General features: G+C 63.9%; 47 protein-coding genes (2 of these 47 cut by a window edge). 13 read left to right on the top strand and 34 right to left on the bottom strand.

The window, feature by feature from the left end; genetic code table 11:
- From GM676_RS00455 to GM676_RS00410, 10 genes are all read right to left on the bottom strand, one after another.
- Nucleotides 1-241, bottom strand: the beginning of a protein-coding gene (locus GM676_RS00455; RefSeq protein ID WP_155461416.1) for an alpha/beta fold hydrolase. It extends 1691 nt beyond the left edge of the window; 241 of the gene's 1932 nt are visible here — the first part of the coding sequence; the start codon lies at nucleotides 239-241; its stop codon lies beyond the left edge, outside the window.
- An 82-nt stretch (nucleotides 242-323) separates the two neighbouring features.
- The gene (locus tag GM676_RS00450; RefSeq protein ID WP_170304180.1) at nucleotides 324-3338 is read right to left on the bottom strand and encodes a TonB-dependent receptor; all 3015 of its coding nucleotides are present in this window, start codon (nucleotides 3336-3338) and stop codon (nucleotides 324-326) included.
- Between the two features lie 124 nt (nucleotides 3339-3462).
- On the bottom strand, nucleotides 3463-4443 hold the full coding sequence (locus GM676_RS00445; RefSeq protein WP_155461414.1) for a FecR family protein: 981 nt from the start codon (nucleotides 4441-4443) through the stop codon (nucleotides 3463-3465).
- Entirely contained in the window at nucleotides 4430-5008 is a 579-nt protein-coding gene (locus GM676_RS00440; RefSeq protein ID WP_155461413.1) for an RNA polymerase sigma factor, read from the bottom strand. Before GM676_RS00440 ends, GM676_RS00445 begins: the two co-directional genes overlap by 14 nt.
- Nucleotides 5009-5078: 70 nt before the next feature.
- A complete protein-coding gene (locus GM676_RS00435) occupies nucleotides 5079-5888 on the bottom strand; it encodes a hypothetical protein (protein ID WP_155461412.1) in 810 nt (269 codons plus the stop codon).
- Nucleotides 5889-5958: 70 nt separating this feature from the next.
- On the bottom strand, nucleotides 5959-8877 hold the full coding sequence (locus tag GM676_RS00430; RefSeq protein ID WP_155461411.1) for a TonB-dependent receptor: 2919 nt from the start codon (nucleotides 8875-8877) through the stop codon (nucleotides 5959-5961).
- A 180-nt stretch (nucleotides 8878-9057) separates the two neighbouring features.
- Nucleotides 9058-12096, bottom strand: coding sequence for a glycoside hydrolase family 2 TIM barrel-domain containing protein (locus GM676_RS00425; RefSeq protein WP_155461410.1), 3039 nt, complete (start codon nucleotides 12094-12096; stop codon nucleotides 9058-9060).
- A 19-nt stretch (nucleotides 12097-12115) separates the two neighbouring features.
- Entirely contained in the window at nucleotides 12116-13558 is a 1443-nt protein-coding gene (locus tag GM676_RS00420; protein WP_155461409.1) for a glycoside hydrolase family protein, read from the bottom strand.
- Nucleotides 13559-13662: 104 nt separating this feature from the next.
- Entirely contained in the window at nucleotides 13663-14235 is a 573-nt protein-coding gene (locus GM676_RS00415; RefSeq protein WP_155461408.1) for an NF038129 family PEP-CTERM protein, read from the bottom strand.
- Between the two features lie 11 nt (nucleotides 14236-14246).
- Nucleotides 14247-17285 (bottom strand): putative Ig domain-containing protein, encoded by a 3039-nt coding sequence (locus GM676_RS00410; protein WP_155461407.1) that lies wholly within the window; start codon nucleotides 17283-17285, stop codon nucleotides 14247-14249.
- 236 nt (nucleotides 17286-17521) lie between these two features.
- Between GM676_RS00410 and GM676_RS00405 the strand changes: the two genes are divergently transcribed.
- The gene (locus GM676_RS00405) at nucleotides 17522-17908 is read left to right on the top strand and encodes an RpnC/YadD family protein (RefSeq protein WP_155461406.1); all 387 of its coding nucleotides are present in this window, start codon (nucleotides 17522-17524) and stop codon (nucleotides 17906-17908) included.
- Nucleotides 17909-18085: a DUF4351 domain-containing protein gene (locus GM676_RS32895; protein WP_155461908.1), complete on the top strand. Its 177-nt coding sequence runs from the start codon at nucleotides 17909-17911 to the stop codon at nucleotides 18083-18085.
- Nucleotides 18086-18117: 32 nt separating this feature from the next.
- Here the strand turns inward: GM676_RS32895 and GM676_RS00395 are convergent, their stop codons facing one another.
- Nucleotides 18118-18387, bottom strand: coding sequence for a DUF6447 family protein (locus tag GM676_RS00395; RefSeq protein WP_155461405.1), 270 nt, complete (start codon nucleotides 18385-18387; stop codon nucleotides 18118-18120).
- 100 nt (nucleotides 18388-18487) lie between these two features.
- Here GM676_RS00395 and GM676_RS00390 point away from each other — a divergent pair, with 100 nt between their 5' ends.
- Complete coding sequence (locus tag GM676_RS00390) at nucleotides 18488-19051, top strand: hypothetical protein (RefSeq protein ID WP_229262467.1); 564 nt, start codon at nucleotides 18488-18490, stop codon at nucleotides 19049-19051.
- On the opposite strand, the gene GM676_RS00385 is transcribed toward GM676_RS00390, so the two are convergent.
- A complete protein-coding gene (locus GM676_RS00385) occupies nucleotides 18989-19567 on the bottom strand; it encodes a hypothetical protein (protein ID WP_155461404.1) in 579 nt (192 codons plus the stop codon). The genes GM676_RS00390 and GM676_RS00385 overlap by 63 nt on opposite strands.
- Nucleotides 19568-19577: 10 nt before the next feature.
- A complete protein-coding gene (locus GM676_RS00380; RefSeq protein WP_155461403.1) occupies nucleotides 19578-22271 on the bottom strand; it encodes a hypothetical protein in 2694 nt (897 codons plus the stop codon).
- Nucleotides 22272-22505: 234 nt separating this feature from the next.
- Here GM676_RS00380 and GM676_RS00375 point away from each other — a divergent pair, with 234 nt between their 5' ends.
- Nucleotides 22506-24242, top strand: a complete 1737-nt coding sequence (locus GM676_RS00375) for an amidohydrolase (protein ID WP_155461402.1) — start codon at nucleotides 22506-22508, stop codon at nucleotides 24240-24242.
- Between the two features lies 1 nt (nucleotide 24243).
- Nucleotides 24244-25155, top strand: a complete 912-nt coding sequence (locus GM676_RS00370) for a SphA family protein (RefSeq protein ID WP_155461401.1) — start codon at nucleotides 24244-24246, stop codon at nucleotides 25153-25155.
- Here the strand turns inward: GM676_RS00370 and GM676_RS00365 are convergent.
- Nucleotides 25152-26261, bottom strand: coding sequence for a helix-turn-helix transcriptional regulator (locus GM676_RS00365; RefSeq protein ID WP_155461400.1), 1110 nt, complete (start codon nucleotides 26259-26261; stop codon nucleotides 25152-25154). The genes GM676_RS00370 and GM676_RS00365 overlap by 4 nt on opposite strands.
- A gap of 150 nt (nucleotides 26262-26411) precedes the next feature.
- On the opposite strand from GM676_RS00365, the gene GM676_RS00360 reads away from it, so the two are divergent.
- Nucleotides 26412-27710 carry an NAD(P)/FAD-dependent oxidoreductase gene (locus tag GM676_RS00360; RefSeq protein ID WP_155461399.1) on the top strand — a complete coding sequence of 433 codons (1299 nt, stop codon included), beginning with the start codon at nucleotides 26412-26414 and terminating at the stop codon, nucleotides 27708-27710.
- Nucleotides 27711-27725: 15 nt separating this feature from the next.
- Entirely contained in the window at nucleotides 27726-28097 is a 372-nt protein-coding gene (locus GM676_RS00355; protein ID WP_155461398.1) for a cupin domain-containing protein, read from the top strand.
- Nucleotides 28098-28109: 12 nt separating this feature from the next.
- On the opposite strand, the gene GM676_RS00350 is transcribed toward GM676_RS00355, so the two are convergent.
- From GM676_RS00350 to GM676_RS00340, 3 genes are all read right to left on the bottom strand, one after another.
- Entirely contained in the window at nucleotides 28110-31490 is a 3381-nt protein-coding gene (locus GM676_RS00350) for an MHYT domain-containing protein (protein WP_155461397.1), read from the bottom strand.
- A 132-nt stretch (nucleotides 31491-31622) separates the two neighbouring features.
- Nucleotides 31623-33017 (bottom strand): APC family permease, encoded by a 1395-nt coding sequence (locus tag GM676_RS00345; RefSeq protein ID WP_155461396.1) that lies wholly within the window; start codon nucleotides 33015-33017, stop codon nucleotides 31623-31625.
- A gap of 32 nt (nucleotides 33018-33049) precedes the next feature.
- Nucleotides 33050-34438 carry a DUF1329 domain-containing protein gene (locus GM676_RS00340; protein WP_155461395.1) on the bottom strand — a complete coding sequence of 463 codons (1389 nt, stop codon included), beginning with the start codon at nucleotides 34436-34438 and terminating at the stop codon, nucleotides 33050-33052.
- A gap of 158 nt (nucleotides 34439-34596) precedes the next feature.
- On the opposite strand from GM676_RS00340, the gene GM676_RS00335 reads away from it, so the two are divergent.
- Genes GM676_RS00335 through GM676_RS00325 form a run of 3 tightly spaced genes read left to right on the top strand, consistent with a single transcriptional unit; the run spans nucleotide 34597 to nucleotide 36932 of the window.
- Nucleotides 34597-35367 (top strand): MoaF C-terminal domain-containing protein, encoded by a 771-nt coding sequence (locus GM676_RS00335; protein WP_155461394.1) that lies wholly within the window; start codon nucleotides 34597-34599, stop codon nucleotides 35365-35367.
- Nucleotides 35368-35372: 5 nt separating this feature from the next.
- Nucleotides 35373-36167 (top strand): SDR family NAD(P)-dependent oxidoreductase, encoded by a 795-nt coding sequence (locus tag GM676_RS00330; RefSeq protein WP_155461393.1) that lies wholly within the window; start codon nucleotides 35373-35375, stop codon nucleotides 36165-36167.
- 3 nt (nucleotides 36168-36170) lie between these two features.
- Complete coding sequence (locus GM676_RS00325; protein ID WP_155461392.1) at nucleotides 36171-36932, top strand: SDR family oxidoreductase; 762 nt, start codon at nucleotides 36171-36173, stop codon at nucleotides 36930-36932.
- Here the strand turns inward: GM676_RS00325 and GM676_RS32890 are convergent.
- From GM676_RS32890 to GM676_RS00255, 14 genes are all read right to left on the bottom strand, one after another.
- Nucleotides 36929-37615, bottom strand: coding sequence for a helix-turn-helix transcriptional regulator (locus tag GM676_RS32890; RefSeq protein ID WP_155461391.1), 687 nt, complete (start codon nucleotides 37613-37615; stop codon nucleotides 36929-36931). The two genes, GM676_RS00325 and GM676_RS32890, sit on opposite strands and share 4 nt — an antisense overlap.
- A complete protein-coding gene (locus GM676_RS00315) occupies nucleotides 37608-38939 on the bottom strand; it encodes an aspartate aminotransferase family protein (RefSeq protein WP_155461390.1) in 1332 nt (443 codons plus the stop codon). Before GM676_RS00315 ends, GM676_RS32890 begins: the two co-directional genes overlap by 8 nt.
- Nucleotides 38940-39022: 83 nt before the next feature.
- Nucleotides 39023-40030 (bottom strand): helix-turn-helix domain-containing protein, encoded by a 1008-nt coding sequence (locus tag GM676_RS00310; protein WP_155461389.1) that lies wholly within the window; start codon nucleotides 40028-40030, stop codon nucleotides 39023-39025.
- A gap of 131 nt (nucleotides 40031-40161) precedes the next feature.
- Nucleotides 40162-41586 (bottom strand): aldehyde dehydrogenase family protein, encoded by a 1425-nt coding sequence (locus tag GM676_RS00305; protein ID WP_155461388.1) that lies wholly within the window; start codon nucleotides 41584-41586, stop codon nucleotides 40162-40164.
- Nucleotides 41587-41607: 21 nt separating this feature from the next.
- Nucleotides 41608-42576 (bottom strand): WD40/YVTN/BNR-like repeat-containing protein, encoded by a 969-nt coding sequence (locus tag GM676_RS00300; protein WP_155461387.1) that lies wholly within the window; start codon nucleotides 42574-42576, stop codon nucleotides 41608-41610.
- A gap of 9 nt (nucleotides 42577-42585) precedes the next feature.
- Nucleotides 42586-44931, bottom strand: a complete 2346-nt coding sequence (locus GM676_RS00295) for an efflux RND transporter permease subunit (RefSeq protein WP_155461906.1) — start codon at nucleotides 44929-44931, stop codon at nucleotides 42586-42588.
- A 94-nt stretch (nucleotides 44932-45025) separates the two neighbouring features.
- Entirely contained in the window at nucleotides 45026-46654 is a 1629-nt protein-coding gene (locus tag GM676_RS00290; RefSeq protein ID WP_155461386.1) for a DUF1302 domain-containing protein, read from the bottom strand.
- Between the two features lie 104 nt (nucleotides 46655-46758).
- Nucleotides 46759-47553: an HpcH/HpaI aldolase family protein gene (locus GM676_RS00285; RefSeq protein WP_155461385.1), complete on the bottom strand. Its 795-nt coding sequence runs from the start codon at nucleotides 47551-47553 to the stop codon at nucleotides 46759-46761.
- A 9-nt stretch (nucleotides 47554-47562) separates the two neighbouring features.
- Nucleotides 47563-48366 (bottom strand): 2-oxo-hept-4-ene-1,7-dioate hydratase, encoded by an 804-nt coding sequence (gene hpaH, locus GM676_RS00280; RefSeq protein ID WP_155461384.1) that lies wholly within the window; start codon nucleotides 48364-48366, stop codon nucleotides 47563-47565.
- Nucleotides 48359-48763, bottom strand: a complete 405-nt coding sequence (locus GM676_RS00275; protein WP_155461383.1) for a 5-carboxymethyl-2-hydroxymuconate Delta-isomerase — start codon at nucleotides 48761-48763, stop codon at nucleotides 48359-48361. Before GM676_RS00275 ends, hpaH begins: the two co-directional genes overlap by 8 nt.
- 10 nt (nucleotides 48764-48773) lie before the next feature.
- Nucleotides 48774-49622, bottom strand: a complete 849-nt coding sequence (hpaD, locus tag GM676_RS00270) for a 3,4-dihydroxyphenylacetate 2,3-dioxygenase (protein ID WP_155461382.1) — start codon at nucleotides 49620-49622, stop codon at nucleotides 48774-48776.
- Between the two features lie 11 nt (nucleotides 49623-49633).
- Nucleotides 49634-51091, bottom strand: coding sequence for a 5-carboxymethyl-2-hydroxymuconate semialdehyde dehydrogenase (gene hpaE / locus GM676_RS00265; RefSeq protein ID WP_155461381.1), 1458 nt, complete (start codon nucleotides 51089-51091; stop codon nucleotides 49634-49636).
- On the bottom strand, nucleotides 51073-51840 hold the full coding sequence (locus GM676_RS00260; protein ID WP_155461380.1) for a fumarylacetoacetate hydrolase family protein: 768 nt from the start codon (nucleotides 51838-51840) through the stop codon (nucleotides 51073-51075). Before GM676_RS00260 ends, hpaE begins: the two co-directional genes overlap by 19 nt.
- Nucleotides 51837-52478, bottom strand: a complete 642-nt coding sequence (locus GM676_RS00255) for a fumarylacetoacetate hydrolase family protein (RefSeq protein WP_229262466.1) — start codon at nucleotides 52476-52478, stop codon at nucleotides 51837-51839. Before GM676_RS00255 ends, GM676_RS00260 begins: the two co-directional genes overlap by 4 nt.
- Before the next feature lie 122 nt (nucleotides 52479-52600).
- On the opposite strand from GM676_RS00255, the gene hpaR reads away from it, so the two are divergent.
- Nucleotides 52601-53098: a homoprotocatechuate degradation operon regulator HpaR gene (gene hpaR, locus GM676_RS00250; RefSeq protein WP_155461378.1), complete on the top strand. Its 498-nt coding sequence runs from the start codon at nucleotides 52601-52603 to the stop codon at nucleotides 53096-53098.
- Between the two features lie 4 nt (nucleotides 53099-53102).
- On the opposite strand, the gene GM676_RS00245 is transcribed toward hpaR, so the two are convergent.
- From GM676_RS00245 to GM676_RS00235, 3 genes are read right to left on the bottom strand one after another with little or no spacing between them, the layout of a single operon-like run.
- Nucleotides 53103-53318, bottom strand: a complete 216-nt coding sequence (locus GM676_RS00245) for a DUF2783 domain-containing protein (RefSeq protein ID WP_155461377.1) — start codon at nucleotides 53316-53318, stop codon at nucleotides 53103-53105.
- On the bottom strand, nucleotides 53315-54979 hold the full coding sequence (locus GM676_RS00240) for an FAD-dependent oxidoreductase (RefSeq protein WP_155461376.1): 1665 nt from the start codon (nucleotides 54977-54979) through the stop codon (nucleotides 53315-53317). Before GM676_RS00240 ends, GM676_RS00245 begins: the two co-directional genes overlap by 4 nt.
- A gap of 9 nt (nucleotides 54980-54988) precedes the next feature.
- Entirely contained in the window at nucleotides 54989-55954 is a 966-nt protein-coding gene (locus tag GM676_RS00235; protein WP_371866045.1) for an MBL fold metallo-hydrolase, read from the bottom strand.
- A gap of 84 nt (nucleotides 55955-56038) precedes the next feature.
- Here GM676_RS00235 and GM676_RS00230 point away from each other — a divergent pair, with 84 nt between their 5' ends.
- Both GM676_RS00230 and GM676_RS00225 read left to right on the top strand, forming a co-directional pair.
- Nucleotides 56039-56962, top strand: coding sequence for a LysR family transcriptional regulator (locus GM676_RS00230; RefSeq protein WP_155461374.1), 924 nt, complete (start codon nucleotides 56039-56041; stop codon nucleotides 56960-56962).
- Between the two features lie 94 nt (nucleotides 56963-57056).
- Nucleotides 57057-57671, top strand: the 5' portion of a protein-coding gene (locus GM676_RS00225; RefSeq protein ID WP_211923119.1) for a carbonic anhydrase. It continues 135 nt past the right edge of the window; 615 of the gene's 750 nt are visible here — the first part of the coding sequence; it begins with the start codon at nucleotides 57057-57059; its stop codon lies beyond the right edge, outside the window.

Here is a 57671-nt window from a genome sequence, read left to right as displayed (position 1 = left end):
ACGCGACGTGCAGGCTGACATCCGGGCCGCCATTGCCGAAATATGCAGTATGCAAGGCTTGTTCGCCGCGGCCGACGATCAAGCCCATGCCATCGAAATACCCAAGCGCCACCCGTTCGCGCAGACGATCGTCCAGCCATGAAAAATCGGGGGCGGCCGCCAATGTCCTGGCGGTTGAGCGGCCCGGGCCGGCAACAGACAGGCCAACCACAGCCAGTGAGAGGAACTGACGTCGATACATCTCCCATCCCTTATTTGTAAGAAAAAATACACTCCGCGCCCGAAGGCGTGGAGTGTCAAAGCTCTGAGAATAGGAGATGATCTCAGAATGTGTAACGGGCCTGCACACCGATGCGCTTATTCAGCGGCAGATAATTCATCTGGTTGTGCGAGGTGCCGTAATACTGCTCGCTGTGCGCTCCGAGGATATTTACCCCGTCTAGTACCACAGACAGCTGTTTGGTAAAGTCATAACCCAGCGAAAAGTCCAGGGTGCCCATGGCTTTTGCGAAGATCGGCACGCCTTGCGCGCCGGACGAACTGGTCGACACGACGAAGCCACTCCGGTAGTTATAGGCCAGACGCGCCTTCACCCGGCCCCGCTCGTACATGCCCACCAGGTTGTAGCTGTTCTTGGACAGGCCTTGCAGCGGCACCGTCTGGCCCTCAACGGCGGACGGCGCCTTCGAATCCACATAGGTGTAGTTGGTCTGTATTCCCAATCCGTTGAAGGGTTGTGGAAGGCGGTCGAAGAACTGCTGATATCCAATCTCCAGCCCCTTGATCTTGGACGTCCCGGCGGATCTGTATGTGGAGACGTTATAGGTCTCTCCATTGATCACGCGTTGTTCGGCGACTGTTTGAACGAAGCCGTCGACAGTCTTGCCGAACACCCCCAGGTACGCCAGGCCATTGGCGCCGAAGTAGTGCTCCAGCGAGAGGTCGTAGTTGGTCGACTTGTACGGCTGCAGCGCGGGGTTGCCGGCGCGGGCATCGTGCTGTACCTGGTTCGTGATACTGACAGCCGTCCCCAGGTAGGCGAAGTTCACCTGCCCCAAGGTGCGGGATGCGGCAAGACGTAGCGCCAGGTCGTCGCGCAGCGCGACGTTCGCATTAAACGATGGCAGCAGGTCATGACGTTTCGAATCGCTGGTCTGCAACACCTGCGTGCCGGAGACATCCGCGCCATACGACTCGCCATGCAGCCTGGTTTCGATATAGCGCACACCGACGTTGCCGGTGACCGGCAAGCTTGCAACGGCCGTCTCATAGTTGAGCTTCACGTATGCGGCCATCGTCTTTTCATTGTTGAGCTGATCCTGGTCGGGCGTGTTGGTTTCGCCGGCCGGCAATCCGTACAGTGCCCGGAGCGCGGCTTGCTGGCGTACCGCGGCGCTTGTGTAAGTCCAGTAGGCGCCAACGTCACGGGATTCCGCTCCAGGCACCTGCCGCAGCAGGCCCGGATCAACCCCGGCCAGTGTCCGGCTGCTGTTGCAGCCGTCTATGCAATAGAAATTCACGAAGCCGAAAGAATGGCGGGTGTAGTCGTTTACGCGCAGGCCGAAGTCCACCGAACGCAGGAAGCTGTCGTCGAATTTGTAGTTGGCATCCACCGTTGACGCGGTATTGCGCTGGGTGCCGTCGAGATGGATTGCCAGCAGGTAGTTCGGATGATAGACGGCCGGATCACTCAGGTCGACGCCGGACACCGCGACGTGCGAGGCCGAGCCGTCATTCATGGTCAGCGTCATGTTCGGTACGCTGGCGTTGATACCCCACTCATACAGGGTGTTGACCACCGAGGTTTCATTGTGCGCCACACGGGCTTTGACCGTGAGCGGGCCGCCGTTGCTCCATCTGCCGCCGATGTCGAAGAGTTTGGACTTGCGGTGCTCGTCTCCGATCACGGACGTATCCGTCAGCGAGTTGCCGGTGAACGTACCCGTTTTCAGGTTGTCGCTGCCGTCACTGTTCTTGTCGCCCCAAAGCGTGTATGCGGCGCCAGGCGTGCCTGTGTAGAAGCGCGCCGTCTGGAAATTGTCGCGCTCCAGATAGTCAATGCCGACATAGTTGGCGTTCAGGGCGAGATCCTGGCTGGGGCGCCACTGGTAGGAACCAATGATGACGTCGCGCTTGCGGTCGCCATGATGGCCATTGCCGGTAAAGATGCCGATCGGGTAGGTCACGGTCTTGCCTGAACCGGCATAGTTCGCGCCGGCCTGCGTGCGTTGCACTTCGTCTTCCGCGATGCCGAAAGCGCTTTCAGTATGGGCGACGTTCAACAGCACGCCCATCTCGCCGACGCCGGACTGCCACCGTGTGCCGCCCAGCGCGGAAAACTGCCCCTTGACCTGGCTGCCGAAACCTGGCGCCATCAGGAAGTCGGTCGCCTTGGCGGATACCGTGGCGGTGGTTCCCTTGAAGTCGAAAGGCTGACGTGTACGCACGTTGACATAACCGCCCAGGCCGCCTTCGATTTCATTGGCCGACGAACTCTTGGCCACCTCGATCCCAGCCAGCACCTCGGCCGGCAAATCCTCCAAACCAAAGTTGCGGCCATTGTATTCGCCGCCGGCGCCGAACACTTCCAGGCCGTTCAGCACGATCTTGGTCTGCGCCAAACCGCGGATGGCGATGCTGGCGCCCTCCTCCTTATAGCGTTGCAGCTGCACGCCCGAGATGCGCTGGGCGGCTTCGGCAATATTCTGGTCCGGCAGTTTGCCGATGTCTTCCGCCACGATGGAGTCCGAGATCGCATCATTGTCGCGTTTCTTGTTGCGGGCGCTCTGGAGGCTGGCGCGCAGGCCCGTCACCACAACCACCGCGGACTCGTCCGGCCTGGCGGCAGCGCCGTCAGGCGCCGCCGCAGTATCGCCGCTTGTCTGCGCGTATGACGCGCCGGCGCCGCCGAGGGCCAGCATCACAGCGCAGCAGGTGGCACGCCGTTGCAATGGAACTGTTGCTATCATTTTGTTTTCCCGTATTGAATCATTCGCTTTGTCTCCGATTTGCGGACGGGCCGTCGACAAAATAAAAACGGCGCCGCTCGTGTTCACCCGATGGGTGAGGCTAGTTCCGGACAACAGCTTTTCCAGCGCTTCGGAGACAGTCAGAGTTCCACGGACTTCCTGGGTCTGAATTCCTTCAAGATTCTCCCCGGACGCCAGGACATTGATGGCCGCCTGTTTTGCGAACTCGGTAATTGAGCGCACGGCAGGTCCGGCAGCAATGCTGAATTGTTTGCGTGTCTCCTGGGCGTGGGTTGTCTGGGAAACGGCGACTATGCTCAAGCCCAGAACAACGGCGGCCACTCTACCGCAATGATGTGTCTCCATCATGCGCATCTCCTCTTGGACTAGCTTCTATTTTTCAGAGCTATCCTGCTCTGTTATCGATAACGACGGACAGCCAGCTTATTTCCTACGGGTTCAACAGCGTTTTTGCGTTTTTTTGTTTCGCCGGTCAAGCACGGCTCGCGTCACCGATCATGATGTTTTCCGCAGTGACCTTGAACGGCACGTCCAGAAAGGCGCTCACATCTTGTGCGAACAATTCAGGGGCATCAATCTGGTATTGGCCTACCAGCTTCTTATTCATGAGATTGGGATCAACGATGATGATTTTCTTCAGGCTGTAGCGGTTGAAGTCCGCCACCGCTTCGCTCAGCGTTTGATTATTGAAGACCAATTTACCTTCCCTCCAGGCGAGCTTGCGCTCCACTTCCTTGGGTTGCCGGTCAACCGAAATATTGGAAGCGAAATCGGCGACGTAGGCACGCTCTCCCGCTTTCAGCAGACGCTTCCGGGCCGTTCCTTCGTTACTCCAGATTTCCACGGTCCCTTCGGTGACCAGCACCTCCGCACCATTGCGGTAACGCCGGACACCGAAAGCCGTGCCGACGGCGCGTACTCTCACTTCGCCGGCTTCGACGATGAAGGGCTTGGCCTTGTCTTTCGCGACCTCCACCCACACCTCCCCGGTTTTCAGGACGACCTGGCGCTTTTGCCGCGTCATTCGGACTTCGACATGGCTGCCGCTATTAATGTCCGCCACCGATCTATCCTCAAGAGGCACTTTGCGGAATTCCCCTTTTGCGGTCGTCAGCACAGTCTTATCGGAGAACGTGGGGATCAGCCGCGCCAGGGCGAGCGCAGCGACGCCGGCGGTGACACCGCCAAACGCCAGAAATGCACGTCTGTCCGGAGCCGGAATCCAGGGCGTAACGGACAGTTCCTCCTTGAGGCGCTGACGCGCCGGACGGAGGCTCTCCTGCATCGTTGCCCGGTCAAGCGCCAGGTTGATCGCGCGCGCGCGCAGGTATGCCCCTTGATGGCGGATATCGCCGGCCAGCCATGCATCCAGGGCCTGGAGTTCAGATTTATCCAGAGCACGGCTGGATTGATGTATCACCCACGCCAGGGCTTCTTGATCAATCGTTGACATGGCGCTTCTTCGCGGCGATTTTGCTTTTCCCGGCTCTCTGCGGGACATCGTGGACACCGATGCGGGCGATCATCTCCGAGATGAGCGACATGCCTCTCATGGTTTCCTTCTCAACGATGCCTTCCGTGACGTTCAATGTCGCCGCGGTTTCCTGCTGCGAGAGACCATAGATGCGCCGGGCCGTGAACACTTCCTTGCAGCGGTCAGGCAGGTTGGCAATCAGGCCTATGACCCAGCGCAATTCGGCGCGCGCGAGAGCGACCCTTTCGGGGGATGCCGTGGCATCGGCGACCTCCAGCTCCTCCAGGTTGGCCATGGACTCGATGCTCACAACCGCATCGCGCCGCATGCGGTCGATCACGATGTTTCGCGCCGTCCGGACCAGAAAGCCTTTCGGTTCACGGACGTGGTTCACATCGGATAGCTGGAGGATTTTGTAGTAAGTCTCCTGGATCACATCGTCAATTTCCGCAGGTCCGCTGCAGACCCGGCGAAGTATCTTTCGAAGTTCGGCTTCGAAAGGCAGGAAATTCGAGGTTACCCATTCGACGATGTCGTCTTCCATAAGCATGCTCTCACGTGGCGTCTAAATAGTATGACGAACGACGAGATATTTTCCTACCCGGGCCGCCGGTTTATATCAACAGCAGGCCTTGCAGCGACGAGATGCGCTGCGGGGCCGACCAGCTGTCCACCAGTCGGCCAGTCGTGTCGAATTGCAGCAACTGCGCGCCTTTGTGGCCGTTGTCCGGGCCGTGGCCTTGCCAGTTCGCCACCAGCAGTTGCCCGTCCGGCAGGAAGCCGTAGGTGGCGTAGAAGAATGGCGCCACAGTTGCAGGCACCTCGCCGGCCGCGCCGAAGCGCCGCACCAGCGCGCCCTCCCCGTCAAATACCGCCATGAAGGCGCCGTAGCCAGCCGACACGATGGTCGAGCCGTCCGCCAGGCGTTCGGCCTTCCAGGCGTGCTCGAAACCCGGCGCGCTGAAACGGCGCAGCTCCACCAACTCCGGCGTGGTTTCCTTGATGTGATCGTTGGTGCACAGCAGATAGGTGCCTTGCGACGTCACGCGCATCAGGCGCACGTAGTCGCCTTCGCGGAAGGCCGTGTGCAGCAGCTTGCCCTGGGGGTCCAGCGTCAGCACGTTGACGCCGTTGCGGCCATCGAGGTTCATGCCGGTGACCAGCGTGCAGCCATCGGCGCGGCGATGCGCGGCCGTCACCTCTTTCCACTGACGGCAATCGGTCAGCACGCGGCCGCTGCGCCAGTCCAGTTCAAAGAAGCCATGATCGTAGCCGACCAGCACACGCTCATCGTCCAGGCGCTGCATGTCGCGCGCCAGCGGGTAATCCTTCAGGTCCAGCGTCCAGGCAAAGTCCTGGCTGCCGGTGTCGATCAGGTGCAATTGCTGCGTGCCTTCGTCGATGCCAAGGAAGCGTAATTTCATATTTCTCTTTCACTCATAAAAAAACCGCAATCCAGGCGGCGTGCCCGGATTGCGGCCGTGGCGGCAAGTCTTACTTGCCAAATTTGTAGCGCAGGCCCAAGGCGAAGGTACGGCCGTTCAAGTAGTGCTGGCGCTCGACATTGGTGGCGTAGGCGCCCGGTTCGCCCACGTAGCGGTCCAGGCCCTTGTTGGTGAGGTTGCCCAGGTTCACGCTCAGCGTCAGGTTGCTCATGATGTCGTAGTTGAGCGAGGCGTCCACAATGCCGTAGGAACGGATGTAGCGGCCATCGATCGGGCTGGGCGACACGCCGAACAGCACCTGGTCCGAGCGCCAGGTGTAGGCCAGGCGCGCGGAGAAGCCTTTGGCCTCGTACATGCCGGTCACGGTGTAGCTGTTCTTCGACACCATCGGCTGCTGGGTATCGATGACGCGTGGCGCGGTAACGCTGCCGATGTTGATCGGGTTGGAGGTGTCAACGTAGGTGTACGAGGCCGAGCCGCCGAAGTTCTGCAACCAGCCCGCGTCCTTGTCGAAGAAGTACTGGCCCGCCACTTCGATACCGCGCGCGTAGCCATCCTGCGCGTTCACCGACTTGGTGATCTGGTACTGGCCAACCGGGCAGCTGTTGGCGATGCTGCCGCTGTAGGCCGGCGCCAGCGCCACCGTCTGGCATTCCGTGATACCGCTCAGGAAGCCCTTGATCTGCTTGTCGAACAGGCCGGCCGAGACATAGTTGGTGGCGTTGAAATAACGCTCCAGCGACAGGTCGAAGCTGTTGGCCAGTTGCGGACGCAGGTCGGGATTGCCCGCCGAGCCGGTGCCGTTGACGGTGTTGACCGAGATCGACGGATTCAGCGAGCTGATGTCCGGGCGGGTCAGGCCACGACCATAGCCGAAGCGCGCCAGGAAGTCTTTCTGGATGTTGTAGGTCAGGTTAAAGGTCGGCAACGCGTTGGTGTACGAGGTCGACTTGATGTTTTCGGCGATCACCACGGCGCCGCTGGTGATGTTGGCCACGCGTGCGGTCACGTCGGTATTGGTGCGCACCAGGCGCACGCCGACATTGCCGCGCAGGCGCTCGTCCTCGGTGGCAAACTCCCCCACCAGGTAGCCGGCCAGCGTGTGTTCGTTGAACACGCGGCGCGCCAGCGGATTTTCCGGATAGCTGCCCTCGGCTGGAATGCTGGCGTTCGGAAAGGCGGTCATGATGCGGTTGCCGTCCAGCGCGGTCGGGGCCGCCACCAGGTAGCCGCCCGCGTAGCCGGCGTCGCCGTTCATGAAGTTGGTCGGTGCGGTTTCCAGCAGGCCGGTCATGGTGCTGGCGCTGATGCCGTTGGAACGATTGATCGCCAGCGCCTTGCCGTCGCTGGTCAATGGCTTGCCGGCGAAGCTGAAGTTGGTGAACAGGCTCTTCTGGTGCGCCGCGCGCGCGCCAAACTTGATCTTGGTAAGGAAACCGCCATCCGGCGAGTACGCCGCATCCAGCCTGGCCGCGTAGCCATTGTCATCCCATTTCTGGTAGGTGCCGTTGCTGTAGTCGCGGAACACGAAGTTGTTCGGGTCGGACAGGCTCGGGCCGTTGAAGGTCAGCTGGTGCGGCGCGCCGTCGGCCACGCGGTTGGTGCTCCAGTACAGGCCATTGGCCGAATCCAGGTTGACCGAGCGGTTATCCTGCGTCTGGTCCGCCTTGATGTAGGAGAAGTCGCCTTTCAGCGCCCACGCCGCGCTCGGGCTCCATTCCACGCCGGCCGCCGCGATCCAGGTGGTGTACGGACGATGCTCCTCGCCGCCGACCGTATTGATGGTCGAATTCAGGAAGGTGCCGCTGCGCAGGCGCTGGTTGACCAGCACATCGTTGCTGCCGCCGTTCAGATTGCGGTTGGCCATGCCCTCGGTGAAGGCGAACGGCGTGGTTTGCAGGTTCTGCACATTGCCGCCATCGATGGAGTTCAGGCCGCGATAGTTCTGGTAGTACTGGTAGTAGGTGTACTCGCCTTCGGTGTAGAAACGCAGCGTGTTGCTGTGGCGGTAGTCGGCCGCCAGGCTCAGGCCCTTGCGGGTGCGGTAGATGGTTTCCTGGAATGCATTGCTGGTCAGGCCGGGCGCCACCATCACGTTGGCGGCCTGCTCGGCGGTGAGGCCGCTCAGGTTGGGCAGGTTCTGCAGGAAGGACACGTCATTACGGCCGACATAAGCCGCCATCGGCTGGTTGGGGCTGTTGGCGGTATTGGCCGCCGCCAGCGTGGCGTACTCGGCGCTGTCGCCGCGAATCGCGCGCTTGAAGTTGGCGCCGCCGTTGGCCGGGTTGTTGTCGGAACGGCCGGTGCTCTTCTGGTACACGCCGGCCGCCATCACGCCGATGCGCGAGCCGCCGCCCAGGTCGAACTTGTTGGCCACCAGGCCGAACAGTTCCGGATCGGTCTTCTTGGCCATGTCGTTCTGGCGCGCGTTCACGCTCAGCGTGGCGGTCAGCTCCTTGAAATCGCTTGGCTTGCGGGTGCGGATGTTGACCAGGCCGCCGATGGCGCCTTCGATGTGTTCGGCCGATGGATTCTTGAACACGTCGATGCCGGCCACCATGCCGGGAATCGCGCCTTCGATATTGTATTCACGGGCGCCGGCGGTAAAGTACGAACGGCCGTTCACTTGCGAGGCGGTCTGGCCGGACAGGCCGCGGATGGTCAGGCCCGAGCCCTGGCCAACCGGCGACGCGCCTTCGCCGCCGTAGCGGTAGCCCTGCACACCCGGCACGCGGGTCAGGGTTTCGGCGACGTTCATGTCGGGCAGCTTGCCGATGTCTTCGGCGGAAATCGAATCCACCACTTCCATCGTGTCGCGTTTGATCGCCACCGCCGAACTGGCGCTGGCGCGGATGCCGCTCACCACCACGGTGGTGCCGGCATCCTGGCTTGGGGTTTGTGCAAAAGCCTGGCTGACAGCCAGAGCCATGGCGCTGAGTTGGATAGTGTTGAACAGGGCCTTACGCATAGCTTCATCTCCTATTTTTTCTAATAATAATAACTACTTGCTGCATTAGTTATCGATAACAAAACCAGTTAAAAACGATCAAGTTATCGATAACTTTTTTAGACATCATAATCAAGCGGATCAGCAGGGTCAACCACTTCTTTGCTGATATCCGCTTGTGTGGGAATCCAGCAACTCGCCTTACGGCGCGATGCTGAAACGGTAGCTTGCCGCTTGCAATGGGATGCGGTACTGCACGTGCGGACGACCATCCAGGCTCCAGCCGGTATCACCGCCGACGCCGGCTTGCGCCATGTCGATCAGCAGGCTGCCGTCGCCGTGCGGGGCGATCTCGGAGCTCTTCCACGTACCGCGCGGACGCAGATACAAGTCCTCGTACGGGAACGGCAGCGCGTTGAAGGCGAATGGCACGTCGGAACTGACCTTCAAGGCGCCCGACAAGGCCAGCCAGCGCACGTCGGTCTTGTTGCCGCTTTCCTGCGGGCGGATGTAGCTGTGATACTGGTCGGCCAGCGCCCCCGCATACAGGCCCAGCGCGGCGCCGGTCTTGCGGTCGACGTAGGATTCATGCGGACCGCGGCCGTACCATTGCAGTTGATTCAGGCTGGCCGGCATGTCGAAGCGCAGGCCGAGGCGCAGCGGATCGGGCAAATCGTCGCGCAGCGGCGTGAAGCTGGCTTGCACATCCAGCGTGCCATCGGCGCGCATGCGGAACACGTTCTCCCAGTGCGCCGCGCCGGCGCCAAAGCTGAACAGCACTTTGATGCTGTCGCCCTCCACCGCCACCGAGCGCACCTTGCGCTGCGCGGTAAAGGTCTGCCAGACCTTATGCGTCTTGTCCACGCCGGCGCCTTCGTCGTTGTCGGTCAGGCCGCGCCAGAAATTCGGGCTGCCGCCTTTCAGCAACACTTTGCCATCGATGCTGTAGTTCACCAGCCCGCTGGCCGGATCGAGCGCCAGCAAGGCCTTGCCGGCGCGCAGTTGATATCCTTGCGGCGCCACCCAAGCAGCCTTTTGCGCGGCGGCGGCCGGCGACGCCAGCACAAACTGCGACCAGCCGGCCTGCCCTTCCGTACCGGCGGCGCTGACGGTCAGCACCAGCTCGCCCGAACCCGCCTTGGCCACGGCGTCCGCCACGGCAGGCGGCAAGGCCAGTTGCTGGCGGCCGCCGGCCGGCGCATTGGCCGCTGGCAGCGTACCAGCGGCGATCTGCACGCCATCGCGCTCCAGCTTCCACGCCAGCGACAAGTGCGACAAATCGCGGAAATCGTAGCGGTTGACGACCTCGATCTTGCCGCTGCGGGCGTCGCCTTCGAATACCACCGGCGAGTACACCTTCTGCAATTCGTAGTATTCCGGGTCCGGCGTGCGGTCGGAACGCAGCACGCCGTCGCCCACCACGCTGTTGTCGCCGCGCTTGGGATTCAGGTCGAAGCCGGAGGCCCAGTAGGTGCGGCCCTTCTCATCCTTGGCGAACACGCTCTGGTCCACCCAGTCCCACACAAAGCCGCCTTGCAGCTTGCGGTGGGCGCGGATCACCCGCCAGTAGTCCTCAAGATTGCCCAGCGAATTACCCATGGCGTGCGCGTACTCGCACTGGATCATGGGCTGCTTGTAGGCCGGGTCTTGCGCGTAGTCGGCCATCTTTTCGATATCGTCGTACATGGGGGCGTAGATATCGACATAGGCGTTGGGCAGGTGCTCCTCGCCGATGGTGCCGTGGCCCAGGTAGCTGATCAGGCGGGTCGGATCGGCCTTGCGTATCCAGGCGGCGGCCTGCTCGAAGTTGGGGCCTGTGCCGGCCTCGTTCCCCAGCGACCAGAAGATGACGGATGGCGAGTTCTTGTCGCGCTCCACCATGCGCGAGACGCGGTCGAGGTGGGCGGCCAGCCAGTGCGGCTTGTAGCCCAGCTGGATCGCGGCGCGCTTCTCCGGCGTCGGCGCCTGGTCGCCCAGCTGCATATAGCCGTGCGATTCGATATTCGCCTCATCCATGATGTACAGACCGTACTCGTCGGCCAGATCGTACCAGCGCGGATCGTTGGGGTAATGCGAGGTGCGCACGGCGTTGACGTGGGCGCGCTTCATCAATTCGATATCCTTGCGCATGCTCTCCATCGACATTACGCGGTAGGTATGCGGATCGTGCTCGTGGCGGTTCACGCCCTTGATCATGATGCGCTTGCCGTTGACGCGCACTTCGCCATTGGCGATTTCCACCGTGCGGAAGCCGATCTTGCGCGCCGTGGCGGAAATCAGCTGGCCACGGGCGTCCTTCACTTCCACCATCAGCGTGTAGAGATTGGGCGTCTCGGCCGACCAGGCCCTGACGTTGGCGACCGCGCCGCGCAGCACGGCCTTGCGGTCCGCCCCCGGGGCGGCGCTGGCTTGCAGCACTTCCTTGTCGCCGTCCAGCACGCGTGCCGACACCGTGACATCGGCCGGCTTGCCGGCGATTTCCGCCGCCAGCTCAAAGCGGCCGTCGTGCGACGCCGTCACCTTGTAATCGCGCAGGCGGGTCTTGTTCTCGGCATACACGAACACGCTGCGCTCGATGCCGTTGACGCGCCAGAAGTCCTGGTCTTCCAGATACGAACCATCGGCCCAGCGATAGACTTCGATCGCAATCGTATTGCGGCCGGCATGCACATAAGGCGTGAGGTTGAATTCGGACGGCAGCTTGGAATCTTCCGAGTAGCCCACCTTGCGGCCATTCACCCACACGTAATAAGCCGCGCCGGCGGCACCGATTTGCAGGAACACGTCGCGCTCCTTCCAGCTGGCCGGCAGGTTGAAATCGCGGCGGTAGGAACCGACCTCGTTCAGCTCATGCGGAATCAGCGGCTCGTTGGCCGGGAAAGGATAGACGATGTTGGTGAAGATCGGCTTGCCGTAGCCCTGCGTTTGCAGCATGCCGGGCACCTGGATGCTGCCCCATTTGCTGACGTCGTAGCCGGTCTGGTAGAAGTTCTTCGGTCGCGCTTCCGGCGTCGGCGAATAGGCGAACGACCAGGTGCCATCCAGCGATACAAAGTTGGCAGAGGCGGAGCGCTCGCCGGCCAGCGCCTTGTCGCGCGATTCAAAATTGAAGAAGGTGGCCCGCATCGGCTCGCGGTTGACCGCCACCACTTCGGGTTGCTCCCATTCGGCGCGCACCGGCTGCGCCGCCATCGCAGGGGCGGCAAACGCCACCAGCACGGCCATCATCATTTTATGCATGCTTACATTGATCCTTTGGTTAGCGGAACTGGACGCCTTCGACAAATTCATTCAACTCCAGCACGCCGGGCTCCGGCTTGCTGAGTTTTTTGCCGCCTATCGTAACGTTCTCAAGTATGACATTTTTTACCTTGCGGCTGGCGTCCTGACCGGTGATCATGGCGGCGCTCGGCGAACCGCGGCCGGAATACTTAATGTTGCGCAACGTGACGTTCTCGATGCCAAGACCGGGGCTGGTGTTGTACTTGGCGGTGTAGGCGATTTTCAGGTTGAACAGCTTGCCCTCCTCGATGCGCTCGACGCGGATATCGTCGAACAGCACATCGCGCACCAGATTGTCGTCGCCAGCCATGATGCCCAGCGCGCCTTCATAATCCGGCTCGTCCTCGTCATGGTCCAGGATATCGATGTCGCTGAAGCTGAGGCGTTCCAGCACCTCGGACTGCGGATGCTCGGGCGTCGGCGTGTTGCCGTGGATGCCGATCATGATGGCGTGCGCCACATCCGCCCACAACGTGGTCTTGCTGACCTTGACGTCACGGGTATTGCCCCAGATGTCCCAGCGGTGGTTGTAGAAGGTCAGGCAGTCGTCGGAAGTGCGGATGAAGCTGTCGCTGATGGTCACGCGCTCGCAGGCAAAGTGACCCAGGCCATCCGACCACTGCCCCGCCCCGATGCTGCGGATATTGCGCTCCACCAAATCCTGCGAGGTGACGCAACGCATGGTGCCATGCGGCTGGTTGATGAAAATCGGGCCATCGATCTCGATGTTGCGGGAATTGCGGATGGTGGTCATCTCCACGCCGTCGAACAGGCCGTCGCTGATCACCTTGACGTCTTCCACGCCATCCAGCACCAGCGGGTTTTTCAGAATGGCCGAACCGTGGATGTAGACCGTGCTGTGCGAACGCAGGCGGAACTCGCCCGTGTGGACGCCGGGACCGAAGAACACCACCTTTTGCGAGAAGTCCGGCAGCTTGCCTTTCTCGATATCGTTGGACGACAGATTGGCCGGTGTGGCCGGCATATCCTTGCGGATGGCGTGGGTGAACACGTGCAGGTTGTGCAGGTGGTCGTCGTCAAACTCGATGCTGAGGTTTTCCGGACGATGCAGCGTGATGTAGGCGATGCCGTCCTTGATGACCGGCTTCAAGCCCCTGGCATCCGGCCGCACCGCCACCTTGGAAAACATGCCGTTGTTCTTCTGCACCGCCAGTTCCACCGTGCCATCGAAATTGAAATACACCATCGACGCTTCCAGCGGCTTGTCGAGGTCCACTTTCACCTTGTATTCGTACAGGTCCTGCCAGGCGCCGCCCGTGGCCCGGACGCGCACGGTGAAGTCGTCGTTATGGTGGGTGTAGCGAACCGGATTGGGGAATGGATGGACCTGGACTTGGGCCGCGGCCAGCGACAGGTGCAGACAAGCCAGCATGCCCATGAGTATGCGGATAAGGTACAAAATGTCTCCTGAATTATTTCTTGGTATCGATAACAGATTATACGGCTCTGCCTGCCATGTCAAACGATTACTGGGGCCGGACGCCAGATCCGGCCCCGAGGCGATTAGCCGGCGCGGCGCGCGCGCAACATCGCCAGGCACAGCAGGCCGGCCAGCAACAGCGCATACGCCGCCGGCTCAGGCACGGCCGTCACGCTGTTCACGGCGCTGAAACTGTTGACCGCGTACGGCGTGGCGCCGGGTTGCAGCGCGATGACGCCCAGATCGCCATCCGCGCCCAGGTAGCTGCTGTCGTTGAACAGCGACCAGCCGAAGGTGGTGCCGCCGTCGCCGCTGCCCAGCGCAAAGCTGACGTTAAACCTCAACACGCCGCCCAGCGTGACCGCCTGCACCAGTTCGCCGCCATTGCCGAACACCAGCGGTCCCGGCAGCGCTCCGCTGACCGCGCCGGCCAGCTGCGCCGCACCGCTGAAGTCGCCCGACAGCTGGCTTACCGTGGCCGTCGCCGGGGCCGCGTCGGCCAGGCCGAGGAAGTACAGGCCGAGATAGGCCGATCCGCCGCCCAGCGTGGCGGTATCGATGGTGATGCTGTAGTTCTGCGCCGACGCCTGCCCTGCCCCGCCCAGCAGCAGCACGGCAAACATCAGCTTCATCAACATGTCTTTTGCAAAAATCATCTTTGGTCTCCTTAGTATTTTGCGCTGATCAGCTTGCGGTTGTAGCCGATCGCCAGTCTGGATGGATTGCTGAAGGTGGTGGTCAGCGTCACGCTCTGTCCCGGCGCCAGTTCGGCGGCCGGCAGCGTGATGTAAGGCACACCATCCTTGATGCCGGTGGCGTTATCCAGCGTAACGCCGGCGCTCAGGCCCTCCAGCGTGAATTGCAGCGGCCCGGTGATGGTCTGCTGCGTGGTGTTGGTGATGGTCACCGTGCCGCTGTACTTCTGGGTGAAGCGATTCACCGTCAGGCCCGATTGCAGCATCTTCACGCTGGCACTGACGTCGACCGGCGCCAGCAGGTCATAACGGTTGCCGTAGAAGTGCAGCTCGCTGTACGACGAAATGCCCGGGTAAGCCGGATCGGTCGGCGGTCCCGGATGATCGACGCGCAGCATGAAGTAACGGTATTTCTGCTGTTCCTGGCCCTGCACCACCGGTATCACTTCCATGATGAAGTTCTGGCCGCTGGTGTCGGTGGTTTCCCGGCTGCTCAGCAAGGTCCAGCTGGACTTGTCGTTGGAGCCGTAGACATTGATGCCCTGGGTCCGGTTGCCGAACATGAAGCGCGGACGGATGCCGAAGGCGTTCGCCGCCACGCGGTAGTTCTCGCCGTAGTCCAGCGTGACCACGTCGCGCAAGTCGCCCGAGGTGGTGTTGTAGTCGTCGTCCACCAGGCCCGGTATGGCGGCCGGATTGAGCACGGTGGTGGTGACCATGTTCTTGCTCCAGTCCAGGCTGCCATCGGAAGCCAGGCGTGGGTTCAGCAATTCCAGCTTCTGCGCCACGGCCTGCACTTTTTTCAGCAATGCCGGGAAATCGGCGTCGGAGGTCGAGGTCACCTGCTGTTGCAGCGGCGCCAGCTCGGCTTTGAAGGTGGCCAGCGACGGCGTGGTGTAGACCGCCGCGCTGTCGTAGCCGGTCTGCGCCGCCAGGAAGGCGCTCTGCCGGTCCGGCTGCACACTCAGGCGCGCCGTCATGGTGCTGATGGCCACGCCATCGGTGGCGCTGATGACAATCTCATGCTCGCCGACCTGATTCGGCGCCGGCGTCCAGACCAGGGCGCCGGTGGCGCTGTCCAGGCTGGCGCCGGCTGGAATGCTGATGGCCTTGTAGGTGACGGTGTCGGCCGGATTGGCGTCGGTGGCGGGATACGCCGCCCGGTAGGTCATGCCCTGCACCACGAACTCGGTCTGCGGGAATACCGGCATGGCAAAGCGCGGCGGCGTCAGCTGGGTGGGCGCGTTCAGGTTGACAAAGTCCACATCCACCGTGGCGCCCTCCGCGCCGCTGAATTTGAAGTAGATGATGTTGTCGCCCAGCCGGCGCGATCCGGTGGCGGCGGTGGAGGCGTCCGGCACGATGTAGCGCCACTGCCCTTCCGTATTCGGCACCGTCATTTCGCACCATGGCTTGGCGTCCTCGGTCGCGCCGGCGGACAGTTTGGTCACCGCGTTGGTGCGTATCATCATGCCCACCGGAGCGTACTTGCTGCGGTCGGCGTAGACGATGTCGTGGAATACCACGGTGGCGCCGGACGGCGTGACCTGGCCATGGCCGAAGGTACGCGCGCCCTCGGTGAGCGTGTTCCACTCGCCGTTCAGGTAAATCGTCTTGCGCTCGGTCTCCAGCATGCCGGTGTTCGGCGGCAGCGTCTTGCCAGTCAGCGCCTTGGGCAGCGTGATGAAGGCTTCGGCGCCGAAGTCCTTGTTGTCTGGCGTGCCGCGTCCCCACGGGGTGACGAAGCCATTCTGATGCGACGCCGCCGTCGCCAGGTAAGGCGCCACCGCGTCCACATCGACGTCCTGTTCATATTTGTAGACGTTGTAGATTTCCGCGATGCCCTCGGCGGCGTAGAGACGGCCGCGATAGGCTTCCGAAATGCCGGAGGTGCCGCCGCTGGTATCGGCCCACGGCGTTTTATAACCCAGCATGAATTGCGCATAGGAGTTGGCGCCCATCAGCAGGCGGTTGCCGCCAAACTTGTAGACCGTGACCGCGTCCACCGCGGTGGATGGCTTGCCGCTGTAGGGATCGACTTTGGTGCCTTGCGAATTCACCAGCCGCAGCAGGCCGATCAGGTTGTCGACGTTGTCGCCGCCGTGGGCCTGGTCGCGCATCATTTCCTGGATCTGATAGAACGGATAGCCCGCCGTGTTGAGTGGGTTGTCGCTGTCGATCAGCGGGATCAGGGGCAGGATGCCGCCGTTGATGTCCTGTCGGGTGGAGGTGGCGTTCACCGTCAGCCATTCCACCGTTTCATCGTAGCGCGCGCGGTTGTCGGTGAAGATGGCGCCGGCCAGCCGGCCGGCGATCGAGTACACGTGCTGGTTCATGAAGCGCTCATTGCTGGCAAAGAAGGTGCGCTCCATCGGGTCGATGAGATTGTCCTTGAGCTTCTGGGTATCGGTGGCGGTCCAGGCCAGCGGATAGGCGGTGTACGTGGCGTCGGCCGGCGTGTAGCGCATGATTTCCGCCGCCATCAGCATGCGGAACAACGGCACGCCGTTGTGAATGTGCGCGTCCGGGAAGTAGGCGTAGCCGGCCGGATTCATATTGCTCCAGGTGCGCAGGATGCGCATGGCGTTGCGGCGGTATTCGTTCTTGCCGGTCATGTAGTACAGGATGGCCTGGGTCAGCGCGCCCTGCGAGTCATTGATCATGCGGGTCTGGCCGGTGCCGTTGTTGTAGTTCGGCGTGTTGGGCGTGTCGACCTTGCTGGGGTCGCGGTTGGTGGGCTGCAAATCGATGTTGGCGTAGTTGCAGCAGACCGTGCTCAGGATGTTGTAGTAGGTCTTGTACGGCTCGACGTCGGCCCTGACCTGCTGGCGGGCGTATTCGAGCTGTTCCAGCGTGAAGCCCAGCGCCGGATGCTTGAAGCCGGCGGAACTGACGGTAGGCTCGGCCTGTGGCGTGGCGACGAAAGTGATGGCGCCGGCCGGCCCCATCCCCAGCGATAGCAGTACCGATGCGACGGCAGCGGTGACGCCCCGAAGTGTAAGCGTATTCATAGGTCTCCTTGTTAATTGATGAAATTTCCGCCTTTGTTATCGATCACAAATTTAAATAAGTTATCGATAACAATTTATTGTATTTAAAAGGCGGCTCAGAAATGTACCACGCCTTACGCGCCGATTTGTCGCGAGACTGATACATTTCCAACAATTTTTCCAGGAATCCCGGTCCCGGCCGCTTGCTTTGTCGTGCCTCAAGACGGCTGGGGGCGGTGTAATCGTAGACTGGGCGGATGGCTCAGACTACTCCACCCGCCCGTTACGACTTGCCGTGGAAAGCCGCGCTGACGCATGCTTTCCACGCCTTCGTGGACTTCTTTTTCCCGGAACTCAGCCCCCAGATCGATTGGTCGAAACGCCCGCGCTTTCGCGACAAAGAGCTGGCAGGAATCGGCTTTGGCGCCGCTCCGGACATGATGGTGGCAGACAAGCTGGTCGAAGTCCGCTTACGGGACGTTGCGGGATGGGCACTGATCCACGTTGAAGTTCAGGCGCAGCGCGACAACAGGCTGAAGCGACGCGTGCTCGACTACAACTACCGGATCGTTGCAGTTAACCCGGCAACTGTTCACGCATCGCTGGAGCCGGAAGCGCATAATCGTGTTGTTCAAGGTGATTAACTGGAAAAAGGGCGCAAGGAAGGCGCTGTCGCGTTACTGGAACGGCAGCTCACACAGCGCTTCGGGACACTGCCGCAGGCTGCCCGTAACAAGCTGGCCAAGGCCGGCGCCGCACAACTGGAAAGCTGGAGCGACGCGCTGCTGGAAGCGCGATCGCTGAAACAGATATTGGGCTAAACACCGCCGCCCCAGCCTATCCTGCGCTAAATTTACGCGGCGGCCGACGCCTTAGGCTTGCGCGGCGCACGTGGTTTCTTTGGTTTTTCGGCCACGGCCGCATCGCCCTTGCCTTTGACCGCTTCGATCAGCGCGGCGCCGTAGGCGTTGCGCGCCGTCTGGGCAATCGCGATTTGTTGCTGGAGACGCGCGAGTTCGGCGTCCACCACTTGCAAATTCAGGGCCTGCATTTTTGCGGCTTCGCTCAGTTTTTCCGAAGCATAGGAGGTTCCATTAATCGTAATATATTGCGGCAAGCTCATTATTTTCCTTATCTAAAAACCCTAACGGCCGACATTGTATGTCCTGAGTGCCGGACTAGCAATATTGACTTACCAAGAAGCAACTATGGCTGCATACCGCATGAACTGGAGGTTTCACCTGGGCGCGGCCTGCTGCGCCGTCGTGCTCGCCAACCAGTCCACCGGCGCTGCGCCGTTGGCCGCAGCCGTGCCGCCGGCACAAGCGCAGCGGGCCATACTCGACGCAGTGCGGCAGATCGCGCCACAGCGCGAGGAGCGCCGCCGCTACCGCATGGCCCTGCCCTTCGGCGCGCCGCTGTTCCCGCCGGATGCTGACCTTGCCGCGCCGCCGCAGCCACCATCGCCGGCACTGGCGGCCTGGCTGGCCCTGCCGGCCGCACAGCGCCGGCATGACCTGCTGCTCACGCCGGATATCGACTACTACTGGCCCGCCGAAGGCCGGCAGTACAGCTGCCAGTTCATCATCCACATCGCAGCCCAGGGCACGGGCGCGCAGTTGACGCTGCTGCAAGTGCGGCCCACCGAATACGCCGGCAAGCATTTCCAGCTGCTGGGGCGTACCGGCCCGGGCCGCTACGTCAAGCTGCTGCCCACCGCCCCCTCAACCAGCAGCGAGACCGAACTGCGAACCTTCCTGGCGACGGCGCTGGCGCGCCAGCAATAGCGCCACGCCCGGCGCCAGCAGCAGCAAGCTCCCGGGCTCCGGCAAGGCGGCGATGCCGACCTCCAGCGTCGCCGCCACCTGCACGCCAGCGGCGGTTTGCAGAAAGATGCCGCCGGCCAGCGGATCGCCACTCCACCACTCGCCCGACAGCGTGAAGAAGCCGCTATCCATCTGCCCCGGCAAGGCGAACGGGAAGATCTGCACGCCATACAAGCCGGTGTGCAGGATCTGATCGAACACGGCATTGGCCGTGGCGCCCGGCGCCAGAATCGGGAAATCGAAATAGCTGGCGTCCGGTGAGCCGAGGCTGAACGAGGTGGCGTTCAGCTGGGTCGGCACAAACCAGTTGCTGGTGTCGGTGTTGACCAGCTGGTAGCCCCAGCCGACCGTCTGTCCCGGCAATCCATTCACCACACCAGCGGCCGGCACCGCGGACAGCGTGAAGGTGAACGGCAGCGCGTGCGCCGTCAGCGGCATCAGCATGGCCATCAAGACCTGTAAAAGTAGTTTTTTCATGGCTGGCTCCTCATTTCGGAATCACGGATTGCGCTTGCGAATAGGCGTAAGTCACGCCGCTCAGGTCGGTCACGTTGCCGTTCTCGGTCACACTGAAACGCTGCACCGTGGAAGGCACGTTGAAGGTCAGCCGCACGGTGAAGAAACTGCCCACGTCCACATTCGGCGTCACGAACGGCAGCGCCGGCGACAACGCGGTGTTGAGCGTGACATTGCCCGTGCCGGCCAGCGTGCGCAGCGCCAGCGAACCAAGGATCATGTCGCGCGCGGTGCCGATGCCCGTGTTGGTAAAGCGCACATCCAGCCCGACCACGCCCGGCGCCACGGTTTCCTGCCCTGTAATTTCGGCGATCAGGTCCGGCCGGCCCGGCGTCTGCGCCACGCCGGTCACGAACACGGTCAGCGCCGCGCTGTTGTGCAGCGTGGCGACGCTGGTGCTTTGCGCGGTGACGGTCAGGCTGTCGGAGCTGCCGATGCGGGCGCCGGCGGGCGGCGTCAGCGTCACACTGACAGTGGCGCTGGCGCCATGGGCCAGCGTCAGCGTGGTCGGCGACACCGAGGTGATGTAGTGATGGTCATCGGTGGCACTGATGCTGAAGGTATCGGCCGGACCGTCATTACGCACCTGATACACCAGCACGGTGCTCACGCCGGGCCGCAGATCCTGGCGCGACGGCGGCGTCACCGACACCGTTTGCGGCGTCACCATCACGCTCACCAGGCGCTGGTAGGGATAGCCGGAACTGTCGGTGCCGGTGGCGTAGACCACGAACGGCTCATTGGGCACGGTCAGCGGGCCGAAGAACTTTTCGTTGTCGGTCTGGTCCTGCTCCAGCGGCAGCGGCGCCAGCGCGTCGAAGTTCTTGCGGCGCAGCTGGAACAGCGGTTCGCTGGCGATGCCGCTCAGCGCGGCCAGCGCATACAGCGCCTGTCCCGGCGCCGGCTCGCCATCGATGGTCATCAAACCCTGATGCGGCGGCATGGCGCCAAAGCGCGCCAGCTTGAAGGAATTGAAGGCCAGGTCGGCGACGCCATTCACATTGACGTAGGTCTGGTCGGACGAACCGCCGAGGGCCAGCTTCCAGGCGCCGCGCGGCGGATTGTCGATCGAGATGATGACGCCGCTCGACAGGCTCAGGTACTTGGTCGCCGTCGCGGCGGTAATCACCACGCCATCCGGCCGCGTCAGCGTGACCGCCGGCTGCACGCCCGCCAGCGTGCCGCTGACCGACACCGTCAACCGGGTCATGCTGCTATCGACCGGCAGCGTGTAGCTCTTGGTGGTGTTGTAGATATCGACCGTGGACAGGATCTGCACCACGTTGTTGCGGCCGACCAGATCGGCCAGCTGGGTCACGGCGCCGGCCTCGCCGCCGGACAGGAAGAACACCTGGCCGCCGGTTTCCGCCGCCGCTTGCAGGAAGCCCGGCGTCAGCGGCGAGCAACTGCCGAACAACACCGGATAAATCTTGATGTCCTTGCTCTTGGCCAGGCTGATCACCGCGCCCGCCAGCGCGGCATCCTTGGCGCCGGCGTCGGTGTACATGAACAGATCGCCGCCGGGATCGGCCAGCGACAGGCCGTTGTACAGGCCGGTCATGGCCAGCTCCGGACAATCGCCGCCGCCCGAGGCGAACAGGCCGCTGATCATGGTCTTGAACAGGCCGGCGTCGTTGGTGGCGATGTTCGGGCCGGTGGACGGATCGTTGAACGGCGCCAGCACGTATTGCAGCGGTTCCTCATCCGTGCCCAGCCGCGCGTCGACGATGCTGATGGCCGAGGCGCGCACGCCGGCAATGATGCCGCCCATGCTGCCGGTGGTGTCGATGGCGAACGCCAGCGTCGGCCCGGCGCCCAGCAGCGCCTTGAGCTGGGCCGGCGTGATCTCGGCCTTGATGTCCTCGACGAACTGCTGGGTGCCGGCGATGGCGGCGCCGGCGGCGCTGCCGTGGTAGGTGCTGTGCGGCGAGATGTCGCAATACAGCGTGTCCTTGTTGATGCCCTCGCGGAAGTAGCCGACCGGATCGCTGGACGGCGAGCTCTTGTCCAGCGGCCCGCCGTGGCTGCACTTGAAGGCGCCCGGCTTGACGCGGTCCTCGCCGCCGTAATAGCCGCTGGTCAGCAGCGAGCCGATCAGGTTGGACGAGTTGGCGCAGAACAGCCCGGTGTCGGTGAAGCCCGAGCAGGTCGGCGTGGCGGGGCCGGCGAACGGCAAGGCGCCGGGACGCCCCACGCCGGGATGGGCGCCGGTGTTGCCCAGCTCGACCCAGTTGCTGTGCGAGTAGAAATCCTGGATCGTATGCAGGGCGCTGCCGAGATTGTCGCGCGCGCCGGTGGCGTTGATCGGATCGCTGCGCAAGGCATCGAGGATGTTTTGCTTGAGCGTGGCCAGCCGCAGCTGCGCGCCAACGGCGTTCTCGCCGTCGAAGTGCTTGGCCGAGCTGGTCTGGTCCTCATCGACCTTGGCGTCGGCTTCGATGATCTGGTCCAGCGCCTTCTGCATGGAGGCGGTCAGCTTGGGCACGGCGAAATAGCGCTTGTCGAGTTCCTCGATCCCGCGCTGGGTGATGTCCTGGTGCGTCAGGCTGCCGGCCGACTTGGACGTGATGAAACAGACAAAACCATTCTTGGGGCAGAAGGCGTTGCTCGGGATGCTGGCGGCCAGCAACACCGACGCCAGCAGCAACGATAAGGCAGTGCGCATACGATATCCTTTCCGGGTAGACAGGAATCCGCACAAGGCAGATACGCGCCGGTCCGCCGCAGGAGTCGTGCCATGCGCCGCGCTTGCTTTGAAATCAGCGGCTTAGCAAACGCCGGCCCCATGCACTGTCAAATTTGCCGACAGATTCCTCCCATTTGGTACATGACCCCGCCCCGCCCCCTCCCTAGACTGACTCAGGTAGTCAATTTAAAAATCTGAAACAAGGGAGACACTATGCAGAGAACCAAACATGCGCGGCGGTTGCTTGCCGTCGTCGCCGGGCTGTGGTTGCCGTGGCTAATGGCGGCACCAGCGCAGGCGGCGCCGGCCGACCTGATCGTCCGCAACGGCAGCATCTACACCGTGCAGGGAAAAAGCACGTGGGCCGAAGCCTTCGCGGTGCGCGACGGGCGCTATGTGGCGGTGGGCAGCAACGCCGAGGTCGGCAAGCTGGCCGGCCCGCGCACCCGCGTCATCGATCTGCACGGCGCCATGGCCATGCCGGGCATTAACGACGTGCACAGCCACCCGCTGGACGGCGCCTACGAGGATTTGTACGCCTGTAACTTCCCGCCGTTCAGCACGCTCGAACAGGTGCTGGCGCGCGTGGCCGACTGCGCCGCGCGCGCCGAGCCAGGCGACTGGGTGGTCGGCGCGGCATGGAGCAACACGCTGATGGCCGAGATCTCGACCCCGGCCGCCCTGGCGGCGCTGGACCGGGCCAGCGCCGGCCACCCGGTGTTGCTGCGCGACGAGTCGTTTCACAATCGCTGGGCCAACAGCGAGGCCATGAAACGCGCCGGCATCACGGCTGCCAGCGTCGATCCGGCTGGCGGCATCATCGTCAAAGATCCCGCCAGCGGCCAGCCGACCGGCCTGTTCAAGGAGTTTCCGGCCTTCCTGGCGCTGGAGCGCCAGGTCCCGCCACGCACGCAAGCGCGCCAGCTTGCCGCGGCCCAGGCTGCCGGCGCCACCCTGAACGGGGTCGGCATCACCGGCGTGCAGGACGCGTTCAGCTCTGAAAGCACGCTGCGCATCTGGAGCCAGCTCGATCGCGGCCCGGGCCTGCCGCTGCACATGGTGGCCTCGCTGTCGACCATGCCCGGCGCCGATCCGGCCGAACGCAGCGGCCTGGCGCTGGCCGACCAGCGCGAGCAGTATCGCGGCCCCAACCTGCGGCCGGACTTCGCCAAGGTGTTCCTCGACGGCGTACCGCCGGCACGCACCGCCGAATTCCTGCAACCCTATCTGCCGGACGCCGAGCACGGCGCGCATTTCCACGGCAAGAGCAATTACACCCAAGCGCAACTGGTGGAACTGCTGGCCGCATTCGACAAGCGCGGCATCCCCGTCAAGCTGCACGCCACCGGTGACGGCTCGGTGCGGTTGGCGCTGGACGCCATCGCCGAAGTCCGCAAGCGCAACGGCATGCCCGGCGCGCGCCATCAGATCGCCCACGCCAGCTTTATCGCCGACAGCGATCTGCCCCGCTTCCGCCAGTTGGGCGTCAGCGCCGACATCTCGCCCATGATCTGGTATCCCACCGGCCTCGGCATCGCCACCGCAATGGCGATCGGCCAGGAACGCGCGGCCCACATCTTCCCGATACTGGACCTGACCCGCGCCGGCGTACTGGTGGCGGGCGGCTCCGACTGGCCGGCCGGCCAGCCGACGCCGAATCCGTGGCTGGGCATTGAAGGCCTGGTGACGCGGCGCGACCCGAGCGGCGCCATCCCCGGCGCCCTGTGGCCGGAACAGGCGGTCGATCTGGCCACCGCGCTGCGCATCTACACGCTCAACAGCGCACAGGCGATGGGACTGGGCAAGGAAACCGGCTCGATCGAAGTCGGCAAGTCGGCCGACTTCATTGTGCTCGACAAGAACCTGTTCAAGATCCCCGCTGCGCAGGTGCACACCGCCACCGTCCAGCAAACCTTCTTCCGCGGCCGCAAGGTCTTCCCTAAGGACTGATATGAACATCCAACAAAAATACGCAGCATGCCTGTTCTTCCTCGCCGGCTCCGCCGCCGCGGTGGAAGGCGGCGCACCGATCACCCCATTCGGCGTCACCGATTTTGGCGCCGGCATCATGCCGCCGCCGTCCGACGTGGCGGCGGTCGGCGTGCGCAGCACCTTCTACCACGCCAACCAATTGCGCGACAACGACGGCAAGCGCTCGCCGGTAGCGGTCGATCTGGACGTGAACAGCCTGGGCGTGGCCGTCATCAAAATGACCCGCACCGAAATCCTCGGCGCCCAGTACGGCTATGCGGCGGTGCTGCCGCTGCTGAACATGAAGCTCAACCTCGGCGTGCCGACGCCAGCCGGCCGGCTCGACCTGCACGGCAAGCAGACCGCCATGGGTGACATCAGCGTAATGCCGGTGATCCTGCAATGGGCCGGCCAGGGCTGGTTCCAGTACGCCGCCTTGCAGGTGCAGGCGCCTACCGGTTCGTACGACAAGAACCGCCTGATCAATCCCGGCACCAATCACTGGACCTATTCGCCAACCTATGCCTTCACCCGCATCGGCGCCAGCGGCTTTGAGGTGTCGTCAACCATTCAGCTGAACTTCAACACGCGCAACCACGCCACCGATTATCGTTCCGGCACCGAGTGGCAGCATGAGTTCGCGCTGGGTCAGCACGTGGGGGCGTTTACGATAGGGCTGGGCGGCTATCACTACCGGCAGCTGAGCGATGACGACGGTGCCGGCATCAGCAACGGCAACCGCGCACGCGTCACGGCGCTGGGGCCGGCGCTGAACTTCTTCGATCCGCGCTCCGGCCTGCCGAATTTCTGGATCCACGCGTACAAGGAGTTCGGAGCGCGCAACCGCTCGCAAGGCACGCAGCTGGCGCTGCGCGCAGCCTGGGTGTTTTAGGCCGGATACTGCTCTGGCAACTGCGCGGCGGCGGAGGACAGCACCAGCCGCACCAGCTCCGCCTGGCGCGTGGCGCCGGTCTTGGCCTGCACTTGCTTGAGCTGGCCGCGCACGGTGCCCAATCCGACTCCGCGCCGTTGCGCATACTGCTCCAGAGAGCAGCCTTCCACCAGGCCAGCCACCAGGCTGGCCTCGGCCCGCGTCAAGCCAAACAGCGCGGCGATGGCGGCGGCCGGCACCGCCACGTCGGCCGCCGCTTGCGTCACCGCCAGCAGCACCGAAGCACCGCCAGCCGCAAGTCCCGCGTCGTCCGCCGCTTGCAACGCGAGGTGCAGGCTATCCCTGCCCTCGCCCACCGTCAGGTAACGATTGCCGCCGGCGCCGGCCGCCAGTTCGGCAATGTGGCGGCGCAAGTGCGCATCGGCCGCATGCAGGCCGCCACCGCGCAATTGCAATCCAGTGGAGGATTGCAGCAGCGCCCGCGCACGCTGGTTCATCCATCGCACTTGCGCGCGCGCATCGCAAACGATCAGGCCGCTGCGCATGCGGTCCGCATGCAGCCGCAGTTGGCGGTCCAGCTCATCGCCCGCGCTCAGCCGCGCGCGCAAGGCCATGGCTTGGCCGAAATGCGGCGCCAGCATCTCCAGCTGGCTGGCGTGGGCGGCGGAGAAATCGTCCGGATCGTCAATCGCTCGGTGCAGCGCCAGACCGACATAGGTGTCGTCATCCAGTTGCCGCAAGCTGCCCATGAAGCGGCCGAGGCGGCGCTGCGCCAGTTGCTCGTGCAAGCGGTGCTGGGCCGGATCGTCGCGGTCGAACAACTCTTCGTCGCGGGCGACGCGGTTCAAGCCGCGCGCAAAACGGCGCGCTTCGAGCCGCGGATTGTCGGCGTCGCCGATACCGGCCGGCGGCGCCGCGTCGCGGCTGAGCGTGTAGGAATCGGCGGCGCTCCATGCGATCGTCAGCCGCGAGCCGCTGCGCTTGACCGCTTGCAGCACGGCGGAACGCGCGCCGGTCTCGCGGCATAGCTGGTTCAGCACGGCGGTCCACTGCCCGGCGTCGTCCGGACGGGCGTAGAGCTGATACAGCAAGCTGTCCGTATGCATGGTTTGTCTCCCCAGTATGGATGGTTTTGTTTTTTTATTTTAGGGGAAATCGGCGGCCATGTTTGCCGTTTTTTGATAACGGCCACGCAACTGTTGCGGAGATACTGGCATCAATGGCAGAACAAGGTGCACCGCGCGTGCAAGACTCTTATGATCAATATTGAAACAGCGACCTACTACACCGCAACCAAGAAATACGACCTCGGCTTCCCCAGCCTGGAGCAGGACATCGATGTCGACATCGTCGTCATCGGCGGTGGCTTCAGCGGCGTGAACACCGCGCTGGAGCTGGCGGAAAAAGGCCATACCAACATCGCCCTGCTGGAGGCGCGCTACCTGGGCTTCGGCGGCACCGGCCGCAACGGCGGCCAGATCATGGCCGGCATCGGCCACGACCTCGACAAGATCCGCAAGGACGTTGGCGAGGACGGCGTGCGCGCCATCTTCGAAATCAGCGACATGGGCGCCGACATCATCCAGGCCCGCATCGACAAATACAACATCAAGGCCGACTTCTGCCACGGCTACGGCTACATGGCCTTCAACGCGCGCCAGGGCAAGACCCTGCGCGCGTGGGAAAAAGACTTCAAGTCGCTCAATTCCAGACACGAAATCCGCTATCTCGAAGGCCGCGAGGTGCAAACCATCATCGGCTCGGACGCCTACCAGAGCGCCCTGCTGCACATGGGTGGCGGCCACGTGCACTCGCTCAATCTGCTGCTGGGCGAGGCCCAGGCGCTGGCCGGCCATGGCGTGAAGATTTTCGAATACTCGCCGGCGGTGGAAGTCACCTATGGCAAGCGCATCAAGGTGCGCACCGCCAAGGGCACGGTCACGGCCAACAAGCTGTTGTGGGCGTGCGACAGTTTCCTCAACAAGCTGGAGCCCGAGCTGCACCGTTCAACCATCAACACCTACGCCTTCCAGTGCATGACCGAGCCGCTGAGCGATGAGCTGATCCAGCGCATCAGTCCGATCCGTGGCGCCTACAGCGACATCCGCCCGGTGATCGACTACTACCGCGTGACGAAAGAAAACCGCCTGCTGTTCGGTTCCGCCACGCCGTTCATCGACCACATTCCTAACGACCTGAAGGAGTGGAACCGCCAGCTGATGCTGAACATCTTCCCGTATCTGCACGATGTGAAGATCGATCTGGCATGGGGCGGTCCGATGGCGTGCAGTCCTAATCTGTTCCCGCAGATCGGCAACCTGCCCGGTCAGCCGAATGTGTTCTTCGTGCAGGGATATTCCGGCTTTGGCGTGACGCCCAGCCACATCATCTGCAAGATCCTGGCGGAAGGCATGGCCGAAGGTTCGCCGCGCTATGACCTGATCAGCTCGGTGCGCCGCGCGAGCGTGGTCGGCAAGGATCAGTTCCGCCCGCTCATCTGTTCCGCCGGGAAGACCTGGCACCAAGTTTCCGGTTATTGGACCGGCCGTCGTTAAAAGAAAGGAAGTTTCATGAGCCTGACCCGTATTTCCAACGCCATCCGCCAACAAGACCTGCACCTGATCGGTCCGGTCTCGCTACTGGGCGCCACGATTGAATCCGGCACGGTCGACGCCTACGCGCTGGGCACGTTTGGCGCGCCCACCGATCCGGCCTCGGCCGGCTACTTCGGCGTCACGCGCGGCGTGTTCCGCATGACCTACCCGTTCAGCGAGCAGGCCACCGTGGTGCAAGGCAGCGTCAGGCTGACCGAGGTGGCCAGCGGCGCATCGGCGGTGTATGAAACCGGCGACAGCTGGTTCGTCACCCAGGGCACGGAAGTGCTGTGGGAAATCCAGAGCGACTTCTTCATCAAGCATTTCTTCTGCCACGCGGTGGCGTAGGTCCGGCGGCGGTTACTGCTCGGTCGTAACCAGCAGTTTGTGCAGGGTCGCCTGCGCCTGCGGAAAATCGAAATCGGTCAGCGCATCTCTCAGCTGATCCAGCAGCAGCGTTTGCGCGGCGGGCGCGGCGGCCAGGCTGGCCACAAGTTCCGCCAAACCGGCATCATCGAACGCGCCGCGCTGCAAGGACGGCAACAACGCGGCCGCGTTCCGGCGCACCGCCGCGGGATCATAGGCAGAGGCCTGGCCATCGGCGACGGCGGGCGGAGGACCGGCGTCCCTGACCGTGTCGCCGGCATTGCCAGCGGCGCCAATGGCGACGAGCGCGGCCTTCAGTTGCGCGTGCAGCATGCGCTGGTATGCCGGCAAACCGCTGCCCTGCACTATCCCCTCACGCAGCAGTGACCCGCACAGTTCTTCAATCCGCCCCAGCGTGAAGGCCAGCTGTTCCAGACCCACGTTGGCGGCCGAGCCGCGCACCCTGTGGCTCCATGCCAGCGCATCGTTCAGCCCCGCCTGGTCGCCGGATGCCAGCAGCCGGTCCAGTTTCGTTGCGGCGTCGCCATAGTCGGCGGCAAACCCATGCAGCGCCTGCTGGTATATCTCCTCGTCCCCGGCCCAGCGTTGCAGGCCGTCGCCCCGGTTGAACAGGTGCTGGAGCGACGGTTCATCCGCCGCCGAGCCCGAAGCCAGGGCCGGCAGCCGCAGCACGCGCGCGATTTCGTGCGACAGCGTGTGCCAGTCCACCGGCTTGGAAGCAAAACCCTGCATTCCGGCCGCGGCGCTGGCTTCGCGGTGCGCCGCCAGCACGCTGGCGGTCATCGCCACCACCGGCACCGGCAGCGCCCGCGTGGCTTGCTCGCGTTCGCGGATCGCGCGGGTCGCCGCCAGGCCATCCATCACCGGCATCTGCACGTCCATCAGGATCACGTCGTAGTGCCGCCCGGCCGACATCCGCACCGCCTGCGCGCCGTCGCTGACGGTGTCCAGCGTATGGCCGCGCTTGGTCAGCAGCAGCGACAGCAGATTGAGGTTCTGCGTCACATCGTCCGCCGCCAGCACGTGCAGCGGCGGCAAGGGATAATCGCCCTGCTCGCCGGCGCGCGGCGCTTCGTTGCGGGCCAGCTCCAGCGGCAGGCTGATTTGGAAGGCGGTCCCCACTCCCGGCGTGCTTTCGGCCCAGATCCTGCCGCCCATCAGCGTCACCAGCTGGCGGCTGATGGTGGTGCCCAGGCCGGTGCCACCGAAGCGCCGCGTCATGGAAGCGTCGGCCTGGGTAAACGGATCGAAGATCGCATCCAGCCGCTCCGGGGCAATGCCGATGCCGGTATCCCTGACCGTGATGTGCAACTGCCCCTGCCGCACGCCGGCACGCAGGCCGACCCTGCCGGCGGTGGTGAACTTGATGGCGTTGTCCAGTAGGTTGCCGAGGATCTGGCGCATGCGCAGTTCGTCGCCGTGCAGCCACGCCGGCAGCGCCGGATCGTAGCCGATGTCGATGCCCAGCCCCTTGGCGCGGGCATTGCTGCCAAAGGTCGAGGCCAGCTCGTCGATCAGGCCAAGCAGGTTGTAGTCGTCGCGCTCCAGATCCATGGCGCCCTTTTCCAGCTTGGCCGTGTCGAGGATCTCGTTGAGCAGCCGCAGCAGCGAGCGGCCCTCCTTGCGCACGATGTCGAGGTGGCGCCGCTGATAATCGTCCAGCGCGGTGTCCAGCAGCACGTCGGTGAAGCCGAGGATGGCATTCATCGGCGTGCGGATCTCGTGGCTCATGTTGGCCACGAAGCGGCTGCGCGCGGCCGCCGCCTTTTCCGCCGTCTCCTTAGCCATGCGCAATTCCTGCTCCATCTCGCGCCGCTCGCTGATGTCCAGGATCACGCCGTCGATCCAGCGGATGGCCGGATTGCTTTCATCCGCCGTGACGGCGCCGTGTTCCCACATCGAGCGCACGCGGCCATCGGCATGGCGCAGCCGGTACTCGACCTGATAGGGACGCAGCTCGGCCACGCCGCGCGCGACCTCGGCCTCGACGCCGGCGCGGTCCTCGGGCACGATCAGGTCGCCCAGCGCGCGGGTGCGTCCGTCGCCGACGAAATCGCTGGCCGGATAGCCGGTCAGCCGCAGGATGCCGTCGCTGACGAACACCGGCGCGCCGCAGGGGTGGGTCTTGCTGCGGAAGGAGATGCCGGGGATATTGCCGATCAACGAGCGGAACTGCTGCTCGCTGTCGCGCAAAGCCTGCATGATGGCGCGCCGTTCGCTGATATCGGTAATGAATAGCACGAACAGGTCGCGCGTCCCCAGCCTGGCGTGTCCCAGCGCGGTGCGGATCGGCAGTTGCCCGCCGTCCTTGCGCAGGGCCGTGACCTCCTTGCCGCCGCCGGGGGTGGCGGAAGTGCTGGTGCTCAGATAGTTGCGCAGGAAGTCCGGCTCGCCCTGCGCGTCCGTGATCAGCCGGCGAATGTCGCCGCCGATGATGTCGGCGCGGGTCCAGCCGAAGATACGCTCGGCCGAGGCGTTGAATTCGTGGATCACGCCGTCGCGGTCGACGGTGACGACACCGTCGATGGTGGTGGTGAGCAAGGCGCGCATCCAGGTTTCGGTTTCGCTTTGCAGGCGGAACAGCTCGGGGTAGCGCAACAGGCCGTTGGCCGCCATCACGAAGACGGTGATGGCGATCGTGATCAGGGTGACGGTCAGCGCCAGGAACGCGCTGCTGGACGCCGGCGCGGCATCGGCCGGCAGCGTGCCGACGAAGCGCGCCGCCGCCATCCCGGTGTAGTGCATGCCGGTGATGGCGCCGCCCATCACCGTGGCGCTGATCAGCCCCAGCATGCTGTCCGACAGGCGCGTGCGCAGCCGGCCAAGGCCGAAACGTATCCAGATGGCCAGCGTGGCCAGCGCCACGGCCACCACGATGGAGAGCGCAAACATCAGCGGGTCGTAACGCAACGCCAGATTCATGCGCATGGCGGCCATGCCGGTATAGTGCATGGCGCCGATGCCGGCCCCCACCAGCACGCCACCGACCAGCAGCGTGCCGCGGCTCAGGTGGCGGCGGCTGATGATGGTCAGCGCGAGCGCGGACGCGCCGATGCTGGGCAGCACCGACAACATGGTGGTGCCGTGATGGTATTCGACCACGGTGCACAGATCGAAAGCCAGCATGCCGATGAAGTGCATGGCCCACACGCCGGTGCCCAGCGCCAGGCCGCCGGTGCCCAATATGAGGGCGCGCAAGCCCCGGCTGGACGTGCGCTGCGCTTGGCCGACCACCTGCAAGCCCATCCATGAGGAGAAGATGGCGACGAGAATCGACAGCAACACCAGCGAAGGGGTGTAGCTGCCGTAATGGAGAAGAGTCGGATTGTTTGGAGGAGAAAAGAGCTGTAGCATAGATAGAATCGCATCGGACAGGTGGCAAACCTCCTGATCGCGTCGGTTCCTGGCAGCCACAGTCAGCACCGTAGCAAAGCTCTCCTCATTTAAAAGTCAGGCAAGGATGATTTTTTTGTAAGGAAATCCTTCTCAACGGCTGAGATGCGGCAGCAGCCGTGCCGGCGCCGCCCTGAACAGCGGCTGTTTCATCACCCAGCGCACCCAGAACGCCGCCACCACGCCAAAGATCCCCAGCACGCTGCCGCTGTACAGGACAATCGATTTGGTCATGGCCGGTTCCGGCGAGCTGTTGGCGATCACGTAAATGATGCCGGCAATCGCCGCCAGCTGCGGCAGCGGATATAGCGGCGTGCGGAACGGACGCGCCAGCCGCGGACTGCGCACCCGCAGCACCAGCAGCACCACGTGCGCCAGCAGATACACCAGCATCCAGCAGATAGTCGCGGCGATCGTCAACGGCAGGATGTTGTTGGCATCGCCACGCGCCCACACCAGCCCCACCACCGGACACGCCGCCACAAACAGCAAGGCCACCACCGGCACCTGCCGCCGCGCCGACACGCGCTTGAGCAGCGGGAAGGCCTGGCCATGCATCGCCATGCCATGCAACATGCGCGGCACCGCGCCCAGCACGGCGTTGATCAGGCTGGCACTGGCCGTCATGGCAATCACCGCGAACACGATGCGGCCGGCCTGGCCGAACACGCTGGAGACCACATCCAGATGCGGCGTCACCGAGGCCAGCAAGCCATCGCGTGGCAGCACATGCGCCGTACCATAGGCAAACAACAGGTTGACCGCCGAAATGAACAGCAGTCCCAGCAGCATGGCACGCGGCAGATCACGGCGCGGATGTTTGGCCTCCTCCACCATCGGCGTCACGTACTCGCAGCCGATCAGCGTCCAGAAACACAGCACCACCACCGGCGCCACCGCATCATGCGCGGCGTATCCCTTCCAGATCTGCGGCGCGGCCGCGGCGCCCGGCTGCATGCCGCTCGCCACATACAGCCCCACCACCAGGAAGAAGGCGATGATCACGAAGGTCAGGATCTGCTGGGTGGTGGCAAACACATCCGTGCCCGCCAGGTTCAGCACCACCAGCGTCCCCAACAGCAGCAAGGCCCAGCCCATGCTAGGCATGATGCCGGGGAACAGCTGGCCGATCACGCTGTCGAACAGCATCAGCTCGGCCGGCAAGCCGAAGATGGCCGGCACCACATAACCGGCGAACACCGCCAGGATGGCGGGAAAATGCCCCACCGTCACCTCGGCATAGGTGCTGATGCTGCCCGCCTGCGGCAGCGACAGCGCCAGCTCCGCAAAGGTCAGCGCATTGCAGATCGACAGCAGGAAGGCGAAGCCATAGGCCAGGAAAAAGCCCTGCCCGCCTATGCCGATGGCCTGCAACAGCGAGACCGTGCTGGTCTGGCTGACAATCACGCCGATGGCAATCGAAAAAAGTGCGAAAAAGCCCAGTGTACCGCCTGCCCTCGGTGCTGCGCCGTGCTGTCGTGTCTCCATATCAGTCTTGTCTCGCTGGTGAGGGTTGCCGCTTAGCGTTCGCTGATGGCACGCAGGTTATCCGAGGTGTAGAACGATTCCTTGAAGCGCTGGCCCTCCGCATCCACCACCCAGCGCATGTCCTTGCCGGTGCCGGCGGCGTGACCATCGATCACATAGCGGCCTTCCAGCAGGTTGTACTGAGTGAACGCCATGGCATCGCAGGTGCCGGTCTCATAAATCGGAATCAGGAAGGCTTCCTTGACCTTCCACATCTTGCCTTGGCCATCGTAATCCTCGGCTGCCACCAGATTGTAGCTGTCCTCGTCCACGTAGAATACTTTCTTCGGCGACGAATGGCGGGTGCCGTTCTTCACCGTGGCTTCCACCACATACACGCGGTGCAGCTCGTAGCGGCGGTTTTCGTTGCTGAAGTAATCGTTGCCGGCCAACTGGCGGAACTCGCCGTCGAACTTGTAGGCGCCGAAGGAATTGTATGGCACGTAGATTTCCTTCTTGCCGACCAGCTTCCAGTCGAAGCGGTCGATCGGGCCGTTGAACACGTAGGGCTCGTCCAGCGTGTACTGATTTTCAAAGCCGATCTGCGGCGCGTCATAGGCGTAGGCCGGCATGCGGCGCACGCGGCGCTGGCCCGGGAAGTAGTAAAAGGTTTCGGTGCCCGGCTTGTTCAGGTAATTGCGGATGGCCAGCGACTGGCCGGCCAGCGCGGTCGGCGTGTTATAGGCGAAGTAGACGTAGGATTCGGCGTCCGGGATGGTGTTCAGGTGGCGGCTGCCCTTGGCGCCCCACGGGAAGTAATTGGTCTGCTCGGAACCGGCCACGATCCAGTCGCCGCCGCCCTTGCGCGGCGAGACCGAGGTCAGCGAATTTTTCCACTCCACGCCCACGCCGCGATAGCGCATCTTGCTGTTGTAAATGACTTCGGTGCCGGTTTTCGGGAACGGGAACGGGTAGCCGGGCACGATGGCGTCGGCCAGGGTCCAGCCGTCGGCGCCGATCTTGGCCACGCCGAGGTTCTTTTTGGTGTTATCGGCCACGAAGTCCGGGATGCCGCAGCTGCGGTGGCTCGGATACACGTCCATGCGGTAGCCCTTGGTGGCCTTGATCAGGGCGATCTGGCCCGGGGTCAGCTTGTCCTTGTATTTTTCAACATTGCCGGCGTCGATGGAAAACAGCGCTTTCTCGCCCTTGTGCTTCCAGAAGTCGCCGCGGAACTTGCCGTAGGCCCAGCCGGCGGCGGGGGCTTCGACGCCGCTCCAGGCCGGGATGGCGCCGTCCTTGCTGCCGGCTTTCTCGGCGCCGGACGGGGTGAGGTCTTTGCCGAGGCGGGATACATCGTCATCGGCCGCGTGGGCGGTACCGGCAACGGCCAGCATGGTGGCGAGCAGCGCGCTGGCGCGCACGGAACGGAATTTACGCATTGAGTGTCTCCTGGTTGGTCATCTGCCATTGATGGTAATGAGGAGCGCGCCGCCGGCGATATCGAAATTCGGCAATCTTCCGTCGACCAATCGGCCGATGGGCAAGCCGTGCACGGCGCGCCACACTGGATGCACTTTCACCACAGGAGATTTGCACCATGACCCAAGCCCAGGAATGGATCACCGTCGGCGCGCTCGGCGACGCCTTCGCCCCGGATAACCATTGCCTCACCCAGTCGCGCGATCTGGCCGGCCGTACGCTGCAACTGCACTATGAAGACGGCGGCACCGCCTTGCTCGCCATTGACCAGCTGGCGCAATGCAGCGTCACCGCGCCACGGCCCGGGATCTATTTTGTCGACTACCTGCCACAGGACGCGGCCCGCGCAGGCGTCAGCCTGGTGATCAATCTGGAAGCCGGCAGCTTCATCGAACTGACCGGCACCCTGCCGACGCGCGAGGAAGCCCACACGCCGCTGCTGCAACGCGCCTCGCAAGGCAAGGAACTGACCGCCGTGCGGCTGCGCACCCGGCGCGGCACCGTCGGCCGCCCGTTTGCCGACGATGCCGCCCTGCCGCAGCCGACCACCGCCATGCTGGGCAAGCGCGTCGAGTACATCTACAGCCCGCATGAACGCTATGAACACATTTACCTCAACCAGCGCTTCTACACCTGGCGCTGCATCGATGGCGCGGAAAAAGGCCTGGCCGAAACCGACGCCTGCGATTACTACGCCATCGCGCCCGACCTCTACCTGTTCATCTGGCGCGAAAAAATCATCCCGACGCTGGGCGTGATCATGGTCGACCTGCGCGCCATGAAGACCACCGGCAAGATCATGGGCTACGACGGCGACGATTTCGACCAGGTCCGCAACTTTGGCGTCGGCGCCCATGCGCGCGTGCTGGCCACCATTCCATGGGAGTGAGAGCCATGCAGCGCTTCGAAGAAAAAGTGGTCTTGGTGACCGGCGGCGGCACCGGCATCGGCGAAGCCTGCGTCGCCCAGCTGGCGGCGGAAGGCGCGCGGGTGGCCGTGATGGGCCGCCGCCGCGAGCTGGTGGAGGCCGTCGCCAGCCGCCACGGTGGCCTGGCGCTGGCCGGCGACGCGGCCGATGGCGACGCCATGGCCGGCGCCGTGCACACCGTGCTGCAACGCTACGGCCGGCTGGATGTGCTGGTCGCCAATGCCGGCGGCTTCGGCCAGGGCGCATGCGCCGACATCGACGACGACGACTGGCAGCGCGCGCTGACCGCCAACCTCAACACGGCCTTTGCCAGCGCCCGCGCCTGCTTGCCGGCGCTGGCCGCGCAACGCGGCGCCATCGTGTTTGTCGGCTCCATCGCCGCGCTGGCGGCCGGGCCGGAGGTGTGCGGCTACACCACCTTCAAGCACGCCCTGATCGGCCTGTCACGCTCGATTGCGCGCGACTACGGCCCGCAAGGCGTGCGCGCCAACGTGGTCTGCCCCGGCTGGGTGCGCACGCCGATGGCCGACGCCGAGATGGCGCCGTTGATGGCGCAACATGGCATCAGCCTGGACCAGGCCTACGACCTGGTGTGCGCCGACGTGCCGTTGCGCCGTCCCGCCACGCCACAGGAAATCGCCGAGGTCTGCGCCTTCCTCGCCTCCCCGGCCGCCGCCATGGTGACCGGCGCGGTGCTGGCGGCCGATGGCGGTTCCACCATCGTCGACGTGCCGACGCTGGCCTTCACCCGAATGGAGTAAGCCATGGACCAACCATTTGCAGGACAAACCGTGGTGGTGACCGGCGGCGCCAGCGGCATCGGCGCGGCCATCTCCTGGCGCTTCGCGGCACAGGGCGCGGCGGTGCTGATCGCCGACCGCGACGAGGCCGGCGCCGAACAGCTGGCGGCCCAGTTGCGCGCCGGCGGCGCCGAGGCGTCCGCGCTGGCATGCGACCTGGCCGACGCCACGCAGCCGGCCCGCATCGTCGCCTGCGCCCGGCAACGCCATGGCGGGCTGGATGTGGTGGTGCACAACGCCGCCTATTTCCCGCTGACGGACTTCACCGCCATCGACGCGCCGCTGCTGGAGCGCACCTTTGCCGTCAACGTCTGGGCCGCCTTCCATCTGCTGCAAGCGGCGCTGCCCGGTTTCCGCGAGCGCGGCGGCGGCCGCATGCTGGTCACCTCCTCGGTCACAGGACCGCGCGTGGCCTATCCCGGGCTGGCGCACTATGCCGCGTCGAAGTCGGCGGTCAATGGCTTTATCCGCGCCGCCGCGCTGGAAGTGGCGCCGTTTGGGGTCACCGTCAACGGTGTCGAGCCGGGCATGATACAGACACCGGCGCAGGCCAATCTGGGCGACGCCAGCGTCACCGAGCGGCTGCGCCAGCGCATTCCGCTGGGCCGGCTCGGCACGCCGGATGACATCGCCGGGGCCATGCTGTTCCTGGCGTCGGCGGATGCGGCCTATATCACCGGCCAGACCATCATTGTCGACGGCGGCGCACTGCTGCCGGAGAACTAGGCGGCCAGCCGCGCCAGTTGCGCGCGGTTGGCGATGCCGCACTTGCGGAAGATGCTATGCAAATGGGTTTTGACAGTGGAGGGAGACATGCCGGCATGGCGCGCGGCCAGCTTGTTCGGCATGCCGCCCGCCACCGCCAGGGCGATGTCCAGCTCGCGCTCGGTCAGCTGTGGCGCGCGCTGCGCCAGCCGGGCGCGCCGGCCGGTGTCCGGCGCCGCCTCGCGCTCCTGCAAGGCCAGCAGTTGCGAGGCCAGCACATAGAAATCAGTCAGCGCCTGCACCTGCGCGCGCGAATAGCCCGGATGCGGCGCGTCGCGCAGCAGGCTGACGCCAAGGCTCATGCCGGCATCCACCGGCAGCAGCATCTCCAGCGCGTCGCTCAGCGCGTACGGCTGCATGAACTCGCGCCGGTAGCGCGCCTGCGGATCGGCGCCGCTGGCCAGCCGCTGGCTCAGGCAAGCCACGCCTTTCGGTGTGGCCGCGATGCGGTGCGGCGCCAGCGGATCGTCCAGATGGTAGCCGGAGAAGTATGCGGCGCAGCGTTGCTCGTCCTCCTGCGCCCACAGCACCTGTCCGGCGTTGCCGTCCTGGCCGACGCTATAGATCACCCAGCGCTGCGCGCCCACCAACTGCTGCGCCACCGAGGCGATGCGGCGCGCCGTGCCTGCCAGCGATTCACGCACCGGCAAACCCCGCGTCGAGCGCCGCCACCAGCGCATCGACATGCTGTTGGTTGAACACCAGCGGCGGCGACAGGATGATCTTGGTGCCGACCGGCCGCACCAGCGCGCCGTGCAGGCGGGCGATTTCCGCCACCCGCGCCGCATAGCCGTTGGCCGGGTCGATCGGCTCGCGGCTGCGCTTGTCCGTCACCAGATCCAGCGCCAGCATCAGCCCCTTGCCGCGCACCTCGCCCACCGCCGCGTAGCACTCGGCAAACGGCAGCAGTTTTTGCAGCAGGTAGTCGCCCATGCGCGCGGCGTTGGCGGCCAGGTTTTCGTCGCGCACGATTTTCAGGTTGGCCAGCGCCGTGGCACAGGCAACCGGATGCCCCGAATAAGTGTAGCCGTGGAAGATGGCGCCGGAAAAATCGTCATTGCCGTCAAAGGCATCGACGATGCGCTGGTTGAAGGCGGTGGCGCCCAATGGAAAGTAGCCCGAGGTGATGCCCTTGGCCAGACACATGATGTCCGGCTTGACGCCCCACAGCCGGCTGCCGAAGGCCGCACCGGTGCGGCCGAAGCCGGTCACCACTTCATCGGCGATCAACAGTACGCCGTATTTGTCGCACACCGCGCGCACCAGCGGCCAATAGCTGGCCGGCGGCACGATCACGCCGCCGGCGCCTTGCACCGGCTCGGCGATGAAGGCGGCCACCGTGTCCGGTCCCTGGAACAGGATTTCGCGTTCCAGCAGCGTGGCGCAGATGTGCGCCAGTTCCTCGGGATCTTCGGTGAAGGGATTGCGATAGGTCCACGGCGTTTCGATGTGGTAGCAGCCCGGCAGCAGCGGCTCGTAACTGCGGCGGAACACCATATTGCCGTTGACCGAGGCGCCGCCGAAATGCGTGCCGTGATAGCCCTGCTTGAGCGAGATGAACTTGGTGCGCTCCGGCTGCCCGGCCACTTTCCAATACTGGCGCGCCAGCCGCAGCGCGGTCTCCACCGCGTCCGAACCGCCGCTGCTGTAGAACACGCGGCGCATGTCTTCCGGCGCCAGCATGTCGATCAGCAGATTGGACAACTCCTCCGCGCGCGGATGGCTCAGTCCATCGAAAATCTGGAAGTATTCAAGTTCGTCGAGCTGCGCGGCGATGGCGCGCTTGAGTTCCGGCCGGTTGTGGCCGACGTTGACGTTCCATAGTCCGGCCACGCCGTCGACCAGCCGGTTGCCGCCGTCATCGAACACATGGCAGCCATCGCCACGCACGATGCGGATCGGCTCGCGCACCTTCATCTCGTTCGGATGCAGCATGGGATGCCAGAATTGATACGCAGATGCCTGCATGAGATCTCCCCTTCCGTAGTCCTTGTAATGAACTCAGTCTAGGGGAGCGCCGCCGCCACGGTTATCAAGAACTGGCAAATCGTTTATTGCAACGCGCGCTTGACCGTTTCCGAGGGCAGCTCGCCGAACAAACGCTTGTAATCGAGCGACAGCTGCGACAAATGCCAGAAGCCCCAGCGTGCCGCCATGTCGCCGATGGTGCGCGTGCCGCCGGAACTGAGCAGGTCGCGTTGCAAGCCGTTCAGGCGCACCACCTTCAGATAGGCGGCCGGGCTCATGCCGATCACCTGGGTGAAGCAGTATTGCAGCGTGCGGCGCGAGGTGTAGGTGCGGTTGCACAGGTCCAGCACCGTCACCGGGCGGTCCGGATTGGCGTCGATGTATTCGCGCGCCTTGCTCACCACGTGCAGCGCCTTGCGCGCCTCGGTAACGCCGCTGCCGCCCAGCGCCAGGCCAAGGTACTCATCCACCATGCCCACCAGTTCGCTCACCAGTTGGTCGCGCGCTTCCGCCTGCGCCAGCTGATAGGGTTGATACGTCATGGTCAGCAACGCCGCTTTCAGGCGCTCGCGCAGCATGGCGGCCAGCGCCGGATTGTGGACGTGGTTGGCGGCGCGCGCCACCAGTTCGTCGGCATCGGTCTTGCCGCTTTCGTCGCCGGTCGGCAGCATGGAGACCGGCACCGACACGCTCATCATGGTGCAGTTGGGCGGCGTGCTCAGCTCCAGGCTGGCGTGGTCGCTCAACGCGGTGACGTGGTCGCTGCCGATGGTGTTGCCGCGCCAGCGCGCCTCGCCTTCCAGATTGGCGAACACGCCCAGCGCCACCACACCGGTGCGTCCGGGACCGCTTTCAAACACCGCTTGCGAGGTTTGTTCTTCAAACAGCTGCACCTCGCCCACCCACGCCTCGGTGAACTGGCCACTGAATTTACCCTTGGAGAGCTGGTCGTACAGTTGGTTCCAGCCGGTCAGCACGCGCTCGTGCTGCCACAGGCTGGACGTGTGTACGGTCTTGCGGCAGGCATTCAGCGCATTGCCGACCTGCGGCACCGTCGTGGCGCTGCCGTAATGTTGCTCGGTGAAACTCATGTCTCCCCTTCCAGGAATAGGACGAGCCGGCCTCCTGGGGCCGGCTTCATTAAGATGTTAGCAAATTCCGCCATCCTGTGCCTGCTTATTTGCCAGGCACATGGCGAAAAGGCTACAGTGAAAGGAAAGATTTAGTTTTTCATAATCTTCACGGTCTGGATGGAGGTGAATTCCGCCAACCCGTGGTGACCGAATTCGACCCCGATGCCTGACTGCTTGACGCCGCCGAACGGCGCGTCCGGTTGCACCGCGCCGTGTTCATTGATCCACACGGTGCCGCATTCGAGGCGCTTGCCCACTTCCGCCGCCAGCGCCAGGTCAGACGACCACACCGAACCGCCCAGGCCATTCGGATTATCGTTGGCCAGCGCGATGGCCTGTTCGACGTCGCTATAGCGGATCACCGGCAGGATGGGACCGAACTGCTCCTCGTCCACCAGCCGCGCGCCGTTGCTCAGGCCAGCCACGATGGTCGGCTCGAAGAAATAGCCCTGCCCTGCGCGCGCCTTGCCGCCGCTGAGGATGGTGCCGCCATTGGCGGCAGCATCGGCCGCCAGCGTGCTGACCACGTCGAGCTGGGCGCGGTTTTGCAGCGGCCCCAGTTCGGTCGCCGGATCGAGGCCGTCGCCAACGCGCACTTCCTTGGCCAGCCGCGCCAGTTCGGTGCAGACAGCGTCGTACTGGCTGTCGTGCACGTACAGGCGCTTGAGGCAGGCACAGGTCTGGCCGTTGTTGTGGAAGGCTACGCCGAACAGTTTGGGCGCGATGGCCTGCACATCGGCGCCCGGTAGCACAATGCCGGCGTCGTTGCCGCCCAGCTCCAGCGTCAGGCGTTTCAGGCTGGCGGCCGCATTTTCCATGATGCGCTTGCCGGTGCGGGTAGAGCCGGTGAAGACGATTTTGTTGATGTCCGGGTGCTGAGACAGCGCGGCGCCGATGTCGCCGCCGCCGATGACCACATTCAGCACGCCCGGCGGCAGCACCGCCTGCGCCAGTTCGACAAAGCGCGCGGTGGCCACCGGCGTGTATTCGGACGGCTTGAGTACCACGGTATTCCCCGCGCGCAGGGCCGGGATGATGTGCCAGATGGCGATCATCAGCGGCCAGTTCCACGGCGTGATGGAGGCCACCACGCCCAGCGGCTTGCGGTGCACTTCAACGCGCGCCTGTTCGTTGTCCTGGATGACTTCCGGCTCCAGCGGCAGATCGGCGGTGACGTGGGTCCAGGCGATGGAGCCGCCCAGCTCCATGCCGGCGCCAACGTTGTTCAGGCCTTGCAGCGGCTTGCCGGTTTCGCGCGTGATAAGGTCCATCAGCTCGGGCATATTGGCTTCCAGGGCCGCGCCCAGCGCGTGCAGCATGGCTTGGCGCTCGGCGGCCGATGTGGCGCGCCACGCAGGGAAGGCTTTGCGCGCCGCCGCGACGGCGGCGTCCACGTCCTGCGGACGCGCCACCGGCACGGCGGCGAATGGCTGGCCCAGTGCGGGATTGATGATTTCCAGCGTGCGGCCGGTGTCGACGGACTTACCGTCGATGGTCATGGGATAGGTTTTCATGGGTTCTCCTCCGGGTTGTTTTTATCGTGCTGCGATGCCACGCTTGGAAAAGCGCAGTACTTCGTTGCCTGCGCCGATCACGCCAGTCAGGGACAGGCGGTCGTCGCGCTGGCGGGCCTTGAACGTCAGGCCACCGTCGCGGCTTTCCAGCATGGCGCCGTCCAGGCCGACCGCTTCCACCACGCCATCGGCACGTTCCACCATGCCGGTGATCGAGCTTTTGACGCCGCTGTCGATGGCTTGCCAGTGATTGCCGCCATCGGCGCTGCGATACAGGCTGCCCCGCAGGCCGCCCACCAGCACGACGCCGTTGCGCAAGGCGACGCCGCTCCAGAACGAGCCTTTGTAGCCGGTGTCCAGATAATGCCAGCTGCGGCCGCGGTCTTCGCTGCGCAGGACCATGCCGCGTTCGGCGGCGACATACAGGTTGCCGTGGGCGTCGGTGAAGGCGGATAGCAGGTTGCGGTCAGCCTTGCCGCCGTCCGGTGGTGTCGGCAGCGACAGCGGTTGCCAGTGGGCGCCGCCGTCGCGCGTGACCAACACCAGCGACCACAGGCCGACCGCGATGCCCTCCTTGTCGTCGAAGAAGTGGACCGAGAACAGCGGGCGGTCTTCCTGCGTGTCGCTGCGTTGCACGGTCCAGGTCTCGCCGCCGTCGGTGGTGCGCAGGATCACGCCCCAGTGGCCGACCGCCCAGCCGTTGCGTTCATCGGCGAAGGATACGCCTGTCAGCGTGGACGATACCGGCACCGCGCGCGCCTGGCGGAAGGTCCTGCCCTGATCGTCGGACAGCAGCACCACGCCATAGTCGCCCACGCCGACTATGCGCTTGCCGGCGTTGGCCACGCCAAGGATGGCGGCATCGACGGCATAAGCGCTGCGCACCGCCGGCTGCGGGGTCAGGCCGGGCGCCGTGCCCGGAGCAGCGCCTGCGCAGGCGGCCGCCGTCGCGCAGGCCAGCGTCAAGGTGGTCAGGAATTTCATGTTCATGTCAGCCTCTCAGTGAGCAAAGATACCCGGTGCGCGGACCGGCACGCGGCGCGGGAAGACGCGCTCCAGCCAGACGGCGCACGCCGGCAGCGCGGTCATCGCCATCACCATGTTCACCATGAACATGAAGGCCAGCAGCTTGCCCATATCAGCCTGGAACTTCAGGTCCGAGAAAGCCCAGGTCGCCACGCCCACCGCCAGCGTCAGCGCCGTGAACACGGTCGCGGTGCCCACTTCGAGTATCGAATGCTCGATCGCCTTGGTAATCCCCTGCCCCTGCGACAAATGCAGTTGCAAGCGATTGTAGATGTAGAACGCGTAATCCACGCCGATGCCCACCGCCAGCACCATCACCGGCAGCGTCGCCACGGTCAGCCCGATCTGCAATTCCTTCATGAACCAATAACCGATGAACGTGCCCACCGTCAGCGGCAGGCAGCAGGCCAGCACCGCACGCAGGTCGCGGTACACCGCGGCCACCAGCAGGATGATGGCGGCGTACACGTACAACATCATCGGCATCTCGCTATGCTCGACCTCCTCGTTGACCGCCGCCAGCGCGCCGGCATTGCCGGATGCCAGACGAATGGTCACACCCTGCTGCGGGCTACTCTGGCGGAACTGCTTCACCGCCGCGATCACGCCATTGATGGTGGTGGCCTTGTGATCGGCCAGGAACAGGTGAACCGCCGTCATGCTGCAATCCTTGTTCATGAAGCCGCGCACGCGGCCAATTTCAGTGCTGAGCGAGGCGTAGTTGGCCGGATCGATCGGCACTACCGCCATCTTCGGATTGCCTTCGTTATAGCCCTCGTTGTAGCCGCGCAGCTGGCCGGCATAGGAACTCACCGACAACACACCCGGCGTATGCTGCAAGGCCCACACAAAGCGATCCTGATAAGCGCCCAACGCCACGTTTTCGCAGGAATTGACCGGCGCTTCAAAGATCACCGTCAGCCAATCGAGGCCAGTGTCGTAGCTGCCAGCGATGGCGACGGCATCACGGTTGAAGCGAGCTTCCGGCCGCAGTTCGGGCGCGCCCGGTTGCAGCGTGCCGATCACGCGGTCGCGGCTCTGCCATGCGGCACAACCGAACACGCCGGCGGTAATCGCCAGCACCACCAGCGCCGTCTTCGGCTCGGCCACGCGCGCCAGCACGCGCAGCCACTGCGAACGCTGCTCGCGCTGACGCAGCGAACGCTGGGCATACTCGCTGCTGAACGAGAAGTACGACGCCGCCACCGGCAGCATGGCCAGATTGGTGGTGATCTTGAAGAACACGCCCAGCGAAGCGGTAATCGCCAGCTCGCGCACCATCGGAATCGGAATCAGGATCAGGGTGATGAAGGAAACGAAAGCCGTCACCAGAGCCAGCACGCCTGGAATCATCAAGCCGCTAAAGCTGGCACGCGCCGCCTGTTCGGTGGTTTTGCCATGCGAGAGCTCACGCATGATGAAATTAATCTGCTGCACGCCATGCGAAACGCCGATGGCAAACACCAGGAACGGCACCAGCACGCCCAGCGGATCGAGGCCGAAGCCCAGCAGCTTGAGCGCGCCGAACTGCCACACCAGCGACGTCAGCGAACAGACAATCGGCAGCATGGTAAAGCGGAAGGAACGGCAGTACCAGTACACTGCCGCCGCCGTCAACAACAGCGCCACCACGCAGAATTGCAGCACCGACGAAGCGCCATCGGCGATATCGCCAATCTGCTTGGCGAAGCCGATGATCTGGATTTCAAAGTCCTGATCCTCGAACTTGCGGCGGATCTGCTCCTCCAGCATATGGTTGTACTGCACGTAGTCGATCTTGTGGCCTTCCTTGTCCACCTCCGACAGCTCGGCGATGATCATGGCGCTGCTCTGGTCACGCGACACCAGCGTGCCGACAAAGCCGCCCTGATTGGCCGAACGCTGAATGTTGGCGATCATCTCCGCCGTCAGCTGATCCGGCGTGATAGTGCCGTCGATGACGGGATCGGCGCGGAAGCCCTCCTCCGTAATCTCGTTGACGAAACTGTTCGGCGTCCACAGCGACTGCACGCCCAGCCGGTCCACGCCCGGCAAATAGGTCACCGCCTGCGTCACCTCGAACAGGCGCTTGAGACCAGCCTGAGTCCAGATGCTGCCCTTTTTCGCCTTGACCACCACATTCATGCGGTTCGCGCCCAGCACGTCGTTGCGGTATTTATGGAAGGTGGCGATGTACTCATGGCCGATCGGCAGCTGCTTTTCAAAGCCGGCGTCCATGCGCAGCTGCACAGCAAAATACGCCATGGCGGCGGTGAACAGCGCAAGCCACACAAGAAACGGCGTGCGCCAGCGGAAGCAGGCATTTTCCAGCGCATGCATCAGGCGCGGCAGAGTTGAATTTGACACGATGTAATCCGTTACGATAAGAGCTCAACAAGGCCAGCGAGCTTGACGCCCACCGGCCGCATACCCATCAGAAGTTACGCGAAACGTAGGCGCCGACGAAACCACGGTCGCGCAGCGGCTGGTCGTAAACACGGTCTCCACCCCAGAAGCGGCCGTAGTTGACGGCGAACTGCCAGGTGGCCGGGTTGCGCATGAAGGTCACGGTGAAGTTGGCCGACTTGGCGCCCTTCATGAACAGGCCCGCCGTATTCGGCGTGCGGCCGTTCACCGCCTGGAAGTAGTACAGCTCCGGCACCACCTGCCAGCCCGACACCAGCGTGCCGTCATACACCCAGCTGAAGTCGAAGTTGTACCCCCAGGAAGTCTTGCTGCCCACCGATTCCGGCGTACCGGCGGGATTGAACTCCTGGCCCCAGCCCCAACCGCCAGCCGATACCGGATCGGCGCCGTAAAAGCGCTTGAGGTTCGGATAACGCACTACTACCGCCTCCGCCAGCAGGGTCGCCGTGTCGGCGCCGCCCAGCGCCTTGAGGATGCCGCCGTATTCGCTCGGCGTCAGGCTAAGCATGGCAGTACCGTGCCATTGCAGCTTCTTCTCGTTGACGTAGCAGTTGCCGTTGTTGTAGCTGCATCCGCTGGCGGCCGAGTTGAGCGCCACCGCATCCTTGGGACGATAGGACAGTTCGGTGCCCAGCGCCCAGTCACCCACCGGCAGATTGGCGCTGATGCCAACCATCTTGCGGTCTTCGGCAAAGGTCCAATGCGGCGCGCCGCCGGCCAGGCTGAATTGCGGCGCCTTGTCCTGGTAGCGCATCGCGTACAGGCCAAGATTGAGCGATGTGCCTTCCGGCTGCCAGCGCAGCGATGCGCCATACTGGCCGCCGTTGCGCGCTTTGTCCTTGGGCAGGCCGTAGGCGTTATCACCCTTGCCGAGGCCATTCACGTTGGACCAGTAGCTGCCGGTCGGCGGGAAGTAGTTGTCGTTCCAGCGGCCCTGCACATAGGCTTCGAAGTTGAAGCCGTGTCCCAGGCCGGTGGCAAAGCTGACAATCGGCGCCGGCAGGAATACTTCCTTCAACTGCGTGCCCGGTTGCGACAGGCGCATGATGTCCATGGCGTTGGTCTGGTTGATACCGCCCGGCAGGAACAGGCTTTCGCCCCAGCTGATCACCTGATTGCCGACGCGGACGCGCGCGCGTTCCTCGCCCAGCGAGAATTCCTTGCTGACCCAGAAGTCCAGCAGGCGCGCTTTCAGGCGCAGGTCATCGGCGGCATCGCTGGTCAGCGGGCCGATGCCCGGCGGATTGGTGGCGCTGATGTAGTCATTGGTGTGGGTCGAGGCAAAATCGCGCACCCAGCTCACGCGGCCGAGGAATTTCCAGTCGTCCGGCATTTTCAGCAGCAGTTCGTGCGTGCCTTTGAGGTAGGCGGTAAAGGGATCACCGCGTCCGTAATTCAAGTCTCCCTGGTCTCCAAGCGCGCTGGTTGGCGCCAGGCAGCCGGCTGGCGCGCCCGAGCCACTCGCTCCAGCGGTGATCAGCGAGCAGCTTGGATTCTGGGCCCGTACGCCGATGCCGGCGGTGACGGTGGAATCGAAGGAGCCGGAGATGCTGTCCGTCTGGAAGGTGGCCGCTTGCGCCGCGCCGGCATATGCGATGGAGACGGCGAATGCCGCCTGCGTCAATTTACTGATCATGCAATTCCTCGCTGGTTAATGTATGTGAATACATCCTAATTGCCGCCCTTCCAGGGCCGGTATCGAAAACTGGCAATTCGTGTATCAATAGCCAGCGAGGACACTTAATAGGCCGCGCCTGTGGCGCCGGCGCCATTGGTGAAGCGCGCCGCCAGCGCCGCCGCGGCCTGGCGCAGCAGCAACGTGTCGACGCCGACCAACAGGAAGCGCGCGCCCAATTCCCCGTAGGCTGCCGCCACCGCCGGATCGGCCGAGAACACGCCGGCCGCCTTGCCGGCCGCCGTCACGCGCGCGATCGCATCGGCCACCGCTGCCTTGACGTCGGGGTGGCCCGGATTGCCAAGGTGGCCCATCGACGCCGCCAGGTCGGACGGCCCGATGAAGACACCGTCCACACCCGGGACAGCGGCGATCTCCTCCAGCGCCTTCAGACCGGTCACGGATTCGATTTGCACCAGCAGGCATAGCTCGCGTTCCACCTCGGTGAAATAGTCGCCCACCGCGTTCCAGTGCGCGGCGCGTGCCATCGCCGTGCCGACGCCGCGCATGCCCTGCGGCGGGTAGCGCATGGCGCGCACCAGCGCCTGCGCCTGTTGTGCGTTTTCCACCATCGGCGCCATCAGGCTTTGCGCACCGACGTCCAGCAACTGCTTGATGCGGGCAGGGTCGTGGTCCAGCACGCGCACCACCGGCCGCACCGGATAGGCGGCCAGCACCTGCAATTGGACGAGAATGGTGTGCAGGTCGTTGGGACCATGCTCGCCGTCGATCAGCAGCCAGTCAAAGCCGGCGCCGGCCACCATGTCGGCGATGTAGGGGCTGGCGGTACCGAGGAACAGGCCGACCTGCCGATCGCCGTTGAGCAGCGCGCGTTTGAAGCCGTTACGCGGAATTTCCATGCGCGCCCCCTACACGAAGCGGGCGCTGATGGCGCCCAGCTGGCCGTAGTCGATGTGGAAGGTGTCGCCGGGACGCACCTTGACCGGGCGGGTGAAGGAACCGGCCAGGATGATCTGGCCCGGCTCCAGCGCCACATCGAACGGCGCGAACTTGCGTGCCAGCCACGCGATGCCATTGGCAGGATGATTCAGCACACCGGCCGCCACGCCGGTTTCTTCGATCACACCATTGCGGTACAACAGTGCCGCCACCCAGCGCAGGTCAAGATCCATCGGCTTGACCGGGCGGCCGCCCATGATGATGCCGACGTTGGCGGCGTTGTCGGAGATAGTGTCCATCACCTTGCGCGGGCGCTTGGTTTCCGGATCGATGCGATGGCAGCGGGCGTCGATAATTTCGGCCGCCGGAATGACGTAGTCGGTGGCGGACAGCACGTCCATCATGGTCAGGTTGGCACCGGCCAGACGATGTTTCAGGATAAAGGCCAGCTCCACCTCGATCATGGGGTCGATGAAGCGTTCGCAGGCGATGTCGCTGCCATCCTGGAACAACATGTCGTCCAGCAGCGTGCCGTAATCCGGTTCATCGATCTGCGACGACATCTGCATGGCGCGCGAGGTCAGGCCGATCTTGTGGCCGATGACGCGGCGCCCTTCTCCCAGTTTGAGCTTGATCCATTCGCGCTGGATGGCGTAGGCGTCGGCGATGGTGATGTCCGGATGGTCGAGCGAAATCTGACGAACCGGCTGGCGGGTCTGCTCCGCCAGGTGCAGGCGGCGCGCGGCGGCGTTGATGATGGTTTGGTCAAGCATGGTTGTTCTCCTTGCGGTAGCGGGCGTGGATGTTGTTCTGCTTCCAGGTGCCGCTTTCGCTGAATTCATTGATTTCGAGTGACAGCGCGAGGCCGCGCTGTGCGTACAGATCGGCGAAGTGCTCGCGCATCATGGCGAACAAGGCATCGCCGGTGGCTTGCCGCACTTCCGGCGCACGGCCGGCGCCGATCTTCAGCGTGGCGTGGACGAAGGCGTCGTCGGTGGCGCTGCCGTCGGCGATGCAGTAGTCCTGCAAGCGGATCGCGCGGGCACGGATGCCGCCGGTCGGATATACGCCGTCTTGCGCGATCAATACGCCGTTGGCCTTGCGCAGCAGCGCCGGGATGTCGGCCGCATCGTAGATATTGGCCGTGCATTCAAAGACGAGATGGGGCATGGCGCTCTCCTTACAGCGGGAACACGGCATTCAGCTGGCCGGTGCCGGACGAGCCAAAATATGGCGTGACCATTTCAGCCTTGCCTTCGTATTCATCCCAACCCAGGACGCCCAGCAGCATGGCCGTGTCGTGCATGAAGCCTTCGCCATGACATTTGGTGGCGTATTCGGGCAGCATGCCGCAGAAGGCCTTCCAATCGCCCTTGGCCCAGAGGTCGACCACGTGACGGTCGGTGGTTTCCAGGAACGGGTCCCACACCTTGTGCAGGAACTGCTCGGACACGCCATTCTGGGCAAAGCGGTGTGACAGCGAACCGCTGGCAAACACCGCCACCGTGCCGTCGTAGTCCTGTTCAATCGCGCGCCGCACGGCCCGGCCCAGCGCCACGCTGTCGTCGATGTTATGGACTTGGCACAGCGCCGACACCGACACCACCTTGAAGCGCTTGTCCTCGTTCATGTAGCGCATCGGTACCAGCGTGCCGTATTCCAGTCCGAGGCTGGTGTCGTCGTGCGCGCGGGTGTGGACGCCGTCGGCCGTCGCGGCGGCGGCAATCGCATGGCCCAGCGCCGTATTGCCATCGTAAGCGTATGGCAGGTTCTTGATGAAGTGCGGCAGTTCGTTGCTGGTGTAGACGCCCTCGAAATGCGGCGCACAGTTGATGTGGTAGCCGCTGTTGACCAGCCAGTGCGTATCGAACACCACGATGGTGTCCACGCCCAGATCGCGGCAGCGGCGCGCGATTTCCTTGTGGCCGTCAATGGCGGCCTGGCGACAGCCTTTGTGCGGCCCTTCCTGCTCCGACAAATACATCGACGGCACGTGAGTGATTTTTGCGGCCAGTGCGAGTTTTCCCATTTTTGATCTCCTTAAACGCCCCAGCGCGGAATTGGATGGCTGCCGTAGGACACGGCCACGTTTTTCGCTTCGCAGAACACTTCGTAGCTGTAGTGATTGCCCTCGCGCCCAGTGCCGGAAGCCTTGATGCCACCGAATGGCTGGCGCAGATCGCGCACGTTCTGGCTGTTCACGAAGGTCATGCCCGCTTCGATGAGCTTCGCCATGCGCAGCATGCGGCCGGTGTTTTCGGTCCACAGGTAGGACGACAAGCCATACGGCGTATCATTGGCGATGCGGATCGCCTCTTCTTCGGTCTTGAAGCGGATGATGCAGGGCACCGGGCCGAAGATCTCTTCCTGCGCAATGCGCATGCGGTTGTCCACTTCCGCAAACACGGCCGGCTGTACCCAGTTGCCGCCCTTGAGATGTTCCGCCACGTCCGGCGTGCCGCCGCCGAAGACCAGTTTCGCGCCTTCGCGCTGCCCCAGTTCAATGTAGCTGGTGACCTTGTCCCAGTGGCCACGGCTGATCATCGGGCCGATGATGGTGTTGGGATCGAGCGGATCGCCCACTTGCAGGCGCGCGGCACGCGCGGCGAAATCGGCGACAAAGCGGTCGTAGATCGTGTCCTGCACCAGAATGCGCGAGCCGGCGGTGCAGCGCTCGCCGTTGTTGGAGAAGATCATGAACACGGCGGCATCCAGCGCACGTTCGTAGTCGGCATCGTCGAAGATGATGAACGGCGACTTGCCGCCCAACTCCATCGAGAACTTTTTCAGGCCAGCGGTTTTGACGATGCGGTTGCCGGTGGCGGTGGAGCCGGTGAAGGAAATCGCCCGCACGTCCGGGTGTGAAATCAGCGCTTCACCGGCGGTATTGCCGTAACCGTGCACCAGATTGAATACACCCGGCGGGATGCCAGCTTCCAGTATCAGTTCGCCCAGCCGCGCGGCCGTCAGCGGCGACAGCTCGGACATTTTCATCACGGCGGTATTGCCCAGCGCGAGGCATGGCGCGGTTTTCCAGGTGGCCGTCATGAACGGCACGTTCCATGGCGAGACCAGCGCGCACACGCCGACCGGCTGCCACAGGGTGTAATTCAGGTGGCCGGTGTCGGAGTCGTAGGTTTCGCCATGCTGGTGTTGCGCCAGTTCGGCGAAGTAGTAGAAATTGTCGGCGGCGCGCGGGATCAGGGCTTTCTTGGTCTGGCCAATGACCTGGCCGCAGTCGCGGGTCTCCAGTTCGGCCAGTTCCGGCACGTGGGCCGCAATCAGGTCGCCGACCTTGCGCAGCAGCCGTGCGCGCTCCTTGGCCGGGGTGGCGGACCAGCCGGGGAACGCGGCGCGCGCTGCCGCCACCGCGGCGTTGACTTCCGCCGCGCCGCCGCTTGCCACGGTGGCCAGCACTTCGCCGGTGGCGGGATTGATGGTGTCGAAATGCTGCTCGCTGTCGACCTGTTGGCCGTTGATCAGGTGTTGGATATGCATGATGTCCTCGCTGGGATGATAGTGTTGGTCAGGCAGCCAATGCCTTCGATTTCGGTTTCAATCACGTCGCCCGGCTGAACGTCGGCCAGGCCTTCGGGCGTGCCGGTCAGGATCACGTCACCTGGGTTCAGGGTCATGAAGGATGAGAGGTAGGCAATCAGCGCCGGAATATCGAAGATCATGTCGGCGGTGGTGCCCTGCTGCTTCAGTTGGCCGTTGATGCGGGTTCGCAGTTGCAGGCGCATGGGGTCGGGAATATCGTCGCGGTCCACCAGCCATGGGCCAAGTGGCGTGCAGCCATCGCGGTTCTTCACGCGCAGATTCGGACGGTAGTAGTTTTCCAGATAGTCGCGGATGGCGTAGTCGTTGGCGACGGTGTAGCCGCGCACCAGACCCCATGCGTCTTCGCGGCTGACGTTGCGGCCTTGTTTGCCGATGACGACTGCCAGTTCGCACTCGTAGTGCATATAAGTGGCGTCGGCCGGGCGCTCGGTTTCGGCGCGATGGCCGGCGATGGTGTTCGGGCCTTTGAGGAAGACCAACGGCGTTTCGGGCGCCTTGAAGGCCAGCTCCCTGGCGTGGTCGGCATAGTTCAGGCCCAGAGCGAAGACGGTGCCGGGCACGAAAGGCGGCAGCCACTCCACTTCGTCCTCGCGCAGCAGGCGGCCGTCAGCCAGTTGCACACGGCCGTCGGCGGCCTGCGTTACCGCGTGCCCGGCGCCCTCCCAGATGATGCGTCCGTGTTTCATGCTTGCTCCTTTGCGATCTCGAATTCCAGTGCCGGCAGGCCGGTGGCGGCGACGCGCACGCGGCTGCCCGCCGCCGCGTGCGGCGCGTTGTAACGCACGCCGACCAGCAGTACATCGCCGGCCCGCAAGGTCATGAAGGAGGTGACGTCCGCCAGCAGCCGCGCCGGATCGCGCAGCAGGCTGGCCAGCGACCAGCCGTCGGCCAGCCTGCCGTCGATTTCCACGCCCAGTTCCACGCGCGACAGGTCACCCAGCGGCTGAATCTCACCCAGAGGCAGCGCGCCGTCAAAACACTTTTCACGGATGGCGGGACGGTAGTAGCTGCTGTGTGGCAGGCTCAGATCGGCCGCCAGCACGATGCCGCTGACGGCCGCCAGCGCCTCGGCTTCGCTCAGGCGCGTGGCGTCGCGCCCCAGCACCAGCCCGACGGTGGCGCCGACTTCGGCCTCGGTGGCGCCCTGCGGCAAGCGGATGCCGGCGCCGTGCGCCACACGGGTGCCGGCCGGCTTGATGTAGAGGACCGGCGCACGCGGCGTCCCCTTGTATGGCGCCGCGTCCAGGTCTCCCAAGGCCTGTAGCGACGCGCTGTCGTTCAAAACTACGCCGTAGACGGCGGCGGTTGGTGATAGCTGTGTCATGTGATGCTCCCTGCTCGCTGAAATATTCATTAACATGTTAATCGTTAAGATATTAACGAGTCAAACGCTTTGTTACGATGTTATCGATTAAAATAGCGGAACATCGTTACCACCACCGAGCCATGGCCAAGAAGATCAAGTACCGTAACCTGCCGAATTTGCTGCTGAAAGCACGCGACAATGTGCTGGCGCAGTTCCGTCCCATCATTTCCCATTTCGGCCTGACCGAGCAGCAATGGCGCATCCTGCGTGTGCTGAGCGACGCCGGCGATCTGGAACAGCGGGAAATTTCGGAAAGCTGCCTCATTCTGGGCCCCAGCCTGACCGGCGTGCTGTCGCGCATGGAGGACATGAAGCTGATCGCGCGCACGCGCATGGAGGAAGACCAGCGCCGCGTCACGGTGCGCATGACGGCGCTGGGAGAAAAGGTGGTGGACGCCATGAGTCCACTGGTTACGCAGCAATATCGCAACGTCGAACAGGCGTACGGACCGGAGATGATGGCCGAGATCATCGCCCTGATGGACCGTTTCAACAGCGCCGACCGCAATACGGTGGCGCAGGTGAAACTGCCCGGCCCAGAGCAACTGGACCCGGAAATCCTCCAGTTGCTCAAGTAGACGCTTAACGCGGCGGGTGCGCCGCCACGTTGTCACGGGCGATCCGGAAGGCCTGGCTTAACACGTCCATATCGCCAATGTGGTTGGACAGCAGCAGAATCACTTCCGCGTTCAGCATGGCGCTCTGCGCATCGTCCAGATCCTGATGGGTATCGACCAGCAGTTCATAGAAGTCGTCATAATCGTCCAGATTCTGGGACAGGTTCAGTTGCTTCGTCATGCGAACTCCATTTCCTTGCAGGTTGCCCGCGCCACCGCATCGCGGATGGCTTGGGGATCGACAGTGCGCCAGCGCGCGCACACATGCTGGTCGGGACGCAGCAGGTAGAAGCTGCCCGGCGTGGCGTCGTAACGATTGGCGAACAAGCCCTCCGCATCTTCCAGCATGCCGGCACCTGCGCGGCCAGCCGGCGCCACCACCACCGTGCGTACCGGAATGCCATCGCCCGCCAGCGCTGCCGCCAGATGCAGGTTGGCGCGATCATCGGGACTGCCGGCGTAGTAAATGCCGGTGAACTGGTTGCCCACCTGGTCCAGCAGCCATGCGGGCCGGCCCTGCTGCAACAGCGGCGCATCGGACGCTGGCGAGCCCGGACGCAGGCCCTTGCGGAAGCTGTCCGCGTCCGGTGTGTTCAGCACCGAATCCTCGTACACCGATGGTGTCGACAAACGGCCGCTGTTCACCAGCTTGCGCGCAAACGGATGCTCCTTGGCCAGTTGCAGCACGGCGTCGCGGAACAGGCGGCTCACCGGGCTTTTCGGCGTGATGAAATCGGTGGCGCGGGTCGAGTTGAGGATGTTCTCGTCGGCCGCGTACTCGCGTTCGCGGGCATAGGTATCCAGCAAACTGTCCGGCGCCAGGCCTTGCAGCACAAGGCGCAGTTTCCACGCCAGATTGTCCGCGTCCTGCACACCGCTGTTGGCGCCGCGCGCGCCAAACGGCGACACGCCATGCGCCGAATCGCCGGCAAACAGCACGCGGCCATGGCGGAATTGATCCATGCGCAGGCAGCAGAAGGTGTAGATGCTGACCCATTCCAGTTCAAACTGCGCATCCTTGCCCAGCAAGGCGCGAATGCGCGGCAGCACGCGCTCCGGCTGTTTTTCCGCTTCCGGATCGGCGTCCCAGCCCAGCTGGAAGTCGATGCGCCAGACGTTGTCCGGCTGGCGGTGCAGCAGCACCGACTGGCCCGGATGGAATGGCGGATCGAACCAGAACCAGCGCTCGCTCGGGAAATCGGCCGTCATCTTGACGTCGGCGATCAGGAAGCGGTCGCGGAAGACGCGGCCTTTGCTTTCAAGCCCCATCAGCGAACGCACGGCGCTGCGGCCGCCATCGGCCGCCACCACGTACTCCGCTTGCAGTTCATAGGCACCTTCCGGTGTCTCCACCGTCAGCGTGACGTAGCCGTCGTGCTGCACCAGACCTGCCACGCGGCTGCGCCAGCGCAGGTCGAGATTCGACAGTTCCTGGCTGCGTTCATGCAGATAGCCTTCCAGGTAGTACTGCTGCAAGTTGATGAAGGCCGGGCGGCGATGTCCGCTTTCCGGCAGCAGGTCGAAGCTGTAGACTTCTTCGTCGCGATTGAAGATGCGGCCGACATTCCAGCTGACGCCCTTCTCCACCATGCGCTCGCCGCATTGCAGGCGATCGAGGATTTCCAGCGTGCGCTTGGAGAAGCAGATGGCGCGCGAACCGATCGACAGCTTGTTGTCGTCATCCAGCAGCACCACCGGCGTGCCTTGCTGCGCCAGATCGATGGCGGTCGCCAGCCCCACCGGGCCGGCGCCGACCACCACCACCGGATGCCGCTCCGTTGTGCCGGCGCGGGGCGGCGTGTGATCGAACACGCAGCTTTGGTAATCGATATCTTTGCTCATGGCGTCACCTCAGGCTTGCAACGAGTGCCACATTTCCTTGTCACGCTCGGCGGTCCAGATGCGCGGATGCTTGATGCCCTTGGCTTCGTCGTAGGCCCGGGTGACGTCGAACGGCAGGCAATGCTCGTAAATGAAGACGTGGCCGAACTTCGGGTCCATCTTGCTGCGGGTGTGGCTCATGGCCTCTTTCAGCGTGAGGTTCCGCGCCACCGCCTCTTTCGCGCTTTGCAGCAGCGTGGTGACGAAATCCCTGGTGTAATCCAGGCCGGCGTTGACTTCCTCAGGATTCAGCAGCGCCGGGCCGCGGCCTGGTACCAGCTTTTCGGCGCCCAGCGCGCGCAGGGCTTCCAGCGTGGCCGGCCACTCTTCCAGCTGGGCGTCGCCGGTGTAGGCGGCGGCGTCGTATTCCACCAGATCACCAGAGAAGCAGATCTTCTGCGATGGAATCCAGGCGATGGTGTCGCCCTTGGTGTGGCCCATGCCAATGTGCGCCAGCCTGACTTCCAGCTTGCCCATGAAGATGGTCAGCTCTTTTTCAAACACCATGGTCGGCCAGCTCAGGCCCGGCACCGACTCCACGCCGGCGAACAGGCGCGGGAAGCGTTCGATTTCGGATTTCATATCCTGCTCGCCGCGTTCGACGATCAATTCATAGGTGCCGCGCGAGGCGATGATCTGTTCCGCGCCTTCGTCGAAGTAAGCCGAGGCGCCCAGCACGCGCACCGCGTGGTAGTGCGACAGCACCACGTACTTGATCGGCAGGTCGGTCACGCTGCGAATGTGCTTGATCAGCGCCTGCGCCATGACGGGGGTGGCGGTGGTGTCGATCACCATCACGCTGTCATCGCCGATGATGACGCCGGAGTTAGGGTCGCCTTCGGCGGTGTAGGCGTAGGCGTTGTCGGACAGTTTGATGAAGCTGGTCTTTTTTTCTTCCAGGTCTGCCTGGGAAGCGAATTTCTTTTCTGCTGCCACGGTGGATCTCCTCATATTCGTTTGGGTAGGCAGACGATACGAGTTGCCGTATTATCTGTAAATTAGTGCACATCGATAAATACTATGAACAGTATTCATAACGGAGAATTGGACCTCAATCTGCTGCCGGTGTTTGACGCCCTGATCCGCGTGCGCAACGTCAGCCGGGCGGCGCATGAACTGAACATGTCGCAGAGCGCGGTCAGCCACGCGCTCAAGCGCCTGCGCCTGTTTTTCGGCGATCCCTTGTTTCTGAAAACCGGCAGCGGCATGCAACCAACGCCACGCGCGCTGGAGTTGCTCGATCCGGTGCTGTCGGTGATGGGAACGGTGCGCGGCGAACTGCTGGTGCGCGAAGGTTTCGACGCGACGGTGGCGCAACGCACCTTCAGCCTGTGCCTGACCGATATGGGCGAGTTGATCTTCCTGCCGCGCCTGATCTCAAAGCTGCGGCAGGCGGCGCCGCACTGCACGCTGCGCACGCTGCAAGTGCCGGTGCATCAGATTCAGGGTGTGCTGGAGAGCGGCGAGGCCGACCTGGCGTTGGGATCGCTGCATTCGGTGCCGGAAGGCTTGTTCCAGCAGCAGCTGTTCATGCGCTCCTTCGTCACCATCGTCAACCGCCGCAACCGCAAGGTTGGCGACAGCCTGACGGCCGAGCAGTTCTTCGACATGGAGCACATCGTGGTATCGCTGTCTGGCCGGCGCGAGGACAGTTACGACAGCGTGATCGACCACGTGGCCGGCCCGCGCCGTGTCTACCTGACCACGCCGCACTTCCTGACCGTGCCCATCATCATCGAAGAAAACCCCGAGCTGATCGCCACCGTGCCGCGCGAACTGGCAACCAAATTCGCCAGTTACAAAAGCATCAAGATGGTGGACACGCCGGTCAAAGTGCCCTCCTTCGCCATCCGCCAGCACTGGCACCCGCGGGTGCAGCACGACGCCGCCAACATCTGGCTGCGCCGCCAGGTCAAGGAAGCATTCGACACGGTGCCGGAATAACAACAAGCCACCTTTCCAATCGGTAATAAATCCCCGATTGACGTTTGAAATGAATAGTGCCAACGTAACAGGATTATTCACACAAGGACTACTCATGCACTTCCCACGCCGCCTCCTGCTTTGCGCCACCCTGTTGCCCGCCTTCGCCCTTGCTGCCGAGCCTCATGCAAGCTGGAGTTATGATGGCGCGAACGGTCCGAAAAACTGGGGCAGCCTGCAAGCGGAGTTCAGCGGCTGCAAGCTCGGCCACGAGCAATCGCCGATCGACATTCGCGCCACCAGCAAGAGCACCTTGCCAGCGCTGAATTTCAGCTACGCGCCGACGCCGTTGCACATCATCGACAACGGCCACACGGTACAGGTGAACTATGCCCCCGGCAGCAAGCTGAGCATCGACGGCCACGAATACCAGCTGCTGCAATTCCACTTCCACACGCCTAGCGAAGAAAGCATCAAAGGCCACCGCTATCCGCTGGTGGCGCATCTGGTGCACCGCGATGCCGACGGCAAGCTGGCGGTGGTTGCCGTGCTGTTCAAGCGCGGCAAAGCCAACCCGCTGGTGCAAACCGTGTGGCAATCGATTCCGAAAGAGAAGGAAGTGCAGCAGGACCCTGACGGCGTGACGCTCGACCTCAGCCAACTGCTGCCTGCCGCGCACGGCTACTACAACTTCGCCGGCTCGCTCACCACGCCGCCATGCAGCGAGGGC

The organism is Duganella radicis, from assembly GCF_009720825.1.
Lineage (GTDB): Bacteria > Pseudomonadota > Gammaproteobacteria > Burkholderiales > Burkholderiaceae_D > Rugamonas > Rugamonas radicis.
The sequence above is the reverse complement of the archived record's forward strand: the minus strand, read 5'-3'. Positions and strand labels throughout refer to the sequence as shown.

Excerpts from the sequence above, each read along its gene's own strand:
- GM676_RS00300 (WP_155461387.1), bottom strand. The coding sequence starts at position 42,576 with ATGAACATGAAATTCCTGACCACCTTGACGCTGGCCTGCGCGACGGCG.
- GM676_RS00335 (WP_155461394.1), top strand. The coding sequence starts at position 34,597 with ATGACCCAAGCCCAGGAATGGATCACCGTCGGCGCGCTCGGCGACGCC.
- GM676_RS00415 (WP_155461408.1), bottom strand. The coding sequence starts at position 14,235 with ATGATTTTTGCAAAAGACATGTTGATGAAGCTGATGTTTGCCGTGCTG.
- GM676_RS00445 (WP_155461414.1), bottom strand. The coding sequence starts at position 4,443 with ATGTCAACGATTGATCAAGAAGCCCTGGCGTGGGTGATACATCAATCC.
- GM676_RS00315 (WP_155461390.1), bottom strand. The coding sequence starts at position 38,939 with ATGCAGGCATCTGCGTATCAATTCTGGCATCCCATGCTGCATCCGAAC.
- GM676_RS00450 (WP_170304180.1), bottom strand. The coding sequence starts at position 3,338 with ATGATGGAGACACATCATTGCGGTAGAGTGGCCGCCGTTGTTCTGGGC.
- GM676_RS00360 (WP_155461399.1), top strand. The coding sequence starts at position 26,412 with ATGATCAATATTGAAACAGCGACCTACTACACCGCAACCAAGAAATAC.
- GM676_RS00245 (WP_155461377.1), bottom strand. The coding sequence starts at position 53,318 with ATGACGAAGCAACTGAACCTGTCCCAGAATCTGGACGATTATGACGAC.
- GM676_RS00410 (WP_155461407.1), bottom strand. The coding sequence starts at position 17,285 with ATGAATACGCTTACACTTCGGGGCGTCACCGCTGCCGTCGCATCGGTA.
- GM676_RS00310 (WP_155461389.1), bottom strand. The coding sequence starts at position 40,030 with ATGAGTTTCACCGAGCAACATTACGGCAGCGCCACGACGGTGCCGCAG.
- GM676_RS00290 (WP_155461386.1), bottom strand. The coding sequence starts at position 46,654 with ATGATCAGTAAATTGACGCAGGCGGCATTCGCCGTCTCCATCGCATAT.
- GM676_RS00325 (WP_155461392.1), top strand. The coding sequence starts at position 36,171 with ATGGACCAACCATTTGCAGGACAAACCGTGGTGGTGACCGGCGGCGCC.
- hpaD (WP_155461382.1), bottom strand. The coding sequence starts at position 49,622 with ATGGGAAAACTCGCACTGGCCGCAAAAATCACTCACGTGCCGTCGATG.
- GM676_RS00405 (WP_155461406.1), top strand. The coding sequence starts at position 17,522 with ATGGCTCAGACTACTCCACCCGCCCGTTACGACTTGCCGTGGAAAGCC.
- GM676_RS00350 (WP_155461397.1), bottom strand. The coding sequence starts at position 31,490 with ATGCTACAGCTCTTTTCTCCTCCAAACAATCCGACTCTTCTCCATTAC.
- GM676_RS00330 (WP_155461393.1), top strand. The coding sequence starts at position 35,373 with ATGCAGCGCTTCGAAGAAAAAGTGGTCTTGGTGACCGGCGGCGGCACC.
- GM676_RS00260 (WP_155461380.1), bottom strand. The coding sequence starts at position 51,840 with ATGAAACACGGACGCATCATCTGGGAGGGCGCCGGGCACGCGGTAACG.
- GM676_RS00440 (WP_155461413.1), bottom strand. The coding sequence starts at position 5,008 with ATGGAAGACGACATCGTCGAATGGGTAACCTCGAATTTCCTGCCTTTC.
- GM676_RS00275 (WP_155461383.1), bottom strand. The coding sequence starts at position 48,763 with ATGCCCCATCTCGTCTTTGAATGCACGGCCAATATCTACGATGCGGCC.
- GM676_RS00345 (WP_155461396.1), bottom strand. The coding sequence starts at position 33,017 with ATGGAGACACGACAGCACGGCGCAGCACCGAGGGCAGGCGGTACACTG.
- GM676_RS00240 (WP_155461376.1), bottom strand. The coding sequence starts at position 54,979 with ATGAGCAAAGATATCGATTACCAAAGCTGCGTGTTCGATCACACGCCG.
- GM676_RS00375 (WP_155461402.1), top strand. The coding sequence starts at position 22,506 with ATGCAGAGAACCAAACATGCGCGGCGGTTGCTTGCCGTCGTCGCCGGG.
- GM676_RS00430 (WP_155461411.1), bottom strand. The coding sequence starts at position 8,877 with ATGCGTAAGGCCCTGTTCAACACTATCCAACTCAGCGCCATGGCTCTG.
- hpaE (WP_155461381.1), bottom strand. The coding sequence starts at position 51,091 with ATGCATATCCAACACCTGATCAACGGCCAACAGGTCGACAGCGAGCAG.
- GM676_RS00385 (WP_155461404.1), bottom strand. The coding sequence starts at position 19,567 with ATGAAAAAACTACTTTTACAGGTCTTGATGGCCATGCTGATGCCGCTG.
- GM676_RS00365 (WP_155461400.1), bottom strand. The coding sequence starts at position 26,261 with ATGCATACGGACAGCTTGCTGTATCAGCTCTACGCCCGTCCGGACGAC.
- GM676_RS00340 (WP_155461395.1), bottom strand. The coding sequence starts at position 34,438 with ATGCGTAAATTCCGTTCCGTGCGCGCCAGCGCGCTGCTCGCCACCATG.
- GM676_RS00355 (WP_155461398.1), top strand. The coding sequence starts at position 27,726 with ATGAGCCTGACCCGTATTTCCAACGCCATCCGCCAACAAGACCTGCAC.
- hpaH (WP_155461384.1), bottom strand. The coding sequence starts at position 48,366 with ATGCTTGACCAAACCATCATCAACGCCGCCGCGCGCCGCCTGCACCTG.
- GM676_RS00425 (WP_155461410.1), bottom strand. The coding sequence starts at position 12,096 with ATGCATAAAATGATGATGGCCGTGCTGGTGGCGTTTGCCGCCCCTGCG.
- GM676_RS00305 (WP_155461388.1), bottom strand. The coding sequence starts at position 41,586 with ATGAAAACCTATCCCATGACCATCGACGGTAAGTCCGTCGACACCGGC.
- GM676_RS00295 (WP_155461906.1), bottom strand. The coding sequence starts at position 44,931 with ATGCATGCGCTGGAAAATGCCTGCTTCCGCTGGCGCACGCCGTTTCTT.
- GM676_RS00395 (WP_155461405.1), bottom strand. The coding sequence starts at position 18,387 with ATGAGCTTGCCGCAATATATTACGATTAATGGAACCTCCTATGCTTCG.
- GM676_RS00230 (WP_155461374.1), top strand. The coding sequence starts at position 56,039 with ATGAACAGTATTCATAACGGAGAATTGGACCTCAATCTGCTGCCGGTG.
- GM676_RS00390 (WP_229262467.1), top strand. The coding sequence starts at position 18,488 with ATGAACTGGAGGTTTCACCTGGGCGCGGCCTGCTGCGCCGTCGTGCTC.
- GM676_RS00285 (WP_155461385.1), bottom strand. The coding sequence starts at position 47,553 with ATGGAAATTCCGCGTAACGGCTTCAAACGCGCGCTGCTCAACGGCGAT.
- GM676_RS00435 (WP_155461412.1), bottom strand. The coding sequence starts at position 5,888 with ATGAAATTACGCTTCCTTGGCATCGACGAAGGCACGCAGCAATTGCAC.
- GM676_RS00255 (WP_229262466.1), bottom strand. The coding sequence starts at position 52,478 with ATGACACAGCTATCACCAACCGCCGCCGTCTACGGCGTAGTTTTGAAC.
- GM676_RS00370 (WP_155461401.1), top strand. The coding sequence starts at position 24,244 with ATGAACATCCAACAAAAATACGCAGCATGCCTGTTCTTCCTCGCCGGC.
- GM676_RS00380 (WP_155461403.1), bottom strand. The coding sequence starts at position 22,271 with ATGCGCACTGCCTTATCGTTGCTGCTGGCGTCGGTGTTGCTGGCCGCC.
- hpaR (WP_155461378.1), top strand. The coding sequence starts at position 52,601 with ATGGCCAAGAAGATCAAGTACCGTAACCTGCCGAATTTGCTGCTGAAA.